Origin of the sequence: Serratia bockelmannii (assembly GCF_051803255.1) — a bacterium.
Classification (GTDB): Bacteria; Pseudomonadota; Gammaproteobacteria; order Enterobacterales; family Enterobacteriaceae; genus Serratia; species Serratia bockelmannii.
Genome location: NZ_CP196512.1, coordinates 1,933,257 through 1,988,994, shown reverse-complemented (window position 1 = coordinate 1,988,994; position 55,738 = coordinate 1,933,257). Strand labels below are relative to the sequence as shown.

At 58.5% G+C, this 55,738-nt stretch carries 58 protein-coding genes, 2 tRNA genes and 1 other RNA gene (1 of these 61 running past the window's edge); 27 read left to right on the top strand and 34 right to left on the bottom strand.

Annotated features, from left to right (window positions below):
* Positions 1–69: 69 nt before the first annotated feature.
* The gene (gene ghrA / locus ACSJLU_RS09555) at positions 70–1,011 is read right to left on the bottom strand and encodes a glyoxylate/hydroxypyruvate reductase GhrA (protein WP_342096586.1); all 942 of its coding nucleotides are present in this window, start codon (positions 1,009–1,011) and stop codon (positions 70–72) included.
* Positions 1,012–1,137: 126 nt separating this feature from the next.
* Entirely contained in the window at positions 1,138–2,604 is a 1,467-nt protein-coding gene (locus ACSJLU_RS09550; RefSeq protein WP_342096607.1) for a peptide MFS transporter, read from the bottom strand.
* Between the two features lie 447 nt (positions 2,605–3,051).
* Between ACSJLU_RS09550 and ACSJLU_RS09545 the strand changes: the two genes are divergently transcribed.
* The 4 genes from ACSJLU_RS09545 (at position 3,052) to ACSJLU_RS09530 (ending at position 4,519) form a co-directional block, all read left to right on the top strand.
* A tRNA-Ser gene (locus ACSJLU_RS09545) sits at positions 3,052–3,141 on the top strand.
* A 286-nt stretch (positions 3,142–3,427) separates the two neighbouring features.
* Positions 3,428–3,517: transfer RNA gene (locus ACSJLU_RS09540), tRNA-Ser, on the top strand.
* Between the two features lie 46 nt (positions 3,518–3,563).
* Positions 3,564–3,683: non-coding RNA, RtT sRNA (locus ACSJLU_RS09535), on the top strand.
* A gap of 194 nt (positions 3,684–3,877) precedes the next feature.
* Positions 3,878–4,519 (top strand): DUF2971 domain-containing protein, encoded by a 642-nt coding sequence (locus tag ACSJLU_RS09530; RefSeq protein WP_071826111.1) that lies wholly within the window; start codon positions 3,878–3,880, stop codon positions 4,517–4,519.
* A gap of 164 nt (positions 4,520–4,683) precedes the next feature.
* Here ACSJLU_RS09530 and ACSJLU_RS09525 read toward each other — a convergent pair whose 3' ends face one another.
* The gene (locus tag ACSJLU_RS09525; protein ID WP_025302436.1) at positions 4,684–5,040 is read right to left on the bottom strand and encodes a helix-turn-helix domain-containing protein; all 357 of its coding nucleotides are present in this window, start codon (positions 5,038–5,040) and stop codon (positions 4,684–4,686) included.
* Between the two features lie 299 nt (positions 5,041–5,339).
* On the opposite strand from ACSJLU_RS09525, the gene sdeA reads away from it, so the two are divergent.
* Together sdeA and sdeB are read left to right on the top strand one after the other, a co-directional pair.
* The gene (gene sdeA / locus ACSJLU_RS09520) at positions 5,340–6,527 is read left to right on the top strand and encodes a multidrug efflux RND transporter periplasmic adaptor subunit SdeA (protein WP_043141656.1); all 1,188 of its coding nucleotides are present in this window, start codon (positions 5,340–5,342) and stop codon (positions 6,525–6,527) included.
* A 24-nt stretch (positions 6,528–6,551) separates the two neighbouring features.
* Positions 6,552–9,695, top strand: coding sequence for a multidrug efflux RND transporter permease subunit SdeB (sdeB, locus tag ACSJLU_RS09515; RefSeq protein WP_380825413.1), 3,144 nt, complete (start codon positions 6,552–6,554; stop codon positions 9,693–9,695).
* Positions 9,696–9,760: 65 nt separating this feature from the next.
* Here the strand turns inward: sdeB and ACSJLU_RS09510 are convergent, their stop codons facing one another.
* From ACSJLU_RS09510 to hinT, 9 genes are all read right to left on the bottom strand, one after another.
* Positions 9,761–10,240 (bottom strand): RrF2 family transcriptional regulator, encoded by a 480-nt coding sequence (locus ACSJLU_RS09510; protein ID WP_025302433.1) that lies wholly within the window; start codon positions 10,238–10,240, stop codon positions 9,761–9,763.
* Between the two features lie 264 nt (positions 10,241–10,504).
* Positions 10,505–11,041, bottom strand: a complete 537-nt coding sequence (locus ACSJLU_RS09505) for a glycine zipper 2TM domain-containing protein (RefSeq protein ID WP_167325016.1) — start codon at positions 11,039–11,041, stop codon at positions 10,505–10,507.
* Positions 11,042–11,398: 357 nt separating this feature from the next.
* A complete protein-coding gene (locus ACSJLU_RS09500) occupies positions 11,399–12,703 on the bottom strand; it encodes an NAD(P)/FAD-dependent oxidoreductase (RefSeq protein ID WP_004928794.1) in 1,305 nt (434 codons plus the stop codon).
* A 332-nt stretch (positions 12,704–13,035) separates the two neighbouring features.
* Positions 13,036–13,578 (bottom strand): alpha/beta hydrolase YcfP, encoded by a 543-nt coding sequence (gene ycfP / locus ACSJLU_RS09495; protein WP_015377468.1) that lies wholly within the window; start codon positions 13,576–13,578, stop codon positions 13,036–13,038.
* 79 nt (positions 13,579–13,657) lie between these two features.
* On the bottom strand, positions 13,658–14,677 hold the full coding sequence (nagZ, locus tag ACSJLU_RS09490) for a beta-N-acetylhexosaminidase (RefSeq protein WP_043141667.1): 1,020 nt from the start codon (positions 14,675–14,677) through the stop codon (positions 13,658–13,660).
* A gap of 38 nt (positions 14,678–14,715) precedes the next feature.
* Entirely contained in the window at positions 14,716–15,582 is an 867-nt protein-coding gene (gene thiK / locus ACSJLU_RS09485) for a thiamine kinase (RefSeq protein ID WP_380825418.1), read from the bottom strand.
* Positions 15,563–16,153, bottom strand: a complete 591-nt coding sequence (gene lpoB, locus ACSJLU_RS09480; RefSeq protein ID WP_025302429.1) for a penicillin-binding protein activator LpoB — start codon at positions 16,151–16,153, stop codon at positions 15,563–15,565. The genes thiK and lpoB overlap by 20 nt, the downstream gene beginning before the upstream one ends.
* Positions 16,154–16,179: 26 nt before the next feature.
* Positions 16,180–16,569 (bottom strand): YcfL family protein, encoded by a 390-nt coding sequence (locus ACSJLU_RS09475; RefSeq protein WP_369435694.1) that lies wholly within the window; start codon positions 16,567–16,569, stop codon positions 16,180–16,182.
* A gap of 11 nt (positions 16,570–16,580) precedes the next feature.
* On the bottom strand, positions 16,581–16,931 hold the full coding sequence (gene hinT / locus ACSJLU_RS09470) for a purine nucleoside phosphoramidase (protein ID WP_004928776.1): 351 nt from the start codon (positions 16,929–16,931) through the stop codon (positions 16,581–16,583).
* A 221-nt stretch (positions 16,932–17,152) separates the two neighbouring features.
* On the opposite strand from hinT, the gene ACSJLU_RS09465 reads away from it, so the two are divergent.
* On the top strand, positions 17,153–18,058 hold the full coding sequence (locus ACSJLU_RS09465; RefSeq protein WP_025302427.1) for a transporter substrate-binding domain-containing protein: 906 nt from the start codon (positions 17,153–17,155) through the stop codon (positions 18,056–18,058).
* Here the strand turns inward: ACSJLU_RS09465 and ACSJLU_RS09460 are convergent.
* Positions 18,055–18,432, bottom strand: a complete 378-nt coding sequence (locus ACSJLU_RS09460; RefSeq protein ID WP_072271517.1) for a winged helix-turn-helix transcriptional regulator — start codon at positions 18,430–18,432, stop codon at positions 18,055–18,057. The two genes, ACSJLU_RS09465 and ACSJLU_RS09460, sit on opposite strands and share 4 nt — an antisense overlap.
* A 99-nt stretch (positions 18,433–18,531) precedes the next feature.
* Here ACSJLU_RS09460 and ACSJLU_RS09455 point away from each other — a divergent pair, with 99 nt between their 5' ends.
* The gene (locus tag ACSJLU_RS09455; protein WP_043141680.1) at positions 18,532–19,281 is read left to right on the top strand and encodes an SDR family oxidoreductase; all 750 of its coding nucleotides are present in this window, start codon (positions 18,532–18,534) and stop codon (positions 19,279–19,281) included.
* A gap of 49 nt (positions 19,282–19,330) precedes the next feature.
* Here ACSJLU_RS09455 and ACSJLU_RS09450 read toward each other — a convergent pair whose 3' ends face one another.
* Complete coding sequence (locus ACSJLU_RS09450) at positions 19,331–19,849, bottom strand: YybH family protein (protein ID WP_060447386.1); 519 nt, start codon at positions 19,847–19,849, stop codon at positions 19,331–19,333.
* Between the two features lie 158 nt (positions 19,850–20,007).
* On the opposite strand from ACSJLU_RS09450, the gene ACSJLU_RS09445 reads away from it, so the two are divergent.
* Positions 20,008–20,913: a LysR family transcriptional regulator gene (locus ACSJLU_RS09445; RefSeq protein ID WP_148123330.1), complete on the top strand. Its 906-nt coding sequence runs from the start codon at positions 20,008–20,010 to the stop codon at positions 20,911–20,913.
* A gap of 9 nt (positions 20,914–20,922) precedes the next feature.
* Here ACSJLU_RS09445 and ACSJLU_RS09440 read toward each other — a convergent pair whose 3' ends face one another.
* Positions 20,923–22,227 carry an Nramp family divalent metal transporter gene (locus tag ACSJLU_RS09440; RefSeq protein WP_060447390.1) on the bottom strand — a complete coding sequence of 435 codons (1,305 nt, stop codon included), beginning with the start codon at positions 22,225–22,227 and terminating at the stop codon, positions 20,923–20,925.
* A gap of 230 nt (positions 22,228–22,457) precedes the next feature.
* On the opposite strand from ACSJLU_RS09440, the gene mntR reads away from it, so the two are divergent.
* Complete coding sequence (mntR, locus tag ACSJLU_RS09435) at positions 22,458–22,928, top strand: manganese-binding transcriptional regulator MntR (RefSeq protein ID WP_060447392.1); 471 nt, start codon at positions 22,458–22,460, stop codon at positions 22,926–22,928.
* Between the two features lie 14 nt (positions 22,929–22,942).
* The gene (locus tag ACSJLU_RS09430) at positions 22,943–23,308 is read left to right on the top strand and encodes a DUF4180 domain-containing protein (RefSeq protein ID WP_089195760.1); all 366 of its coding nucleotides are present in this window, start codon (positions 22,943–22,945) and stop codon (positions 23,306–23,308) included.
* 56 nt (positions 23,309–23,364) lie between these two features.
* Here ACSJLU_RS09430 and ptsG read toward each other — a convergent pair whose 3' ends face one another.
* From ptsG to yceD, 14 genes are all read right to left on the bottom strand, one after another.
* A complete protein-coding gene (gene ptsG / locus ACSJLU_RS09425) occupies positions 23,365–24,798 on the bottom strand; it encodes a PTS glucose transporter subunit IIBC (protein ID WP_016928184.1) in 1,434 nt (477 codons plus the stop codon).
* Positions 24,799–25,139: 341 nt separating this feature from the next.
* Positions 25,140–25,916 (bottom strand): metal-dependent hydrolase, encoded by a 777-nt coding sequence (locus ACSJLU_RS09420; protein ID WP_025302417.1) that lies wholly within the window; start codon positions 25,914–25,916, stop codon positions 25,140–25,142.
* A 19-nt stretch (positions 25,917–25,935) separates the two neighbouring features.
* Positions 25,936–26,943: a DNA polymerase III subunit delta' gene (gene holB, locus ACSJLU_RS09415; protein ID WP_025302416.1), complete on the bottom strand. Its 1,008-nt coding sequence runs from the start codon at positions 26,941–26,943 to the stop codon at positions 25,936–25,938.
* A complete protein-coding gene (gene tmk, locus ACSJLU_RS09410) occupies positions 26,943–27,581 on the bottom strand; it encodes a dTMP kinase (RefSeq protein WP_025302415.1) in 639 nt (212 codons plus the stop codon). The genes holB and tmk overlap by 1 nt, the downstream gene beginning before the upstream one ends.
* The gene (gene mltG, locus ACSJLU_RS09405; protein ID WP_060447394.1) at positions 27,571–28,596 is read right to left on the bottom strand and encodes an endolytic transglycosylase MltG; all 1,026 of its coding nucleotides are present in this window, start codon (positions 28,594–28,596) and stop codon (positions 27,571–27,573) included. Before mltG ends, tmk begins: the two co-directional genes overlap by 11 nt.
* 13 nt (positions 28,597–28,609) lie before the next feature.
* Positions 28,610–29,407, bottom strand: a complete 798-nt coding sequence (pabC, locus tag ACSJLU_RS09400) for an aminodeoxychorismate lyase (RefSeq protein ID WP_049208453.1) — start codon at positions 29,405–29,407, stop codon at positions 28,610–28,612.
* A gap of 145 nt (positions 29,408–29,552) precedes the next feature.
* On the bottom strand, positions 29,553–30,794 hold the full coding sequence (gene fabF / locus ACSJLU_RS09395; RefSeq protein WP_025302412.1) for a beta-ketoacyl-ACP synthase II: 1,242 nt from the start codon (positions 30,792–30,794) through the stop codon (positions 29,553–29,555).
* A gap of 82 nt (positions 30,795–30,876) precedes the next feature.
* Positions 30,877–31,113: an acyl carrier protein gene (acpP, locus tag ACSJLU_RS09390; RefSeq protein ID WP_004719003.1), complete on the bottom strand. Its 237-nt coding sequence runs from the start codon at positions 31,111–31,113 to the stop codon at positions 30,877–30,879.
* 154 nt (positions 31,114–31,267) lie between these two features.
* Positions 31,268–32,002 carry a 3-oxoacyl-ACP reductase FabG gene (gene fabG, locus ACSJLU_RS09385; RefSeq protein ID WP_016928193.1) on the bottom strand — a complete coding sequence of 245 codons (735 nt, stop codon included), beginning with the start codon at positions 32,000–32,002 and terminating at the stop codon, positions 31,268–31,270.
* An 11-nt stretch (positions 32,003–32,013) separates the two neighbouring features.
* The gene (fabD, locus tag ACSJLU_RS09380) at positions 32,014–32,943 is read right to left on the bottom strand and encodes an ACP S-malonyltransferase (RefSeq protein ID WP_049208450.1); all 930 of its coding nucleotides are present in this window, start codon (positions 32,941–32,943) and stop codon (positions 32,014–32,016) included.
* 18 nt (positions 32,944–32,961) lie between these two features.
* Positions 32,962–33,915 (bottom strand): beta-ketoacyl-ACP synthase III, encoded by a 954-nt coding sequence (locus ACSJLU_RS09375; protein WP_025302411.1) that lies wholly within the window; start codon positions 33,913–33,915, stop codon positions 32,962–32,964.
* Positions 33,916–33,921: 6 nt separating this feature from the next.
* On the bottom strand, positions 33,922–34,956 hold the full coding sequence (gene plsX / locus ACSJLU_RS09370) for a phosphate acyltransferase PlsX (protein WP_025302410.1): 1,035 nt from the start codon (positions 34,954–34,956) through the stop codon (positions 33,922–33,924).
* A gap of 11 nt (positions 34,957–34,967) precedes the next feature.
* Complete coding sequence (rpmF, locus tag ACSJLU_RS09365; protein WP_004927778.1) at positions 34,968–35,135, bottom strand: 50S ribosomal protein L32; 168 nt, start codon at positions 35,133–35,135, stop codon at positions 34,968–34,970.
* 16 nt (positions 35,136–35,151) lie between these two features.
* Positions 35,152–35,673 carry a 23S rRNA accumulation protein YceD gene (gene yceD / locus ACSJLU_RS09360; RefSeq protein WP_004927780.1) on the bottom strand — a complete coding sequence of 174 codons (522 nt, stop codon included), beginning with the start codon at positions 35,671–35,673 and terminating at the stop codon, positions 35,152–35,154.
* Positions 35,674–35,814: 141 nt separating this feature from the next.
* On the opposite strand from yceD, the gene ACSJLU_RS09355 reads away from it, so the two are divergent.
* Positions 35,815–36,396 (top strand): Maf family protein, encoded by a 582-nt coding sequence (locus ACSJLU_RS09355; protein ID WP_062826731.1) that lies wholly within the window; start codon positions 35,815–35,817, stop codon positions 36,394–36,396.
* Positions 36,397–36,402: 6 nt separating this feature from the next.
* On the opposite strand, the gene rluC is transcribed toward ACSJLU_RS09355, so the two are convergent.
* Complete coding sequence (gene rluC, locus ACSJLU_RS09350; RefSeq protein WP_025302408.1) at positions 36,403–37,362, bottom strand: 23S rRNA pseudouridine(955/2504/2580) synthase RluC; 960 nt, start codon at positions 37,360–37,362, stop codon at positions 36,403–36,405.
* Positions 37,363–37,914: 552 nt separating this feature from the next.
* Here rluC and rne point away from each other — a divergent pair.
* The gene (gene rne / locus ACSJLU_RS09345; protein ID WP_380825436.1) at positions 37,915–41,328 is read left to right on the top strand and encodes a ribonuclease E; all 3,414 of its coding nucleotides are present in this window, start codon (positions 37,915–37,917) and stop codon (positions 41,326–41,328) included.
* 60 nt (positions 41,329–41,388) lie between these two features.
* On the opposite strand, the gene ACSJLU_RS09340 is transcribed toward rne, so the two are convergent.
* A complete protein-coding gene (locus ACSJLU_RS09340; RefSeq protein ID WP_025302406.1) occupies positions 41,389–41,676 on the bottom strand; it encodes a putative quinol monooxygenase in 288 nt (95 codons plus the stop codon).
* A 213-nt stretch (positions 41,677–41,889) separates the two neighbouring features.
* Here ACSJLU_RS09340 and pyrC point away from each other — a divergent pair, with 213 nt between their 5' ends.
* The 8 genes from pyrC to ACSJLU_RS09300 all read left to right on the top strand — a co-directional run bounded on the left by pyrC (position 41,890) and on the right by ACSJLU_RS09300 (position 47,462).
* Entirely contained in the window at positions 41,890–42,936 is a 1,047-nt protein-coding gene (gene pyrC, locus ACSJLU_RS09335; protein ID WP_380825438.1) for a dihydroorotase, read from the top strand.
* A 75-nt stretch (positions 42,937–43,011) separates the two neighbouring features.
* Positions 43,012–43,251: a DNA damage-inducible protein I gene (gene dinI, locus ACSJLU_RS09330; protein WP_043141722.1), complete on the top strand. Its 240-nt coding sequence runs from the start codon at positions 43,012–43,014 to the stop codon at positions 43,249–43,251.
* Positions 43,252–43,381: 130 nt separating this feature from the next.
* Complete coding sequence (locus tag ACSJLU_RS09325) at positions 43,382–43,660, top strand: hypothetical protein (RefSeq protein ID WP_004927809.1); 279 nt, start codon at positions 43,382–43,384, stop codon at positions 43,658–43,660.
* Between the two features lie 201 nt (positions 43,661–43,861).
* Entirely contained in the window at positions 43,862–44,116 is a 255-nt protein-coding gene (gene bssS, locus ACSJLU_RS09320; RefSeq protein WP_004927812.1) for a biofilm formation regulator BssS, read from the top strand.
* A 140-nt stretch (positions 44,117–44,256) separates the two neighbouring features.
* Positions 44,257–45,372, top strand: a complete 1,116-nt coding sequence (gene solA, locus ACSJLU_RS09315; protein ID WP_308369530.1) for an N-methyl-L-tryptophan oxidase — start codon at positions 44,257–44,259, stop codon at positions 45,370–45,372.
* 216 nt (positions 45,373–45,588) lie between these two features.
* Positions 45,589–46,215 (top strand): LuxR C-terminal-related transcriptional regulator, encoded by a 627-nt coding sequence (locus ACSJLU_RS09310; protein ID WP_025302402.1) that lies wholly within the window; start codon positions 45,589–45,591, stop codon positions 46,213–46,215.
* A 122-nt stretch (positions 46,216–46,337) separates the two neighbouring features.
* Positions 46,338–46,454, top strand: coding sequence for a DUF2770 family protein (locus ACSJLU_RS09305; protein ID WP_004927822.1), 117 nt, complete (start codon positions 46,338–46,340; stop codon positions 46,452–46,454).
* 75 nt (positions 46,455–46,529) lie between these two features.
* Complete coding sequence (locus ACSJLU_RS09300; RefSeq protein ID WP_380825443.1) at positions 46,530–47,462, top strand: zinc-dependent alcohol dehydrogenase family protein; 933 nt, start codon at positions 46,530–46,532, stop codon at positions 47,460–47,462.
* On the opposite strand, the gene ACSJLU_RS09295 is transcribed toward ACSJLU_RS09300, so the two are convergent.
* Positions 47,410–48,468, bottom strand: a complete 1,059-nt coding sequence (locus ACSJLU_RS09295; RefSeq protein ID WP_049205122.1) for an AI-2E family transporter — start codon at positions 48,466–48,468, stop codon at positions 47,410–47,412. The two genes, ACSJLU_RS09300 and ACSJLU_RS09295, sit on opposite strands and share 53 nt — an antisense overlap.
* A 442-nt stretch (positions 48,469–48,910) precedes the next feature.
* Here ACSJLU_RS09295 and ACSJLU_RS09290 point away from each other — a divergent pair, with 442 nt between their 5' ends.
* Positions 48,911–49,465 carry a cytochrome b gene (locus ACSJLU_RS09290; RefSeq protein ID WP_033646456.1) on the top strand — a complete coding sequence of 185 codons (555 nt, stop codon included), beginning with the start codon at positions 48,911–48,913 and terminating at the stop codon, positions 49,463–49,465.
* A gap of 23 nt (positions 49,466–49,488) precedes the next feature.
* A complete protein-coding gene (locus ACSJLU_RS09285) occupies positions 49,489–50,067 on the top strand; it encodes a YceI family protein (protein ID WP_016928208.1) in 579 nt (192 codons plus the stop codon).
* Positions 50,068–50,114: 47 nt separating this feature from the next.
* Here ACSJLU_RS09285 and trhO read toward each other — a convergent pair whose 3' ends face one another.
* Together trhO and ACSJLU_RS09275 are read right to left on the bottom strand one after the other, a co-directional pair.
* Positions 50,115–51,182: an oxygen-dependent tRNA uridine(34) hydroxylase TrhO gene (trhO, locus tag ACSJLU_RS09280; protein ID WP_025302399.1), complete on the bottom strand. Its 1,068-nt coding sequence runs from the start codon at positions 51,180–51,182 to the stop codon at positions 50,115–50,117.
* A 119-nt stretch (positions 51,183–51,301) separates the two neighbouring features.
* The gene (locus tag ACSJLU_RS09275) at positions 51,302–51,457 is read right to left on the bottom strand and encodes a histidine kinase (protein ID WP_225735595.1); all 156 of its coding nucleotides are present in this window, start codon (positions 51,455–51,457) and stop codon (positions 51,302–51,304) included.
* Between the two features lie 264 nt (positions 51,458–51,721).
* On the opposite strand from ACSJLU_RS09275, the gene ACSJLU_RS09270 reads away from it, so the two are divergent.
* From ACSJLU_RS09270 to ACSJLU_RS09255, 4 genes are all read left to right on the top strand, one after another.
* Positions 51,722–52,642: a Kdo(2)-lipid IV(A) acyltransferase gene (locus tag ACSJLU_RS09270; protein ID WP_025302397.1), complete on the top strand. Its 921-nt coding sequence runs from the start codon at positions 51,722–51,724 to the stop codon at positions 52,640–52,642.
* Positions 52,643–52,743: 101 nt separating this feature from the next.
* On the top strand, positions 52,744–53,028 hold the full coding sequence (locus ACSJLU_RS09265) for a YciI family protein (RefSeq protein ID WP_380825448.1): 285 nt from the start codon (positions 52,744–52,746) through the stop codon (positions 53,026–53,028).
* Between the two features lie 199 nt (positions 53,029–53,227).
* Positions 53,228–54,466, top strand: a complete 1,239-nt coding sequence (gene mdtG, locus ACSJLU_RS09260) for a multidrug efflux MFS transporter MdtG (RefSeq protein ID WP_197835939.1) — start codon at positions 53,228–53,230, stop codon at positions 54,464–54,466.
* Positions 54,467–54,941: 475 nt separating this feature from the next.
* On the top strand, positions 54,942–55,738 hold the 5' portion of the coding sequence (locus ACSJLU_RS09255; protein WP_043141745.1) for a peptide MFS transporter. The gene runs 757 nt beyond the window's last position; 797 of the gene's 1,554 nt are visible here — the first part of the coding sequence; it begins with the start codon at positions 54,942–54,944; its stop codon lies beyond the right edge, outside the window.

Sequence of the window (55,738 nt, the reverse complement as noted above, 5' to 3'; positions counted from 1 at the left end):
CGCCCGCAAAGGTACGGGCAGGCGCGATGACGATAACAGCTTATCAGTTACCGAACGGCGGCTGAAGGATCAGTAACCCCGCTGCCTGTCGACCACGCCGGCCGGGGTGTGCCCCGCCTCCAGCGCGCGGATGTTGGCGGCGATCTGATCCATCGCCTGCTGCGGCAACGTGATGGCAGCAATATGCGGGGTTATGGTGACACGCGGATGACGCCAGAACGGGTGATCCTGCGGCAGCGGCTCGCGGGTGAACACGTCCAGCGTGGCGGCGACCAGCTGCCCCTGCTCGAGCGCCGCCAGCAGATCGGCCTCCACCAGGTGTGCGCCGCGCGCGATGTTGATGAGATAGGCGCCCGTGCTCAACTGCGCGAACAGCTCGCGGTTGAGGATGCCGACGGTCTCCGGCGTATTGGGCAGCAGGTTGATCAGCAGTTTGACGCCGTCGAGGAAGGCCGCGCGCTGCGCCTCCCCGGCGAAACTTTGCACGCCGTCGATCTGTTTGGCGCTGCGGCTCCAGCAGCGCACGCGAAAGCCAAACTCGGTCAGCTTGCGCGCCACGCTCTGCCCCAGCACGCCGGCGCCGAGGATGCCGATGGTGAAATCATCCAGCGAGTGCGGATCGAGCGGTTGCCACTCCTGCCGCTGCTGCAAGGCCTGATATTCGTCGAAACGACGGAAATAGCGCAGCACATAGCTCAGCGCGTACTCCTGCATCTGCTGCGCCATGCCGGTATCCTCCAGCCGCAACAGCGGCACGCCGGCGGGTAGCGTGCCGGGGTGTTTGCGTTCCTGATCAAGAATGGCATCGACGCCGGCGCCGAGGGCAAACACCGCTTTCAGATCGCGTCGGTTGGCCAGCATTTCGTGCGGCGGGCGCCACACCAGCGCGTAATCAGCCGGCTGCTCGTCGCCGCGCTGCCACTCGCGGATCTCGGCCTGCGGCAGGCGTTGCTTGATGCCGGCCAACCATTCCTGGGCCTTAAACAAGGGGTGGTAATAAATGATGTTCATACTGCAGGCTCCCGTTTGTTTTTATTGGTTTTCCTCCAGCCTTCCGCGATTCGCCGCCGGATGCAAGCGTTAAAGCCCAAAATAAAAACAGCCCCGACCAGTGGGGCTGTTGCGCATACTCGCCAATCAGGCGACAGACGGGCCGTCGCGCCGGATAAGGCGCCGCAGCAGCGGAATGAGAATCAGCATCGCCACGCCGACGCCCGTCGCCCCCCAGCCCAGCGCGCTGAAGATTTCGCTGTAGCCGGGATTGGTTTGCAGCGGCGTGTTGCCGCTGTTTTCCGGCATCAGGCCGGAGACGTAGCCCGCCAACACCGAAGCGACGCCGGTCACCATCATCCAGCAGCCCATCATCACGCCCTGATAGCGCGGCGGCGCCAGCTTGCCGATCATCGCGTAACCGATCGGCGAGATCATCAATTCGCCAACGCTTTGCAGCACATAGCTGATGACGATCCATTTAAACGCCACCAGCCCGTCGCCGCCCGCCATGCTGATGCCCAGCGGCAGCACCAGCATGCCGAGCCCGATACAGAACAGCGATCCGGAGAACTGCAGCGGAATGTCGATGTTGCAACCGCGAGCGCGCAGGCGATTGAACCACCAGGCCAGCAGCGGGCCGCCCACCACGATCACCAGCGTGTTGATGTTCTGGATCCACTGCGGCGCCACCTGAATGCCGTAAACGTTCAGATTGATGTTGTGCTCGGAGAACAGCATCAGCCCCATCGGCGCCAGCTGGTACAGCGCCCAGAACACCAGCGAGCCCAGCGCCAGGATCAGATAAGCCGCCATTCTGCGGCGCTCATCGCGCGGATGGTGGCGCAGCGTCACGACGCACAGCATCAGGAAGATCAGCGCGCCGAGCACAATCACGAAATGGCCGCTGAACTCGGCGTGGGTCAGCATCACGCGGATGATCGGCACCAGCGCTACCAGCACCGCCAGCCCGACCAGCATGCGCCAACGGTATTGGCTGCGGCTGGCATCGTGCAGCGGCGTATTGAGATCGGCCAGAATGCGCCAACGGCAGACGGCGACGATAATCGCCGCCGCGTTGCCCAGCGTGGCAAACAGGAACAGCGCGCGGTAGTTTTCCGTCAGTTGGAAATAACCGGCGACGGTAAAGCCGACGAAGAACCCGAGGTTCATGCCGGCGTAGTTCCACAGGAAGGCCGATTCGCGCCGATCATCGTCCGGCTTGAAACGCTGAGTCAGCATCATATTAATGCAGGTCACGTTAAGGCCGCTGCCGGTCAGGAACATCGCCAGCCCCCAGTACAGCCCCCACACGCCCGCGACGGCAATCAGCGCGCAGCCGATCACCTGCAGCACCATGCCGAGCACGAACAGGTTGCGGTTGCTGAGGAAACGGCCGCCGAGATAGCCGCCGAACATGTGCAGGCCATAGTTGAAGGCGCCGAACACGCCCATCATGGCGTTGGCGCTGCTTTCGTTGAAGCCCAGCCGCTTGGTGGCGTACAGCACCAGCGTGGAATAGAGTACGGCGAAACCCAGCGTGGCGAAGATCTGGATGAAGAACAGCGCCCCCGCACCGGGGGGAATGGCATGGCGCGCTTGCGGCGCCGGCATGGCATCTGAAGGAGTCAAAACGAACCTCTACTGCATTATTATGTAATGAGTCTGTCCCTGTCTGCGATATCGCCGGCCTGTCACCCGGCAATCTGCGCGGCGTTGTGATGTTCCTTGCCAAAAACGCCGCGCCGACACAATTCCATTTAGCGACACATCTGACTAATAATCCAGTATTAATGCATATAACAGCAGACAACCTAACGTCAGTGGCGATATATTGAGCTACCTGTACAGAAAAAGGTCAAACAATCGTCTTTTATGGATTCCGACTGCGGTCTACCCTGCCCACGTGTGGCCACGAGTGGGAATATCGTTCGGTAAATCAGCAAATTGCTGCAAGTTTGGCTAAACAGTCATGAGAATGAAATAAGAGGGTTGACGCTGAGATCAGATTCTCCTACATTAGCGTCCGTCGACAGCGCAAAGCGTTATCGACAACAAAACGGTGAGGTGTCTGAGTGGCTGAAGGAGCACGCCTGGAAAGTGTGTATACGCGAAAGTGTATCGAGGGTTCGAACCCCTCTCTCACCGCCAAATTTAAAGAGAAAGCCTGGATTCGCGTCCAGGCTTTTTTTGCATGGCGCTCTGCGCATCTCCCCCCCTCAGCAACCGTGTTTCCCATTTCCGCCGGTTATCCACGAGCCTTACTTCTGATTTTCTCACCCTTTCATGGCTTCTGCCCTACCGTTCGCCGCAGTTTTCAGCAAAGTGCACACGGCTTGAGCGGACGAACAAAAACACAGAAATTATTCTTGACCGGATCGGCCCCACTCCCTATAGTAGCGCCCCGTTGCAGCGATGATTTCGCAACAAAAAATATGGTGAGGTGTCCGAGTGGCTGAAGGAGCACGCCTGGAAAGTGTGTATACGCGAAAGTGTATCGAGGGTTCGAATCCCTCCCTCACCGCCATATTCTACGAAGAAGCCTGAACTCACGTTTAGGCTTTTTTGTTTGCATAGCGCACCGACCGGGAGGGTGAGAATCCTCGACAGGGTTCGACAAAACGCCCGCGTTTTGGACCGCCAACGGCGGCCCGCAGGGTGAGCGCAGCGAATCTATCCCTCCCTCACCGCCATATTCTAACGAGAAAGCCTGAGCGAAAGCTCAGACTTTTTTGTTTATGATTGTATACTAATCGCCAGATAGAAAATTGGTGTTCAAACAGAGTCATGCGCAACTAGTATAAATTACCGCAATACGTAGCGACAAGAACAAGCTGCAACCATTCAAAATTTCCGCAAAACACGGTATAAGGTTATAAATAAAAATATGATTGTTTATTACTTCACATCAGCAAAGTATGGAATTGATAATCTCAAGCATAAACGATTAAAGATATCAAACTTTTTAAATGTCAATGATCCATTTGAGCTACTAGGTGTCGAATTAGGTGATAAAAAAGTACGGAATGCTGCAAATTTTGAGAAAAATAAAATATCCGAAGAATATGGGTTAATATGCTTTAGTGAAGATAAATATAACCCAGTTCAGTGGGCCCATTACGGCGATAATCACAAAGGTGTTTGTCTCGGGTTCGAGATCCAAGAAGAACTCCTCCAAAAAGTCAAATATGTTTCCGAACGCCTATTGAAAAAAACAATAGAAGAATCAGAATTTAACAAAAAGATACTCACTACTAAATTTAGCCACTGGAATTACGAGAAAGAAAGAAGATTAATAATTAAGAATTGTAATTTCCCTGAAGATAGTAACGGCATAAGATTTAAAGAGTTTGACACTGACATCGTACTTAAAGAGATTTATATCGGCTGTAAATCTAAGCTAACATATCAAGATATTACTTCTTCATATAGCAGTGCAAACAAGAGTGTTGTCGTAAAGATGACAAGGCCAGCATTTAAAACCTTCCGTATTGTCTGGGATAAAAGGAATAAAAGCACGCGTACTTAGCATTATATACAACCCCTACAATAGATAAATAGAAGCATTGTAAATAAAACACAGAATAGAAAAACTCAATAGAACTATTGAATAGCTTTAATAGATAGAATCCTGTCACTGACAAAAAAGCCCGAACGCAAATTCAGGCTTTTTTATCCCCACTGCCCAACCGATCAGTGGTGCGTGCATCTCACCGACGTTGGCTGCGCCAACGCACGGCGCCAGTCGCCCGGCGTTTGGCCAAACTGGCGTTTGAAGCTGCGGTTGAATGACTGCTGTGAGTCGAAGCCGAGTGAGATCGCCACGCTGACGATCGGTTCGCCGCTGTTGGCCAAACGCTCCGCCGACACCTTCAATTTTTGCATACGGATATACTCCCCCAACGCGTAGCCGGTCTGGCGCTTGAACATGCGCTGCAGATGCCATTTGGAGTAGCCCGCGCGGTCCGCTACGGTGTTGATATCCAGTTTTTCTTCCAGATTGTTGTCGATCCACGTCTTCAAATCGGTAATGAAACCCGTCGTGTTCATGCTGATGCTCCCATCATTCGGCAGGGTCCCCCTCTGCCCGATGCACATACGTTGCAACAGTTTCGCTTTAAATGCAATTTTTATTATTGCATTTACCAGAAAGCCGCCTCTATACTCCACCCAATTAATGTAACCGATATTGATACATTAATGTGACACCAATATGTTTCAAAACCTAACGTTGGGCCATAACAAGGCACAACGCCCCTTCCGCCGAACGCAGGCATACATGAAGGGAAAGCCCGGAAAACAGGGCTGGGTATGGGGCCAGACAGCGCTTACTTATCGGAATAAAAATAATGGCAAATCAACCAAACTCATCGTTCAACGCCGGCGGCCGCACGCGCGCCTTCGCTCTGGGCCAGCGGCTCTCCGGGGTGGCGCTGCTGGCCGCCCTGCTCGCCGGGTGTGACAACAGCGTCGCGCACAACGCCCCGCCACCGCCGCCGGTGGTCAGCGCCGCCAGCGTGGTGGTCAAACCGATCAGCCAGTGGGATGCGTTCAATGGCCGGGTCGAAGCAGTGCAAAGCGTACAGCTGCGCCCGCGAGTTTCCGGCTACATCGAGCGGGTCAACTACACCGAAGGCGACGAGGTGAAGAAAGGCCAGGTGCTGTTCACCATTGACGATCGCACCTACCGCGCCGCGCGCGAACAGGCGCAGGCCGAGCTGGTGCGAGCGCGCAATCAGGCAACCCTGGCGCGCAGCGAATCTTCGCGCACCGAGAAGCTGATCGGCACCCAGGCCATCTCGCAAGAGGTGTGGGAACAGCGTCGTTCGTCCGCCGCACAGGCGCAAAGCAACGTGCTGGCGGCGCAGGCTCAGCTCGATATGGCGCAGCTTAATCTCGACTTTACTCGCGTCACCGCGCCGATCGATGGACGCGCCAGCCGCGCGATGATCACCGCCGGCAACCTGGTCACCGCTGGCGACAGCGCCAGCGTGCTGACGACGCTGGTGTCGCTCGATAAGGTTTACGTCTATTTCGACGTGGATGAAGCCACCTTCCTGCGCTATCAGCAGCAGGGCCGGCACGATGCCCGCCTGCCGGTGAAAGTTGGCCTGGTGGGTGAAGACGGCACCCCGCATCAGGGGCTGGTGGATTTCACCGATAACCAACTGAACGCCGGTACCGGCACCATCCGCATGCGCGCCCTGCTCGACAACCGCGATCGTCGCTTCACGCCGGGGCTGTTCGCCCGCGTGCAGATGCCCGGCAGCGCCGAGTTCAACGCCATGCTGATCGACGATAAAGCGGTGATGACCGACCAAAACCGCAAGTTCGTTTACATCGTCGATAAAGACGGTAAGGCACAGCGCCGCGACATCGACGTGGGCCGCATGGCCGAAGGATTGCGCATCGTGCAGAAAGGGTTGGCAAACGGCGATCGGGTGATCGTCGACGGCATGCAGAAAGTGTTTATGCCGGGCATGCCGGTCGACGCGAAAAGCGTCGCGATGACCACTACCGCTTCCGCACTTAACTAAGCTCCCAGCCGAGACTTCTGACCCATGGACTTTTCCCGTTTTTTCATCGACCGGCCGATCTTTGCCGCGGTGCTGTCGATACTGATTTTTGTCGCCGGGGCGATCGCCATCCCGCTGTTGCCGATCAGCGAATACCCGGATGTGGTGCCGCCCAGCGTGCAGGTGCGCGCAGAATACCCGGGCGCCAACCCGAAAGAGATCGCTGAAACGGTGGCCACGCCGCTGGAAGAAGCGATCAACGGCGTCGAAAACATGATGTACATGAAATCGGTCGCCGGCTCCGACGGCGTGCTGGTGACCACCGTCACCTTCCGCCCCGGCACCGATCCCGATCAAGCGCAGGTGCAGGTGCAAAACCGCGTGGCGCAGGCCGAAGCGCGCCTGCCGGAAGACGTACGCCGCCAGGGCATCACCACTCAGAAACAGTCTCCGGCGCTGACGCTGGTGGTGCATCTGGTCTCGCCTTCCGGCAAGTACGATTCGCTCTACCTGCGCAACTACGCCACCCTGAAGGTCAAGGACGAGCTGGCCCGTCTGCCGGGCGTCGGCCAGGTGCAGATCTTCGGCGCCGGTGAATACGCGATGCGCATCTGGCTCGATCCGAACAAGGTTGCCGCGCGCGGGCTGACCGCCTCCGACGTGGTGAGCGCCATGCAGGAGCAGAACGTGCAGGTCTCCGCCGGCCAGCTGGGCGCGGAACCGATGCCGACGCGCAGCGACTATCTGCTGTCTATCAACGCCCAGGGCCGCCTGCAAACCGAAGAAGAGTTCGGCAACATCATCCTCAAAAGCGGCGACAACGGCGAGATTGTGCGGCTGCGCGACGTGGCGCGCATCGAAATGGGTTCCGGCAGCTACGCGCTGCGCGCCCAGCTCAATAACAAGGATGCGGTTGGTATCGGCATCTTCCAGTCGCCGGGCGCCAACGCCATCGAGCTGTCGGACGCGGTGCGCGGCAAGATGGCCGAGCTGGCAACCCGCTTCCCGGACGGCATGAGCTGGAAAGCGCCGTACGATCCGACGGTGTTCGTGCGCGATTCGATCCGCGCGGTGGTGGATACCCTGCTGGAAGCGGTGATCCTGGTGGTGCTGGTGGTCATTCTGTTCCTGCAGACCTGGCGCGCGTCGATCATTCCGCTGTTGGCGGTGCCGATCTCCGTGGTCGGCACCTTCGCCGCACTGTATCTGCTCGGCTTCTCGCTCAACACCCTCAGCCTGTTCGGGCTGGTGCTGGCGATCGGTATTGTGGTGGATGACGCCATCGTGGTGGTGGAGAACGTCGAGCGCAATATCGAAGAGGGGCTGTCGCCGCTGGCGGCGGCGCACCAAGCGATGCGCGAGGTCTCCGGCCCGATCATCGCCATCGCCGTGGTGCTGTGCGCGGTGTTCGTACCGATGGCGTTCCTTTCCGGCGTCACCGGCCAGTTCTACAAGCAGTTCGCCGTCACCATCGCCATCTCGACGGTGATCTCCGCCATCAACTCGCTGACCCTGTCGCCGGCGCTGGCGGCGCGCTTGCTGAAACCGCACGGCGCGCCGAAAGATATGCCGTCGCGCCTGATCGACCGGCTGTTCGGCTGGCTGTTCCGGCCGTTCAACCGCTTCTTCGCCAGCGGTTCGCAGCGTTACCAGCACGGGGTGTCCCGCGTGCTGGGCCGACGCGGCGCGGTGTTCGTCGTTTACCTGCTGCTGCTGGCCGCCGCCGGGGTGATGTTCAAGACCGTGCCCGGCGGCTTTATCCCGACGCAGGACAAGCTGTATCTGATTGGCGGCGTGAAGATGCCGGAAGGCGCCTCGCTGGAGCGCACCGATGCGGTGATCCGCAAGATGAGCGCCATCGGTATGAGCGTGGACGGCGTCACCGATGCGGTGGCCTTCCCCGGCCTGAACGCGCTGCAGTTCACCAATACGCCGAATACCGGCACGGTATTCTTCGCGCTGGAGTCATTGAGCACCCGTACTCGCACCGCGGCGCAGATCAACGCCGAGATCAACGCGCGCATTTCGCAGATCCAGGAAGGTTTCGCCTTCTCGATCATGCCGCCGCCGATCCTCGGCATCGGCCAGGGTTCCGGCTATTCGCTGTACGTGCAAGATCGCGGCGGACTGGGTTACGGCGCGCTGCAGACGGCGATCAACACGCTGTCCGGCGCCATTATGCAAACGCCGGGCATGGGGTTCCCGATCTCCTCCTATCAGGCTAACGTGCCGCAGCTGGACGCCAAAATCGATCGCGACAAGGCCAAGGCGCAGGGGGTGCCGCTCAATGCGCTGTTCAGCACGCTGCAAACCTACCTCGGTTCGTCTTACATCAATGACTTCAACCGCTATGGCCGCACCTGGAAGGTGATGGCGCAGGCCGACGGCCAGTTCCGCGACAGCGTGGAAGACATCGCCAACCTGCGTACCCGCAACGACAAGGGCGAAATGGTGCCGATCGGCAGCATGGTCAGCATCGGCACCACCTACGGCCCGGATCCGGTGATCCGTTATAACGGCTTCCCGGCGGCGGACCTGATCGGCGATGCCGACCCGCGCGTGCTCTCCTCTACCCAGGCGATGGGTGCGCTGACGCAGATGGCCGATAAGCTGTTGCCGAACGGCATGAACATTCAGTGGACCGATCTGAGCTATCAGCAATCGACCCAGGGCAACGCCGCGCTGGTGGTGTTCCCGGTAGCGGTGCTGCTGGCGTTCCTCGCGCTGGCGGCGCTGTATGAAAGCTGGACGCTGCCGCTGGCGGTGATCCTGATCGTGCCGATGACCATGCTGTCGGCGCTGTTCGGCGTATGGTTGACCGGCGGCGACAACAACGTGTTCGTGCAGGTCGGGTTGGTCGTTCTGATGGGGCTGGCCTGTAAGAACGCCATTCTTATCGTCGAGTTCGCCCGCGAGCTGGAAATGCAGGGCAAAGGCATCGTCGAAGCGGCGCTGGAAGCCTGTCGCCTGCGGTTGCGCCCGATCGTTATGACCTCCATCGCCTTCATCGCCGGCACCATCCCGCTGATCCTCGGCCACGGCGCCGGCGCCGAAGTGCGCGGCGTCACCGGCATCACGGTGTTCTCCGGCATGCTGGGGGTCACGCTGTTCGGGCTGTTCCTGACGCCGGTGTTCTACGTCACCCTGCGCCGCCTGGTGGCACGCAAGGCACAGCCGCAGACGGCGTAATCATCGTCTTAACATGCAAAAAGGTCGGGCATTGCCCGACCTTTTTTTATGCATGCGAACCGCGATTATTTATCGGCGGTTTCAGCCTCTTGCGCAGCGGCGTACTCCGCACAGGCGCGCTTGTCGCCCCGCTCCAGTTCGGCCAGCGAATCGGCCACGGTGTGGCGCGCCAGCACCGCAAGCGAAGCCTGTTCGGCCTCGTTTACCACCGACTTGAAATACCAGCAGGCGTTGGCGCTCACCAGGCAGCGAGCCGGCACTTCAGGACGGGAAGCCCAGATGCGCTTGTCGTCGATCACCGCCAGGTAGATGTCCCGCAGGGTGATCTCTTCCGCCGGGCGGCCGAGGTGGATAGAGCCGTTTCGGCCCAGGGTGGAAACGATGATGCCGTCTTTGGTCAGCGGGACCATCAGTTTGCGGATAAAGCTGGGGTTGGCTTCCAGAGCGGCGGCGAGGGTGGCGCTTGTCGAACGCATGCCCTGCTTTTCAGCTACGGCGACGCTAAGGACCATTTGCAACGCTGTCGGAAAGCGAAAATCTAACATGTCGTTATCTCTGCGAGACGAAATACTCGGGTTTGACCGGTGTGGCGATTGGCGCCGATAACACCGCTTAATTGCACAATAATATAACAAACGCGGGGGCTTTTTTGAAGTTTTGCCCAGTGATATCGCACGCAGACATTAGAACGATCGCAAATTCTTAGACAGGCAAAAAACAGAAACCCGCGTCAATGTTAACGCCACTCGCTTAACCGGGTTAAACGATCAGAACTAACACTGCCCGCGGGTTTAATTCGAATGTGGCGATCAGGCTCTGTTCAGCACCAGCTGGCCGTTTTTATCCAACGGGATTTGCGTGCCCGGATCGTGATCCATGCGGATCTTGCCCTGCTGATTGCCGATCTTGTAGGTCACGTCATAGCCCAGCATTTTCTGGGACTTGTCGTAGACCGTTTTGCAACGCTGCTGAACGCTGGTGCTGACGTCGTTGTTCTGCATCGCCCCTTGCACCTGGTTACCGGCATAGCCGCCACCCAGTGCGCCTACCACGGTCGCCACGTCGCGCCCGCGACCGCCGCCGAACTGGTGGCCGATCACGCCGCCCGCCACTGCGCCCAACACAGAACCGGCGATGCGGTTTTCATCCTGCACCGGTGCACGGTGCGTCACGGTGACGTTGCGGCATTCCTGACGCGGCGTTTTGATGGTTTCTTTTATCGGCGTTGCGGCGAGCACCTGCGCATATTGCGGACCGGCAGAAAAGACGTCGAGGCTGGCTACCGCGGCAATCCCCAGAGCGGCAGCGACACCAATTCCAACACCGGCTAACATTGACTTGTTCACAGGAAACCTCCTGAAAGTGTTACCACGCATTTTTTCCGGGGTCTGTTACCGGCATGGCACCGCGCTTATTATTTTGCGCATGGGCGGCTTGCGGTATCCCGGTTTACGGCGTGCGCGACGCGCCGTCTGTAAACGAGATAAAGTCTGCACAATGATCTGAGGACCCGCAATAAGACAAGGGGACCAAAAATGCGGGAAAACGGCTGTTTTCCCGTTGTTTAGGAGGAATCTTAAGAATTTTACCCATATCGGCGACAGCTTATGCTGAAGAATCAAGCAACCGCCGCCGCTCGCCTCGCGCTGCCATAAAAAAACCCGCGCGGGCGAACCGGCGCGGGTTGGTCGACAAAGGCGGGATCAGTGCATCTTCAGACGCGGACGGATCACCCGGTTAATGCCGCCCACCAGCATCATCAGGCCGGTTTTGATGTAGCCATGCAGCGCCACCTGGTGCATGCGGTACAGCGAGATGTAAACGAAGCGCGCGATGCGCCCTTCCACCATCATCGAGCCGCGCATCAGGTTGCCCATCAGGCTGCCGACGGTGCTGAAGCGCGACAGCGACACCAGCGAACCGTGGTCTTTGTACACGTAAGGCTTCAGCGTCTGGCCGTTCATCAGCGCCAGGATATTGGTGGCGCAGCGCGAGGCCATCTGGTGCGCCGACTGGGCGCGCGGCGGCACGAAACCGCCGCCCTCTTTCGGGCAGGAGGCGCAGTCGCCGATGGCGAAGATGTTCGGATCGCGCGTGGTCTGCAGCGTCGGCTCCACCACCAGTTGGTTGATGCGGTTGGTTTCCAGGCCGCCGATATCCTTCATGAAGTCCGGCGCCTTGATGCCGGCCGCCCACACCATCAGATCGGCGTCGATAAACTCGCCGCCCTTGGTGTTCAGGCCTTTGGCGTCCGCGCTGGTCACCATGGTGTTGGTCAGCACGCGCACGCCAAGTTTGATCAGTTCCTGGTGCGCAGCAGCGGAAATGCGCGGCGGCAGCGCCGGCAGAATGCGCTCGCCGGCTTCCACCAGCGTCACGTTGAGCGCGCTGTTGTCCAGGCCTTCGAAACCGTAGCTGTGCAGCTGCTTCACCGCGTTGTGCAGTTCGGCGGACAGCTCAACGCCGGTGGCGCCGCCGCCGACGATAGCGATGTTGACCCGCTCTTTTTGCCCCGGCTGCGCCGAGAACTTCAGGAACAGGTTGAGCATTTCGTTGTGGAAACGACGTGCCTGATGTGGGTTATCCAGGAAGATGCAGTGCTCTTTCACGCCCGGCGTACCGAAATCGTTCGAGGTGCTGCCCAGCGCCATCACCAGGATGTCGTACGGCAATTCGCGCGCCGGCACCAGCTCGCCGCCCTGCTCGTCGCAGATCTGCGCCAGCTGCAGCGTTTGCGTTTCGCGGTTGATGTTGGTCAACGACCCCAGCTGGAAGCTGAAATGGTGATTGCGCGCGTGCGCCAGGTAGCTGAGCGCATCCACGCCGTCATCGAGGGAACCGGTTGCCACTTCGTGCAACAGCGGTTTCCACAAATGGCTGTGGTTGCGATCCACCAGCGTGATCTCCGCTTTGTTCTTGCGGCCAAGTTTATGGCCCAGGCTGGTCGCCAGCTCCAGACCACCGGCGCCGCCGCCAACAATAACGATTTTCTTCTTTGGCGTTGTCAAAATAACCCCCTAAATGTGAACCATTTGTTATCCCAGGGTAAATAAATAATATCCTTAGAATACATAGGGTTCGCGTAAAATAAATCGGCTCTCTGAAGCCAGAATAGCATGTGAGGTTATTTGGTCATACCAAAATTGACGTACATCAATTTTTTTTGGTTAAAGGCTGGACGAGGGGATTTTTTGGGGATTGTGATTCAAATAGTTAGCGCTGAGTCACAGTTTTAAATTTTGCCGATTGCCACGCCAAATCTGGCTTTGTCGCACAAAAAAGCCGCACTTTCCGTCGGTGAAAAACGGGGAGAGCGGCTCGCGGCAGCGTTATGAAACTGTTAACCCAGCGCCTTGAACGCCTTGAGCCGCTGCAGATGCGGCGAGATGTTTTTGAACTTGTGCGTCTGCTGTTCATCCCAGACGATTTCGTAGTAGTGATGCAGCAATTCGGCACTGCGCCGGTTATCCAGCACCTCGTCGTGACGCGACAGCACCACCAGACAGCGATCGCGATTTTTCTCGCGGAAATCCTCCACGCACTTGGTGGCGATATCGCGATACTCTTCCGGCCGGTCTATCTTGCCGTGCATGTGTTCTTCCGGGTACAGATTGGGATTGAACATCGCCTGGCGAATGCCGCACAGGAAGCCGATGCGCTCTGCCCAGAAACCGCCGAGGCCGACCCCGCAGATCAACGGATGCGCGTCGCCGCCCTGCTGCACCGCCTTGTCCACCTCTTTCAACAGATGCTGCATGTCGTGACGCGGATGCAGCGTGCTGTAGCTGATAAAGCGCACGTCCGGATCGATAAACTGCAGCTGTAACACCTTTTCATGATTGCCGGGGCTGGTGGAATCGAAGCCGTGCAAATAGATAATCATGTGGATCCTCGCAACAAGCCAAGGGCCGCGGGCGCGGCCCTCATCATTTCCGCTCTGCGCCGCGGTGCGGCACCTGGATTCACCCTTGCGAACGCTGCTTGTGCTCCTCCCAGCGTTCGCTCAGCGCGCTGAGCGCCTTGTGCGCCTGCTGCCAGCGCTCGGAGTCGCGCAGTTCCTGACGGGTGAACTGACCGCGATGATATAACCGCTTCACCTTCTCTGCTTTGACCGGGGACAGGTTATCCAACACGCTGACCGCGCCTTCGCGGTGGTTGCACACCAGGATCATGTCGCAACCGGCATCCAGCGCCGCCTGGCCGCGTTCGGCATAGCTGCCCATGATGGCGGCACCTTCCATCGACAGATCGTCGGAGAAAATCACGCCGTCGAAGCCCAGCTCCTGACGCAGGATCTGCTGCAGCCAGTAAGGCGAGCCGCTGGCCGGACGCGGGTCCGCTTCAGTATAGATGACGTGAGCCGGCATGACGGCGTCCAACAGCTGACGGTTGATCAGCTCGCGGAAGATCGCCATGTCGTGCTCGCGGATCTGCGCCAGCGGCCGCGGATCGCGCGGCGTTTCCTTGTGCGAATCGGCGCTGACGGCGCCGTGCCCCGGGAAGTGTTTACCGGTGGTTTTCATGCCGGCGCTGTGCATGCCGAGGATGAAGCGTTCCGCCATCGCCAACGCCTGCTGCGGATCGCTGTGGAACGAACGTTCGCCGATCGCCGCGCTGCCGTGGCCGATGTCCAGCACCGGCGCAAAGCTGATGTCGATATCCTGCGCGATCATTTCCGCCGCCATCAGCCAGCCGGCCTCCTGCGCCAGACGGCCGCCTTCCTGCGCATTGTGCAACGCGGCAAACGACTGCGCCGCCGGCAGACGGGTGAAGCCCTCGCGGAAGCGCTGCACGCGCCCGCCTTCCTGATCTACCGCCACCACCAGCCGATCGTGCGATTCGGCGCGGATCTGGCGCACCAGCTCACGCAGCTGCTCCGCATCGTGGAAGTTGCGGGTAAACAAGATCAATCCACCAACCAGCGGATGTTTCAAAATCTCGCGTTCTTCTGCATCCAGCTCGTAGCCGGCGACATCTAGCATTACTGGGCCCACGGGCACCTCACTTCATTATTGTTCGTTCAGAATTCGGATGATGATAAACAGAATCGCCGGCGCAGCGCCGCGCCCCAGCGCAAAAATTCGGCGTCGCCGCTCTGCTGCCAGCGCACTTCAAACCACAGCAGCATCAGATAATCCACCCACGGCAGCCAGCGCTGCACCTGCGCCTGCAGCCGGGCGACGTCGTGATAGCCCTGACGCGCGTAGTGCTGCAAAAAGCGCTGCTGCGCCTCCGCCGCCCAGCCGTTGCCGCGAAACAGCGCGGCGATATCCAACGCCACATCGCCGTCGGCGGCATACTCCCAGTCGATCAGCCGCAGCCCCTCGCCGGTCGCGAGCAAATTGCCCGGATGGATGTCCATGTGTAGCGGCGCCAGGCGTAATGGCCGCGGCGGCGCGCAGCGTAAGAAATGACGCTGCCAACTCAGCCAGGCGGGGGTTAAACGCCGCGTATCCAGCTGCTGCCAGTAGCGGCGGAACTGCCGCCGCAGATCCAACCGGTAACCACTGAGCGGCCGCCGGTGCAGCGTCGCCGCCATCACCGCCAGCTCGCCGCGCTGATTCAGCCTGTCAAACTCAGCTTCTGTGACGACGTCACCTTCGAGCCATTCGAGGACAAGCCACTGATTATTCTGCGCGAAAACCCGTGGCCCCAGCCCCGGCGCGCAGCGACGCAAGACCTGCGCTTCCCGCCGCCTGCTCACGCCCAGCGTGCGTTTCTCCGCGCTGTTTTGCCGCGCCAGCAGCGTGATGCCCGAACCGTCGATACGCCAGCTCTCGCCGGTCAGCCCCTGCACCGGGCTGAAATGACAACCGGCGGTATTCACCGCCGGCAGTCTGGTTTCCATCAATCGTCGCAGCGCGGCCTCAGCGTTTAACGGCGCCATTGCCCGACCAGACGATCTCGCCGGTTTGCACCAGCATCAGCTGCATATCCAACGCCGGCGACTTCACGTCGCCGCTGACGTCGCTGTACAGCACGTACTGCGCACCGACGATGCGCGCCAGGCCAATCGCCTTGCTGCGCGAGCCGAAGCTGTCATCCGCCGACAGGCCCAGCGTTTGTCTGGCGCTGGTCAGCTTCGCTTCCGGCACCACGCTGAAGGTGGAGTTCGACGCCAGCGCCTTATACAGCGCCGCGGTGGCTTTGCCCATCTGCAGCGAGCCGTTGGTGTTGTTCTTGACGCTGTCCAGCAGCAGCACGCTGCCGGCCGTGACGCCATCGGCCTTCAACATCTGATTCACCAGCGGCTGAACGCTGCCCAGCCAGTCGAGCTGCTGGATTTTCGGCGGCTGCGGCACCGGCTCGGTAGTTGGCGGCTGCGGCTGCTCGACCGGCGGCGTCGGCTGTTCTGGTTCGACGGTGACCGGCGGCAACGGCTGATCCGGCTCAGGCGGACGCGACAGACAGCCGCTCAGGGTGAATGCGGCCAGCGCCACTAAGACGTACTTTTTCATGCTTTTTCTCCAAACCTGGCAAGCGCTTACAGGTACAGATACAGACGCGCGCTTTTAGCTTCCAGATTACCGTTAATCGAGTAGATTTTGGCGTCCGAGTTAGGCGCCACGACGAGCTCACGCGGTTTCTCGAAGGGGCGAATATCCAGCCCCTGCGCGTCGTACCAATAGAAACGATAATGCACGGTGACCGGCGTCGGTTGGCTGTTATTGAGCACCGAAGTCGCCATCACCCGGCCGGAAGCGTTCGAGACAGAGGGCGTATCGGCAAAAATGCCGGCGGTCAGCACCGAAGGATCCATCACCACCGTTTGCCCCCGGTTAACCGCGATGCCGGATGGCGAACTGCACCCCATCAGCAACGCGGCGGGCAGCGCCAACGCCATCAGACAACGCAGAGTTTTTTTACCGCGCATGATTTCCTCGCTTAACGTGACAGCAGCGGCCCCAGCGAGCGGCCACCGACCAGGTGCATATGAATATGATAGACCTCCTGACCGGCGTGGCGGTTACAGTTGACGATCAGGCGGTAGCCGTCCTCGGCGATGCCTTCCTGTTCGGCGATCTTCGCCGCGGCGGTGATCATGCGGCCCAGCGCAGCTTCGTGCTCGACGGTCACGTCGTTGACGGTTGGGATCAGCACGTTGGGAACGATCAGCACATGGGTAGGCGCCTGGGGGGAGATGTCACGGAAAGCGGTGACCAGTTCATCCTGGTAAACCACATCAGCAGGGATTTCGCGGCGGATAATTTTACTGAAAATCGTTTCTTCGGCCATCTGGCGTTCCTTGTTTTACACAATTAGCTGTACGCAGTATGAGTGACAAATTCTACTGCTTTCAACCTGATTGCGCACTTTCCACGTCGAGTGCTGCAGATTCGCGCAGGCCGTCGCCCCGCTTGTGCATCTTTTCACTTTGGTTATTCACTATTGTTGCTTTACTTGCCCCGCGCCGCCGCCAATAGTAACCCCATGATTAACAAAGGATAGAGGGCACTATGCCACTGAAGATTGCGGCGCTGTGCGCGCTGTTGCTGAGCGCTGCCGTGCAGGCGGCCACGACGGGCGGTATCGACCTGCAGGCTAACCGAGAGCCGATACGCACGGAGAAAAACCCGGCGGCTATCGCGCTGATCCCGGCGAACTTTCACTTCGCGGTGCCCGGCAAGCTGACGGTGGCGGTAGCATTCGAGAACTCCCCGCCGCTGGCGCTGTTCGCCGAAGACAATAAAACGCTGATCGGCAGCGATCCGGACATCGCCCGCCTGGTGGCCGACAGCCTCGGGCTGGAGCTGAATCTGGTGCCCACCTCCTGGGAAGATTGGCCCTTGGGCATCAGCGCGGGCAAATACGATGCGGCGATCTTCAACATCGCCGTCACCAAACAGCGTAAAACCAAATTCGACTTCGCCACTTACCGGGTGGACACGCTGGGCTTTTACGTCAAATCCACCAGCCACATCACCTCGATCAACCGCCCGCAGGACGTGGCCGGGCTGCGGATCATCGTCGGATCCGGCACCAATCAGGAAAACATTCTGCTGGGATGGGATAAGCAGAATCGCGCCGCCGGGCTGCCGCCGGTACAGCCGATCTACGTGACCGACGACGCCGCCACCAACCTCAGCATTCAGTCCGGGCGCGCCGATGCGTTCTTCGGCCCCCACTCCACCGGCGCCTACAAGGCGGCGCTGACCGGCAAAACCAAAATGGTCGGCATCGGCCCCAACGTGGCCTACGTCGCGGTCACCACCAAAAAAGGCAACGGGTTGGTGAACGCCGTCAACGCCGCGATCAATGGCGCGATCGTCAGCGGCGAATATGCGCAGGTGCTGGAACGCTGGGGCGAAGGCGACGAAAAGGTCGAGCGCTCAACCATCAACCCGCCGGGCATCGGCGACTAGCTACCGATCAGCTGCGGGGCATGTCGGCGCATCCACTCGGCCAGCGAGTCCAGCGTCGGCCGCAGCGATTTGCCGAGCGTGGTGACCTGGTACTCCACCCGCGGCGGCACTTCGGGATACACCTGCCGCGTCACAAGACCGCGCTGCTCGAACAGCCGCAGCTGGCGCGTCAGCTCTTTTTGCGCAATGGGCGCCACCGCCCGCTGCAGCTCGCTGAATCGCACCGGGCCATCGATCATAATCAGCCGATACAGGATGGGTATCGCCCATTTGCCCGACACCAGATTGACAAAGTCCACCATCGGGCAGGATTCGCCCGCCGTCGGCAACGCCGACAAATTATTTTTCGCCGCTAAGGGCGCGCGCGCCGTCATTTCATCCCACCTCGTCCTTTAGTATCCAAAAGGTGCCTACTATGCAAAAGGAACTATAGCGCAAATAATGCCGTAACAGACGTTAAAGAGGAATCGGTTATGTCACGACTGCAAGGCAAATACGCATTGATCACCGGCGGCACCAGCGGCATCGGGCTGGAAACCGCCCGCCAATTCATCGCCGAGGGCGCAACGGTGGCGATCACCGGCCGCAGCCAACGTGCCCTGGACGCGGCGGGCCAGGCATTGGCGGGCAACGCGCTGTTGCTGCTGAGCGACGCCGGCGACATCCCACAGCAACGTGCGCTGGCGCAGCAGTTGGAGCAACGGTGGCCGCGGCTGGACGTGCTGTACGTTAACGCCGGCGACGTCACGCACCGCCCGCTGCAGGAGTGGGATGAGCAGAGCTACCAGCGGCTGATGGACATCAACCTGAAGGGGCCGTTCTTTCTGATCCAGGCGCTGCTACCGCTGCTGGCCACCCCTTCCTCGGTGATCCTGTGCGGTTCGGTCAGCGCCCATATCGGTCTACCGCAAAGCAGCGCCTACGCCGCCAGCAAAGCCGGTTTGTTATCTCTGGCCAGAACGCTCTCCGGCGAGCTGCACGCGCGCGGCATTCGCGTCAACGGCCTCAGCCCCGGCCCGACCGAAACCCCGGCGCTGGGAAAATTGGGGCTGGCGGAAGCGGATGAACGGGCATTGCGCGACGATATCCGCGCGCTAGTGCCGATCGGCCGCATGGGCAGCGCACTGGAGCTGGCCAAAGCGGCGGTGTTTCTGGCGGCGGATGAGTCGGCGTTTATGGTCGGCGCGGAGCTGCAGATGGACGGCGGCGTGGGGAATCTTTAGCCGTCGCGCGACACAATAAGGCCGCTTGCGCGGCCTTTGTCAGTGTCACTCAACTCACCCCTTGAATCGGGTTGGTATTAAAGGTGTAGACCACGATCTTCCATTGGCCCTGCTGTTTCTCCAATACAAATACTTCACGGTTTAAATCGATCAGGGTAGCACCGTCGCTTATTCGGGTAACCGTTGCGCCGCGATGATGGTGCGTGCGCACATAGGCCATATTCCCGTTCACGTTGACGCTGTCATAAGCAAACTCTGTTTCAAATTTCTCGTTTTTAAATAAGTCATCATATTGTTGGCGGCGCTTTTCATTGCTGTCCGCCGTCGGTTTTTCGTTCCATTGTGAGTAACTTTCTGGCGCAAAAAGTGACAAAATCGTTTGCGTATCGCCGGCGTTAAGCGCTGTCTGGTAGCGGTTTATCAGCTCATACACCGCCTTCTGTTCGGCCGCGACGCCCGCCTCTGCGGAAACCCTGTAACTTTGCGATGCGGCCTCGCTGCTTGCGGCATAAGTTTGGCCGCACAAGCCCGCGCCCGCCAATAACAATACGGCAGTTAATTTTTTCATATAAATATCCTCTTCGGCATTATTTCATTATGGCAATACAGGATGCGATTTCAGATAAATAAAAACGCTGAAAATAAATTATCCAATGCTGCGTCAAATTGACAGCCGGCATATTTAAAAATACTCTTTTAATAATTTAAATAATGGAAGCCGTTAACATGAATGAACTGCACGCGCTGCGCGTATTCTGCCAGGTGGTGGAAATGGAGGGGTTCAGCCAGGCGGCAACCAAAATGGGGCTCTCCCCGGCCAGCGTCACATACAGCATCAATCAGCTTGAAAAACAGTTCGGGCAACCCCTGTTCAAGCGTTCAACCCGGCGCTTCTCGCTGACCAGCGCCGGGGAGCGTTGCTATCGCACCGCACAAGACATCCTGCAGCAGTTTGACCGGCTGAAAAACGACATGTCGGGTGATTTTGAACAACCGCGAGGACCGCTGCGGGTCGAGATAGCCACGATGCTCAGCAGCATGCATATCGCTCCGGCGCTCCCGGCTTTTTTGGCGCAATATCCGGAATTGCAGCTCAGCGTGTCGGTTAGCGATCGCCTGGTCAATCCGGCGGAAGATCGCGCCGACGTATTTATTCGCATCGGCGCCGGCCACATACCCGAGATGGTCAGCCGTCAATTGCTGCAACCACGCTATTTGTGCTGTGCGTCTCCCGATTATTTTGCGCGCCATGGCCGGCCGGAACACCCGGAACAGCTGCAACAGCATCAGCGGCTGGGATTTATCCGTTCAGGCGCGGCGGCGGCGGACGACTGGCAGTTCATTCGTGGTGACGAGCACTACCGTCTGGCGCCCAGCCCGCTGCTGAGTTTCAACCATTCACAATCGCTGTGCGAGGTGGCCAGGAACCACCTCGGCCTGGTTTACTTGCTGGACTGCACTCTGGAAAACTATCTGAAGGCAGGCGAACTGGAACCGATACTGCAGGAGTGGGCGCCCACAGGGGCACCGATCAATATTCTCTATCCGCGCCTGCGGGATCGCAGCCATAAAATTCGGGTTTTCGTCGACTTCATCAGCGAACTGTTCGCCAACAAATTCGCCAGGCCCTGATTGCGCGGCTCACCCCAGCCCAGGGATCTCGACGCCGAAGGTCTGCAACAGCAGCACCACGTTGAGCAACACGATCACTACCGTGCCGACGACCGCCGCCAGGCTGGTCCAGCGGCCGTTGGCGAACTCGCCCATGATGTCGCGGCGACGGGTGAACATCACCAGCGCGATCATCGGCGCCGGCAGCGCCAGGCTCAGCACCACCTGGCTGTAGACCAGCGCGTCGGTGGCGTTGACGCCCATCGCCACCACGATAAACGCCGGCACCATGGTGACCAGGCGGCGCACCCACACCGGAATGCGGAAGCCAACGAAGCCCTGCATGATCATTTGCCCGGCCATGGTGCCCACCACCGAGCTGGAAATGCCGGAGGCGATCAGCGAAGCGAGGAAGATACCGGCGGCCGCCGCACCGAACAGTGGCGTCAGCGTATGGTAGGCAGTGCCAATTTCGGCCACGTCGCTGTTACCGGCGTGGAAGGCGCTCGAGGCCATGATGACCATCGCGATATTCACCAGCCCGGCCAGCGCCAGCGCGATCACCACCTCAATATTGGAGAAACGCAGCAGCTTGCGCCGCTCGCCGTTATCACTGGCCGGGCTGCGGTGCTGGGTCAGCCCCGAGTGCAGGAAAATGGCGTGCGGCATCACGGTGGCGCCGATAATGCCGACGGCGATGGTCAGCGCCTGGGCATCCGGCAGTTGCGGCGTCACCATGCCGATCCCGGCCGCCTGCCAGTCCACCGGCACAATGAACATCTCCACCAGGTAGCACAGCGCGATGATGCCTACCAGGCCGCCGATCATCAGCTCAACCGGGCGAAAACCTTTCTTTTCCACCATCAACAGCGCATAGGTGATCACCGCCGTCACCCCCATCCCCGCCAGCAGCGGCATGTGGAACAACAGCGCCAGCGCAATCGCGCCGCCGAGAAACTCCGCCAGATCGGTGGCCATCGCCGCCACTTCGCTAAGCAGCCACATGCCGATCACTACCGGCCGTGAAAACTGATCGCGGCACATCTCCGCCAGATTGCGGTTGGTGACGATACCCAGCTTGGCCGACAGCGCCTGGAACAGCATGGCGATCAGGTTGGCCATCACCACCACCCACAGCAGGCTGTAGCCGTATTTCGCCCCGGCCTGGATGTTGGTGGCGAAGTTACCGGGGTCCATATAGGCAATAGAGGCAATCACCGCCGGGCCGGCGAACAGCAGCGGCGTAAAAGCGCCGCGCTTGCGCCCGGCAAGGGCGGCACCAATCGCAATGTTGGTCCGTTCGGTTAACGATGAGGGAGTTGCCGCGTCTCGCATGAAGTACCCTTAATCTTTTGCTGGTTATTTTTCCACCGATCATGCTGACAATGTAGCATCGGCTACACTTTATGCAACAGGCGAAATTAATGGGCTTTGTGTAGAGATATTTCTAACTACCACAATGCGTGGCATCGAATTGATAATGTGTGCTATTTGGACTAACTTAGGGCAACCCTCCCCACATTGCCGGGAGATGCCATTTTTATGCTTACAGGACGCCCCACGCTATGGTTACCCGCGCGCCAGATAACGCCGACCGCCCCGCCCAGACCGACATGCCGGACGAGGCCGAGCACGCCCTGCGTTTTAGCCGCGCCCGCGAAGCGCAGTCCAATGCGCTGATCGAAGATTACGTTGAGCTGATCGCCGATTTGCTGCAAAGCACCCGTGAAGCCAGAACCACCGATATCGCGCGCCGCTTCGGCGTCTCTCACCCGACGGCGATCAAAAATATCGCGCGGTTGAAAAGCGCCGGGCTGGTGGAATCGCGCCCTTATCGCGGGGTGTTTTTAACCGAGGAAGGCGAGCTGCTGGCGCAGAAGGTGCGCCGCCGTCACCGCATCGTGGTCGATCTGCTGATGTGCCTCGGGGTGCCGAGCGAAACTGCCGAGCTGGACAGCGAAGGGATTGAACACCATATCTCGGACGAAACGCTGGCGGTGTTCGAGCATTATTTGCAGCAACACGTCAAACCCTGACTCCCGGGGCGCCGATGAGCTACGCCGTGCAGCACGTTCATGGCCTGCGCCTGGTGGTTTTCGCCGAAGCCGGGCCGCCGTTGAAAGACGAAAACGACGTCAGCCTGTTTATCGCGCCCGCTTTTGAACACGAGGCCGGGATGATTGCCCTCCCCGTCAACCGCCTCGACGCCACCTTCTTCCAGCTCAGAAGCGGCATTGCCGGCGCCGTATTGCAGAAATTCATCAACTACCGCCTGCGCGTTGCGCTGCTGGGCGATATCACCCCTTGGTTAGCGCAAAGCAACGCGCTGCAAGACTTTGTGCGCGAAGCCAACCGCGGCGAACAGGTCTGGTTCCTTCCTTCTCTCGCCGAACTCGAACAGCGCCTTAGCGCCTGACGACAGGCAATAAAAAAGGGAGGCTTTCGCCTCCCTTGATAACTCCCCTGCCTGAATCAGTGATTACGGATGTATTCGTCCATATCGGTTTTCAGGTTGTCGGACTTGGTGCCGAAGATGGCCTGCACGCCGGAGCCAGCGACGACTACGCCGGCTGCGCCCAGTTTCTTCAGGCCCGCCTGGTCAACTTTGGACACGTCGGCCACGCTGACGCGCAGACGAGTGATGCAAGCATCCAAGTTAGTGATGTTTTCTTTACCGCCGAAGGCCTGAACCAGCGCCGCGGACATTTCGGAACCGCCCTGCGCAGTCTGCTCGGCAGCGGTGTCTTCACGGCCCGGGGTTTTCAGATCCAGCTTGGCAATCAGCACGCGGAAGATGGTGTAGTACACCAGACCGTAGACGATGCCGACGATTGGGAACAGCCAGATTTTGCTGCTGTTGCCGCTCAGTACGATAAAGTCGATCAGGCCGTGCGAGAAGCTGGTGCCGTCACGCATGCCCAACAGGATGCAGATTGGGAACGCCAGGCCGGCCAGGATAGCGTGGATCACATACAGGATCGGCGCGACGAACATGAAGGAGAACTCGATCGGCTCGGTGATACCGGTCAGGAACGAGGTCAGCGCGGCGGAGATCATGATGCCGCCGACTTTCGCGCGGTTTTCCGGCTTGGCCGAGTGCCAGATGGCAATCGCCGCAGCAGGCAGACCGTACATTTTGAACAGGAAGCCGCCGGACAGTTTGCCCGCGGTTGGGTCGCCCGCCATGTAGCGAGGGATGTCGCCGTGGAATACCTGGCCCGCCGCGTTGGTGAATTCACCAATTTGCATTTGGAACGGTACGTTCCAGATGTGGTGCAGACCGAACGGCACCAGAGCACGCTCAACCACGCCGTAAATGCCGAAGGCCACGACCGGGTTCTGATAAGCCGCCCACTGCGAGAAGGTCTGGATAGCCGTACCGATCGGCGGCCAGATGAAGGACAGCACTACGCCCAGAACGATCGCCGCCAGACCGGAAATGATCGGCACGAAACGCTTACCGGCAAAGAAGCCCAGGTATTCCGGCAGTTGAATGCGGAAGAAGCGGTTGAACATATAGGCCGCGATGGCGCCGGAGATAATCCCCCCGAGCACACCGGTATCCGCCAGGTGTTTGGCCGCAATCTCTTCAGCCGGCAGGTGCAGCACCAGCGGCGCAACCACCGCCATGGTTTTCACCATGATGCCGTAGGCCACCACCGCCGCCAGCGCGGAAACGCCGTCGTTGTTGGTGAAGCCCAGAGCGACGCCGATGGCGAAAATCAGCGGCATGTTGGCGAAGACCGAACCGCCCGCCTCCGCCATCACGTGGGAGACTACCGCAGGTAGCCAGCTAAAGTTGGCGGAGCCGACGCCCAGCAGGATACCTGCGATAGGCAACACGGACACCGGCAGCATGAGCGATTTACCTACTTTTTGCAGGTTTGCAAATGCGTTCTTGAACATAGTTGAGTGTGCTCCTGAGTAATAATGCTTTGCTACTTCTTGTCGCGATGATTCGCGCTGCAAGGGGGAGAAAAACCCCTGCAATTCAGGGTGTCTGAGCACCCCTTGAATTTATTACGCAGAGTAAAATAAATAGCCTGCGCAATGTTTGATGACAATCACGTTTCGATGATCGAGCCGCGGTAACTTTGCATAAATCGGCTATTTTTTGGCAAAACAGGCCAAAAAACACGCATCAATCACCCTGAAACGGGAGGGAACCTTACCCGTTTCAGTGATTAATTACGAGCTTAAAAAAAATTACGCAGACAATGACCTACAGCTATAGCCTAGGTCAAAGATCACAGATCGAGGTGAAATAAGCGTGAAAAGTTGGCGGTGGTGGCTTCGGCCAGCTGTTCCAGGTTGACGCCCTTCAATACCGCCATGTATTCAGCCACATCGCGCACATAGGCGGGTTGGTTTTCTTTACCGCGATGCGGCACCGGCGCCAGATAAGGCGAGTCGGTTTCCACCAGAATGCGATCCAGCGGCACGTAGCGCGCCACTTCACGCAGCTGTTCGGCGTTGCGGAAGGTGACGATGCCGGAGAAGGAGATGTAGAAGCCCAGATCCAGCAAGGCTTCGGCCGTGGTCAAATCTTCAGTGAAGCAGTGCAGCACGCCGCCGCAGTCTTGTGCGTTCTCTTCACGCAGGATCGCCAGCGTGTCCGCGCGCGCATCGCGGGTATGGACGATCACCGGCTTGTTCAGATCCCGGCCAATGCGGATATGTTCGCGGAAAGAGTCCTGCTGCAGCTCAAGATTGTCTTTCTGGTAGAAGTAATCGAGCCCGGTCTCTCCCAGCGCTACCACCTGCTCCGCCGCCGCCAGGCGACGCAGCTCGGCGTAATCATACCCCTCTTCCAGATTGAGCGGATGCACCCCGCAGGAGAAAGCCACATCGTTGCGCTCGCCGATCAGCTCGGTCATGGAACGGTAGCCCGGCAGCGTGGTGGCGACCGCCAGCACATAGCCGACGTCGCGCGCTTTGGCTTTGGCCAGCGCATCGTCCACATTCTGATGCAGCGTTTGATAATCCAGACTGTCAAGGTGGCAATGAGAATCGACTAACAACATAATTTTTAACTCTTTTACTTTACAGCGAATGAGGGTGGGAATAGCCGGCGGCGCCAAGCATCTGTTCCCAGCGAAGTAACTGTTCGGTCAGCAGCAGCTCGCGATTGACACCCACCACGCTGAGCAGCTGATGGCGGCAGGTCAGCCACTGCTGCACGATCTGCTGCAGCGAGGCGCTGCTCAGCACGCTGGCCAGCTGATGCACCAGTGGTTGCTGATCCTGATTCAATACATAGTGATGCGCGCCCTGCTGCCACTTCATCGCGTCCACCAACAGCGCGCACAACCAGTGCAGGCGCTCGGCGACATCTTCATGGTTCAGCACCGGCAACAGCGACAGCATATCGCGCTGCGGCAGCGCGGCGCTCAACGCGGTGCACAGGGCGCTGCGCTGTTGCCACTGCTGCGGCTGTAACAGCTGTTCGGCGGCCAGCGGCGCGCCGTCGTGCAGGCGCAGCGCCGTGAGGCGGTCTGTCTGAGAACCGGCCGCCTGCCGGCCCAGCCACTGCAGGCTGAGCTGCTCATCCGGGCTGGCCAAATGCCAATAAAGACAGCGGCTGCGCAGCGTCGCCATCAGCCGCGACGGCTCACGGCAACCCAGCAGAAAATAGGTTTTCTCCGGCGGCTCTTCCAGCGTTTTAAGCAGTGCGTTGGCCGCCGCCTCGGTCAACTGTTCCGCCTGCGGCAGCCAAATCACCTTGGCGCCGCCCTGCTGCGCGTGGGCGTACAGCGTTTCAATCACCTGGCGGATCGGTTCGATACCCAGGTTGCTCTTGCCCTTTTCCGGCGCCAGCACGTGATAATCCGGGTGATTCCCCGCCAGCATCAGCCGGCAGCTGTGGCACTCGCCGCAGCTTTTTTCGCCGTTGCGCTGTTGGCAGATCAACCAACGGCTCAGGCCGTAGGCCAGCGCATCGTCACCATTGCCCGCCGCCGCATGCAGCAGCAGCGCATGGTGGCCGCGACCGTCGGCGTACTGCCCAATCAGCTGGCGATAAGGGCCATTCAGCCACGGGTACCAGTTCATTATGCGCCTTCCTGCTGCCGCAGCCAGTGGCCGACGCAGTCGCGGATCGCCGCGGTCACCTGTTCCAGCGGCTGGGCGGCGTCAACGGTAACGATCGTTTCATCCTGCGCCGCCAGCTCAAGATAGCGAGCGCGGGTGCGTTCGAAGAACGGCAGCGCCTCCTGTTCGATGCGATCCAGCTGGCCGCGCGCCTGTGCGCGTTGCAAGCCGACCAGCGGAGGCAGATCGAGATAAACCGTCAAATCCGGGCGGAAATCCCCCAGTACGGTGTCGCGCAGCGAGCTCATCAGCTGTGGGTCCACACCGCGGCCGCCGCCCTGGTAAGCCTGTGAAGAGAGATCGTGGCGGTCGCCCACCACCCAGGCACCACGCGCGAGGGCGGGTTTGATCACGGTTTCCACCAGCTGCACGCGCGCAGCGTACAGCATCAAGACTTCGGCCTTGATGGTCGGCAATTCGCCGTCGATGCCGCGTTTGAACAGTTCGCGCAGCTTCTCCGCCAGCGGTGTGCCGCCCGGTTCGCGGGTGAAAACGATGTCGTTGATGCCATGTTCGCGCAGCACATTGACTACCGTGTCACGCGCTGTGGTTTTGCCCGCGCCTTCCAGCCCTTCGATTACAACGAATTTACTTTTCATTCTTTTCCTTTAACGCCTGACGGTACACGCGCACCGCCTGGTTATGGCTCTCCAGATTGGTGGTGAAGGTATGCCCACCCTTGCCGTCGGCAACAAAATAAAGATATGGCGTTTTGGCCGGATTGGCGGCCGCTTGGAGCGAGGCCTCGCCCGGCATGGCGATCGGCGTTGGCGGCAGGCCGGCGATCACATAGGTGTTGTAAGGCGTCGGCGTCTCCAGATCCTTGCGCGTGATGTTGCCATTATAGCTTTCGCCCATGCCGTAGATCACCGTCGGATCGGTCTGCAGGCGCATGCCGATGCGCAAACGGTTGACGAACACCGACGCCACCTTGCTACGCTCTTCCGGCACCGCGGTCTCTTTCTCGACGATCGAGGCCATAGTCAGCAGCTCTTCCGGCGTTTTATACGGCAGGCTGGTGTCGCGGCCGTCCCAGGCGGCCTGCAGCGCTTTGTTCATACGAACATGTGCGCGTTTGAGCAGCGCGATATCGCTCATGCCGGCGGTATACTGATAGGTATCCGGGTACAAATGCCCTTCCGGTGTTTCTCCCGCAGGAATACCGAGCGCTGCGGCGATCTCCGCTTCGCTCTTGCCCGCCAGAGTGTGTTTCAGGTATTTGGACTGCTGCAATACCTGCTGCCAGTCACGCAGGCGTGAGCCTTCGATAAAGCGTGCGGTGAACTGCGCCTCTTTGCCGCTGGCCAACAGTTTCAGCATCTGGCGCACCGTCATGCCCGGCGTGAACCGGTAGGTACCGGCTTTAAACTCCGCCAGCTCCGGCTCCAGTTTCAGCAGCCACTGGAACCAGCGGCCGCTGCGCACCAGTTTATCGCGCACCAGTAACCCTTCCAGCGCCACCCGGCCGGTGCCGGCAGGCAGTTTGAAGATGGTTTCTTGCTGGATAGCCAGCGGCGTATCGGCAAAGCGTTCGATCTTCTGGTAGCCCCAAAACAGCAGCGCCAATACCAGAACAACAATAACAGACAGGACCTTCAGCTTTCTTTTCTTCATCAATCAGCCATGGTTAACAGTGTGGACGCAAAAAATCATACAGCTGGCGCGAATGATAACGCCATGATTGAGCAACGTTTACCGGCAGCAGCGGCATCAGCGCGTTGCTCACCAGGACTTCGTCGGCATCGGCCAGCGTCTCCAGCGGTTCGCTGACGCAGTGCAGACGGTATTCCGAGCCCGCCAGCAGCGCGATCACCCGCCGCCGCATCAGGCCCGCGACGCCCGCCTGGCTCAGGTCCGGGGTAAACACCGCTTTTCCCTTACGCCAGAACAAATTAGCCGCACAGCATTCCACCAGCATACCGGCAGTGTCAAGCACCAGTGCCTCGTCGGCGGCCGTCTGGTCAAGATGCGCGCGGATCAGCACCTGCTCCAGGCGGTTCAAATGCTTCAACCCCGCCAGCAGCGGATTGCGCGCCAGCGCCACCGGGCTGAGCGCAAGCGTGATGCCCTGCTCGCGCCACTGCAAATAGTGCGCAGGGTAGCTGCTGCGGGCGACGATGCGCGTTGGATTTTCGCACCCCGTCGGGCTGTAGCCCCGCCCGCCGCTGCCGCGCGTCAGTATCGCTTTGACCACGCCGAGCGGAATTGATTCGGCCGCCTGAGCCATCTCGCGCTCGAAAGCGGCCCAATCGGTAGTGGGCAGCATCAGCCTCTGTGCCGTTTGCTGCAGCCGCTCCAGGTGCCAGGGCAGCAGCTCGATTTTGCCATCGACAACCCGGGCGGTAGTAAAGCAGCCATCGCCGAACTGCAGGCCACGATCGCTCGGCGCCAGCGCATCGTGGCGTTGTCCGTTAATCCAGTACATGCTTCCTCCTGTTGCCGGGTGATTTCATTACGCTCGCAGAATAGCAGGCGACGAGGCAATACGCAGCCCTGCTGACGGCCGGACGCCAGGCGTAAAAAAGCCCGGTTAAAAAACCGGGCTTTTCATCAGCGAACAACCGCGCGAGTTACACTCGGCGGAAGATCAGCGAGCCATTGGTGCCGCCGAAGCCGAAGGAGTTGCACAGGGTGAACTCCATATCGCTGACCTGGCGCGCTTCGTGAGGCACGAAGTCCAGATCGCAACCTTCATCCGGGTTATCCAGGTTGATGGTTGGCGGTACCGCCTGATCGCGCAGCGCCAGCACGGTGAAGATAGACTCGATCGCGCCCGCCGCACCCAACAGGTGGCCGGTCATCGATTTGGTCGAGCTCACCAGCACGCGCTGGGCATCAGCGCCGAAGACGGATTTCACCGCCTGCGCTTCCGCCTGGTCGCCCGCCGGCGTAGACGTGCCGTGTGCGTTGATGTAACCGATTTGTGACGGGGTCACACCGGCATCAAGCAAGGCATTTTCCATCGCCAGCGCAGCGCCTGCGCCGTTTTCCGGTGGTGACGTCATGTGATAAGCGTCGCTGCTCATCCCAAAGCCAACCACTTCGGCATAGATTTTCGCGCCGCGTTTTTTCGCGTGTTCGTACTCTTCCAGCACCATCATGCCGGCGCCATCGCCCAGCACGAAGCCGTCGCGGTCTTTATCCCACGGACGGCTCGCCGCCTGCGGGTTGTCATTACGGGTGGACAGGGCGCGCGCTGCGCCAAAGCCGCCGACGCCCAATGGGGTGCTGGCTTTCTCTGCCCCACCGGCCAGCATCACGTCAGCATCATTGTAAGCAATGATACGCGCTGCATGGCCGATGTTGTGCACACCTGAAGTACAGGCGGTGGCGATGGAAATGCTTGGGCCACGCATGCCGTACATGATTGTCAGGTGGCCTGCAATCATATTCACGATGGTGGAGGGCACGAAGAACGGACTGATTTTCCGTGGGCCACCGTTAACCAGTGAACTGTGGTTTTCTTCGATCAAACCCAGGCCGCCGATGCCGGAACCGATCGCGGCTCCAATACGGCTGGCGTTAGCCTCGGTGATGTCCAGACCTGCATCCTGCATGGCTTGCATGCCGGCAGCGATACCGTACTGGATAAAGGCATCCATCTTGCGCGCATCTTTGCGGGAGATGAAATCCTCAGAATTAAAATTCTTTACCAGGCCAGCAAACTTGGTCGCATAGGCAGTGGTATCGAAATGGTCGATCAGGCTGATGCCACTCTGACCGGCAAGAAGAGCGTTCCACGTGGACTCTACCGTATTGCCGACAGGAGACAACATGCCCAGTCCGGTCACAACTACTCGACGCTTAGACACGTTTGTCCTCCAGGGAGGGAAAAATATGACACTAGGGATAGAAAAAACTTAGGCGGTCGAACGACCGCCTAGATATGTTCTCTTACTGCTGGCTGGCGTTGATGAAATCAATAGCTGCCTGAACAGTAGTGATCTTCTCAGCTTCTTCGTCTGGAATCTCGGTGTCGAATTCTTCTTCCAGTGCCATTACCAGCTCAACGGTGTCAAGAGAATCAGCGCCCAGATCTTCAACGAAAGAAGCGTTGTTCAAAACTTCTTCCTGTTTAACACCCAGTTGCTCAACAATGATTTTCTTAACGCGTTCTTCGATAGTGCTCATACTCTTAAATTTCCTATCAAAACTCGCTTTCGCGATGGTTTTCGTAGTGTATAAAATGCTGAAAAAGATGCAACTAAATCCCGGCTGGTCAAACCACGATTTTACGCTATTTTGCGGTTTTTGCCTCAAATAACGCAAATGGTTTTCACATTTTTTAAATCATGTACATGCCGCCATTGACATGTAACGTTTCACCGGTGATGTAGCCGGCCTCATCAGAGGCCAAAAATGCAACAGCGCTGGCGATTTCTTTAGCATCGCCCAGCCGGTTGGCTGGAACTGATGACAAAATGCCTGCGCGTTGATCATCTGTCAACGCCCGTGTCATGTCCGTCTCAATAAAGCCAGGTGCCACGACGTTGACCGTAATGCCACGTGAAGCAACTTCACGTGCCAAAGATTTGCTAAAACCAATCAGGCCGGCTTTAGCCGCCGCGTAGTTCGCCTGCCCTGCGTTCCCCATGGTGCCGACGACGGAACCGATGGTGATGATACGGCCAAACCGCTTTTTCATCATAGCGCGCATTACCGCTTTTGACAGGCGGAATACGGAAGTCAGGTTGGTGTCGAGGATATCCTCCCACTCGTCATCCTTCATACGCATCAGCAGGTTATCACGCGTAATGCCGGCATTATTCACTAAAATGTCGATTTCGCCAAATTCGGCGCGAATCGATGCCAGCACGCTGTCGATAGATTGCGCATCAACAACGTTCAACATAAACCCTTTGCCGTTTGCGCCCAGGTAGCTGCTGATCGCTTCAGCGCCGCTCTCGCTGGTCGCGGTACCGATCACTTTGGCGCCGCGTGCCACAAACGTTTCTGCAATAGCTCGGCCAATACCGCGGCTTGCGCCGGTGACCAGAACGATTTTACCTTCGAAGCTCATCATTTTCCTCTTTATTGTTCAAGCGCCGCCGACAGGCTGGCGGTGTCGTTCACCGCCGCAGCCGTCAGGGTGTCAACAATACGTTTAGTCAGACCGGTCAGCACTTTGCCCGGCCCCACTTCCAGCAGCGACGTCACTCCCTGTGCTGCGATAAACTCTACGCTTTCGGTCCAACGCACCGGGCTGTACAGCTGACGCACCAGCGCGCTGCGGATCGCTTCCGGATCGTTTTCGGTGCGCACGTCGACGTTGTTCACCACCGGCACCTGCGGCGCGTTGAAGGTGATGTCCTGCAGCGCCACGGCCAGCTTGTCGGCGGCCGGCTTCATCAGCGCACAGTGCGAAGGCACGCTCACCGGCAGCGGCAGCGCACGTTTGGCGCCGGCAGCTTTACAGGCGGCGCCTGCGCGTTCAACCGCTTCTTTGTTGCCGGCGATGACCACCTGGCCCGGCGAGTTGAAGTTGACCGGAGAAACCACCTGCCCCTGCGCAGACTCTTCGCACGCCTTGGCAATCGCGTCGTTATCCAGACCGATGATGGCGTACATCGCGCCGGTACCTTCCGGCACTGCTTCCTGCATCAGCTTGCCGCGCAGCTCGACCAGACGGATCGCCGCCTTGAAGTCCAGCACGCCGGCGCAGACCAGCGCCGAGTATTCGCCCAGGCTGTGACCCGCCATCAGCGCAGGCGCTTTACCGCCCTGCTGCTGCCAAACGCGGAAAATCGCCACCGAGGCAGCCAGCAGAGCCGGTTGGGTCTGCCAGGTTTTGTTCAGTTCTTCCACCGGGCCTTGCTGCACCAGCTGCCATAGGTCGTAACCCAGGGCGGAAGAAGCCTCGCCAAAGGTTTCTTCGACGATCGGGAACTGTGCGGCCAACTCGGCCAGCATGCCAACGGTCTGCGACCCCTGGCCCGGGAAAACAAAAGCAAATTGCGTCATTTTTTCTTCCTGTCCAAATCAGAAACGAACCAGCGCCGAGCCCCAGGTAAAGCCGCCGCCAAAGGCTTCCAGCAGCACCAGTTGGCCACGCTGAATTCGCCCGTCACGCACCGCTTCGTCCAGTGCGGAAGGCACCGAGGCGGCAGACGTGTTGCCGTGACGATCGAGCGTCACCACCACTTTGTCCATCCCCATGCCCAGCTTTTTCGCCGTTGCGCTGATGATGCGCAGGTTGGCCTGGTGCGGCACCAGCCAATCCAGCTCGCTGCGGTCCATGTTGTTGGCCTGCAGCGTCTCGTCGACGATGCGCGCCAGTTCGGTAACCGCAACCTTGAAGACTTCGTTGCCCGCCATGGTGACATAGGCCGGCTTGTCTTGATTCTGACGATCCTTGTACGGCAGCGTCAGCAGGTTGCCGTAGCTGCCGTCGGCATGCAGATGGGTAGACAGAATGCCCGGCGCTTCAGACGCCCCCAGCACCACCGCACCCGCACCATCGCCAAACAGAATGATGGTGCCGCGATCTTCAGGATCCAGCGTGCGCGACAAGACGTCCGCGCCGATAACCAGCGCATGTTTGACCGCGCCGTTTTTCACGTACTGATCGGCCACGCTGAGCGCATAAGTAAAGCCGGCGCAGGCCGCAGCCAGATCGAACGCCGCGCAGTCTTTGATGCCCAGCATTTGCTGCACCAGGCACGCCGCGCTCGGGAATGCGTGAGTCGTGGTGGTGGTCGCCACGACGATAAGCCCAATGTCTTCTTTAGCCACACCTGCCATTTCCAGCGCTTTCTCAGCGGCCTGGAAGCTCATCGTCGCGACGGTTTCATCCGCAGCGGCGATGCGACGTTCGCGGATACCGGTACGCGTGACGATCCATTCGTCAGAGGTATCCACCATTTTTTCCAAATCAGCATTGGTGCGCACTTGTACGGGCAAATAACTCCCCGTACCGAGAATCTTTGTATACATGTACGATCAGTCACTCTTAGGTAATACAGCCTCAAGGCGCGCAGCAATCCTTTCCGGGACTTGCCGCTGCACCGCCTGCACAGCCTGTTCGATTGCGACTGCAAACGCGTGAGGGTTCGCAGCGCCGTGGCTCTTGACTACGGTGCTGCGCAATCCTAACAGACATGCGCCATTATACTGGTCGGGGTTCAGGTGGCCGAACCGCTTAACCACCCGTTTTTGCAACCAACGGCCCAACAATTTCAGCCACCACGCTTGCTTGTTTCCGTCGCCGGACGATTTCAGCAGCGATAAGAATACCCTAACCACCCCTTCCATGGTTTTCAGGGTGACGTTGCCCACGAAGCCATCGCAGACCAACACGTCGGTCTTGCCGGTGAGCAGTTCGTTTCCTTCCAGGTAACCAATATAGTTGATTGCCGGAGTATTTTTTAGCACAGCGGCCGCTTCGCGGATATTATCCAGGCCTTTGGTCTCTTCTTCGCCAATATTCAGCAGCGCCACCCGCGGTTGCGCAATGCCGATCACCTCTTCCGCCATCACCGCGCCCATCACGGCAAACTGCACCAGCATGGTGCTGTCGCACTCGACGTTGGCGCCCAGATCCAGCACCACGGTTTTACTGCGTTGCTGATTCGGGATCGCCGTCATCAGCGCCGGGCGCTCAATGCCGTCCAGCGGCTTGACCAACAGCTTCGCCAACCCCATCAGCGCACCGGTATTGCCGGCGCTGACGCAGCCCTGCGCATTGCCGCTGCTGAGCTGTTCGAGCGCAATGCGCATCGACGTGCCGCGGCTGGCGCGTATCGCTTGTGAAGGTTTGGCGTCGCCGGCGATCACAGACTCGGCGGGCACGACTTGCAGACGCTCCAGAAGAACCGGATCGGCGTGGGCAAGCAAAGGGGAGATGACGTCGGGATTGCCGACCAGCAGGAGATGAAGCTGTAAATTAGAGGCCAGTGCCTGCAACGAAGCAGGCACTGTGACGCAGGGACCGAAGTCCCCGCCCATTGCATCTAACGCCAGGGTTAGACGAGTCAAGGTATCGCTACTTAGCCGATAACCTTGCGACCGCGGTAGAAACCGTCGGCAGTGATGTGGTGACGACGGTGAGTTTCACCGGATACTTTGTCTACAGACAGAGTAGTCGTGGTCAGAGCATCGTGCGAACGACGCATGCCACGCTTGGAACGGGTTGGTTTATTCTGTTGTACGGCCATGGACCTTACTCCTCAATTACTTACGCTTTAAACTGGCTAATACGGCAAACGGATTCGGTTTCTCCGCCTCGGGAGGCAGTTGGCCAAATACCATGTCCGCTTCGGACACTTCACAGTGTTCAGATTCATGTACCGGAACGACAGGCAGTGAAAGAATAATTTCGTCTTCAATCATTGCCAACAGATCGACTTCGCCAAACTCGTCAACTTCGATCGGTTCGTACGCTTCCGGTAATGCCTCAGCCTGCTCATCATTGACGACCGGGCTAAAACAATATGTTGTGTGAACCTGATGTTCGAACGGGACTCCACAGCGTTGGCACATCAACGTTACCGTGACGTCCGCATGCCCTGTTATCACCGCGAGGCGCTGATTGTCGATATTAAACGACAACGACACCTCAACATCACTGTCCACACTGACCACGGAGTCGGCAACACGAGTAACCTGCTCAGGCGCATAGACACCAGCATAGTCCAGGCGTTTCTGAGCGGTACGTACCGCATCAATGGTCAAGGGTAATTTTACCTTTTGCATAGGGCGCGCATATTAACTTTGTAACGACATAGAGTCAAAGAAAAAGGCCGTAAAACGGCTCCTTTCACCAATATTCGCTTCCACAGCGGCCGACAGTTTAAAATGCCGTACCCATTTACGCTACGGTTTGCGAAAAAAATTATGCAGAGATTGCTTTTAGCCTCCACCTCCCCCTATCGAAAAATGCTGCTGGAGAAGCTGCAACTGCCGTTCGACTGCGCCGCGCCGCAGGTGGATGAAACCCCACTGCCGGGTGAAAGCGCCGAAGCGTTGGTGCTGCGCCTGGCGACAGCGAAGGCTCAGGCGCTGGCCCTCGCCTACCCCGAGCATCTGATCATCGGTTCCGATCAGGTCTGCGTGATCGATGGCAGCATCACCGGCAAGCCCCATACCGAGGTGAACGCCCGGGCGCAGCTGCGCCAGGCCAGCGGCCAGGCCGTGACCTTCTATACCGGCCTGGCGCTGTACAACAGCCGCAGCAAGCAGCTGCAGGCCCTGTGCGAGCCTTTCCACGTGCATTTTCGCGCGCTGAGCGAGGCGGAGATCGCCGCCTATGTGCGTCTAGAGCAACCGCTGAACTGCGCGGGCAGTTTCAAGAGCGAGGGATTGGGGATCGCGTTGTTCGACAGGCTGGAAGGCCGGGATCCGAACGCCCTGATCGGCCTGCCGTTGATCGCGCTGTTGGAGATGTTGCGGGCTGAAGGCATCAACCCGCTGGTCTGACGCGGATTATTTGGCGGCCTGCCGGCGCAGCACTTGCAGGCAGTGACGCAGTTCTTCATCCATCGGCGCTTCGATGCGCATCGTTTCGCCGGTGGACGGATGCTCGAAGCGCAGCGCCGCGGCGTGCAGGAACAGTCGCTTCAGGCCGGTACCCGCCAGTTGGCGATCGAACTCGCGGTCGCCATAGCGATCGTCAAAGGCGATCGGGTGCCCGGCATGCAGCGTGTGCACGCGGATCTGGTGAGTTCGCCCGGTGATCGGGCTGGCCTTCACCAAGGTGGCAAATTCGTAACGCTCTTCCACCTTGAAGCGGGTTTCCGAGGGCTTGCCTTCGCTGTTGACACGCACGATACGTTCGCCGCTTTGCAGAATATTTTTCAACAGCGGCGCCTGTACGGCCTTGCAGTGGGACTGCCATTGGCCGCGCACCAGCGCCAGATAATCTTTCTGCATGCCTTTCAGGCGCAGTTGCTCATGCAGCGAACGCAGCGCGGAACGTTTTTTGGCGACCAACAACACGCCGGAGGTGTCGCGATCCAGACGATGCACCAGCTCCAGGAAGCGGGCTTCCGGGCGCAGCGCGCGCAGCCCTTCAATCACGCCGAAGCTCAGGCCGCTGCCACCGTGCACCGCGGTGCCGGAAGGTTTGTTAAGGATCAACAGATGATCGTCTTCATACAGGATGCAGTCTGCCAATGCGGCCACTTTATCCAGCTTCGCCGACACCGGCGCCTCTTCGCGCTCGGCTACGCGCACCGGTGGTACGCGCACCACGTCGCCGGCCGCCAATTTGTATTCGACCTTGATGCGCCCTTTATTAACCCGCACCTCGCCTTTACGCACGATGCGATAAATCATGCTCTTCGGCACGCCTTTCAGGCGAGCGAGCAGAAAGTTGTCGATTCTCTGACCGGCTTCGTCGTCGGAAATCGTGATGAATTGTACTGCTGGATTGTTCGTTTTCATGGTGCGGGATTCTAAATAGAGCGCGTGAATAGCGCCACATCTTTTTCTGTGCTTAACTGTCTCTCTGACGGCGGGCGAAACCCCAGCGGACAATAAGGCAGCAAGCCGATTTGAACGTTTGCGATTTCTTCCGCAGTTAAGGAAAAGTCACCTTGCTATAACGGCATCAGCAGTGGAATAATGCAGTCACTTTCCGCGTTGATTCTCGTTAAACAGGGAAAACGGTGGAATTATAAAATTTGTCTGATTGCGCAAAAACGCAGCAATGGCGTAAGACGTAATGCGAAATCAAACAATTAGCGGGCTGCGGGTTGCAGCTTGGCCGGCAAATGGAATCAGATCTGTCGACGTAAATCAGAGGCTATTCCCCTAGTAAAAGTGCTGTCTTTCACAAAGAAAAGCAGGCTTACCGAGATAATGCGCCCCTATGCAGGCGACAACCGTGAGGTTGACGGCTTTGCGAGAAGACACGGGGCTTTCGGTTTAACTCCGGCCATGAGGTTATTTTGCCCGCAGCTTTGTCGATAATGTAAAAATAACGAGTAAGTTAAGATGAAAAGAATGTTGATTAACGCAACTCAGCAGGAAGAGTTGCGTGTTGCCCTCGTAGATGGACAGCGGCTGTATGATTTGGATATCGAAAGTCCGGGTCATGAGCAGAAAAAAGCGAATATTTACAAAGGCAAAATCACCCGCATTGAACCAAGTCTTGAAGCAGCGTTCGTGGACTACGGCGCAGAACGACATGGTTTCCTCCCTCTTAAAGAAATCGCCCGCGAATACTTCCCTAGCAATTACTCTTCCCATGGCCGCCCGAACATCAAAGATGTGCTGCGCGAAGGCCAGGAAGTCATCGTTCAGGTAGACAAAGAAGAACGTGGCAACAAAGGCGCCGCCTTGACCACCTTCATCAGCCTGGCGGGCAGCTATCTGGTGCTGATGCCGAACAACCCGCGCGCCGGCGGTATTTCTCGCCGCATCGAGGGTGACGATCGTACCGAGCTGAAAGAAGCACTCTCTTCGCTGCAACTGCCAGACGGCATGGGCCTGATCGTTCGCACCGCGGGCGTAGGCAAATCCGCCGACGCGCTGCAGTGGGATCTCTCCTTCCGTCTGAAGCACTGGGAAGCGATTAAAAAAGCCGCCGAAGGCCGCCCTGCACCGTTCCTGATCCACCAGGAAAGCAACGTTATCGTGCGTGCCTTCCGCGATTATCTGCGCCCGGACATCGGCGAAATCCTGATCGACAACCCGAAAATTCTCGATCTGGCCAAAGAGCACATCGCTGCGCTGGGCCGCCCGGATTTCAGCAGCAAAATCAAACTGTACAGCGGTGAAATTCCTCTGTTCAGCCACTATCAGATCGAATCGCAGATCGAATCCGCCTTCCAGCGCGAAGTGCGCCTGCCGTCCGGCGGCTCGATCGTCATCGACAGCACCGAAGCGCTGACCGCCATCGACATCAACTCCGCACGCGCAACCCGCGGCGGCGACATCGAAGAGACGGCGTTCAACACCAACCTGGAAGCGGCGGACGAGATCGCTCGCCAGCTGCGCCTGCGCGACCTCGGCGGCCTGATCGTCATCGACTTCATCGACATGACGCCGGTACGCCACCAGCGCGAAGTGGAAAACCGCTTGCGCGACGCCGTGCGTCAAGACCGCGCGCGCATCCAAATCGGCCGCATCTCCCGCTTCGGCCTGCTGGAAATGTCACGCCAGCGCCTCAGCCCGTCGCTGGGTGAGTCCAGCCACCACGTGTGCCCACGCTGTAACGGCACCGGTACCATCCGAGACAACGAATCGCTGGCGCTGTCCATCCTGCGCCTGATCGAAGAAGAAGCGCTGAAGGAAAACACCAAAGAAGTTCACGCTATCGTGCCGGTTCAGGTCGCTTCGTACCTGCTGAACGAAAAGCGCGAATCCGTCAGCGCGATCGAAAAACGTCAGGGTGGCGTGAAAGCCGTCATCGTGCCGAACGATGAAATGCAAACCCCGCACTACTCGGTGCTGCGCGTGCGCAAGGGCGAGGAAACCTCTACCCTCAGCTACCTGCTGCCGAAACTGCACGAAGAAGACATGGAGCGTCCGCTGGAAGATGCGCCGATGGAACGCAAGCGTCCGGAGCAACCGGCCCTGGCTTCCTTCTCCCTGTCCGCCGATGTGCCGCCGCCGGCTGAAGAACCCGTCGCCGTTGCCAAACCTGTCGCTGCAGCCGCCAAGACTAAAGCCGCAGCGCCGGCCGCCGCTAAACCGGGCTTCCTGGGCCGCCTGTTCGGTGGTCTGAAGAACTTGTTCGCCGGTGAAGAACAACCTGCCGTCGAAGAAGCCAAACCGGCCGAAACGCCGAAGGCGGAAGGCAACGGTGAGAACCGTCGTCAGGATCGTCGCGGTCAGCGCCGTCAAGGCACCGGCCGTAAAGAGCGCGGTGAGCGTAGCGACCGTGGCGATCGCCCGGAACGCGGCGAGCGTAAAGAGCGCGGTGAAGGCCGTGACAATCGCGAGCGCGATAACCGTGAACCGCGTGAGAACCGTGAAGGCCGTGAATCGCGTGAATCCCGCGATGAACAGCGCCGTAACCGCCGCAACCAGCAGCAGAACACGCCGGTAGCGGAGGAAACCGCTTCGGAAGAAGGTGCTAAAGCGCCGCGCGAAGATCAGCAGCAACGCCGTGAGCAGCGTGCTGAACGCCAGCGTCGTCGTCAGGAAGAGAAACGTCAGGCTCAGCAGGAAGTGAAAGCGCTGGAAAGCGTTGACGCAGTCGAGAGTACCGACGAAGAGCAGGAAGAGCGCCAGCAGCAGAACATGCAGCGCCGTCAGCGCCGCCCTCTGTCGCAGAAAGTGCGTATCCTGTCTGCGGAAGAAGAGCTGCAGCGTGCAGCGGAAGAGCTGTTGGCGCCGAAAGCGCCGGTAGCGAAAGCCGAAGACGCGCAGCCGACCGCCGACGATAGCGTCAAGCTGTTGCCGGAAACCGTTGCCGCACAGCAGGAAGACGATGCCCAGGGCGAAAGCCGCGGCAACGGCGAAGGCATGCCGCGTCGTTCCCGTCGTTCACCGCGTCACCTGCGCGTCAGCGGCCAGCGTCGCCGTCGTTACCGCGATGAGCGTTACCCGCTGCAATCCCCAATGCCGTTGGCGGGCGCGTTCGCTTCGCCGGAAATGGCATCAGGCAAAGTATGGGTAAGCTACCCGGTCGCTCAGGTTGAAGAAGCCGAAGTGCAAACCGAAGCCGTAGAGCAGGCGCCGGTTGTCACCGCAGCGGTTGAACAGCACAGCGTTACCGTGGAAGACACTCAGACCGCGGCCAGCGTCAACGGACCGGCACCCGAAGCCGCCGTTGAAACTGCTAGCGTTACCGTAACGGAAGAAGCTGCAGTCGTAGCACCGGTTGTAGCCACTCCGGCCGAGGAAATCCCGGCGCCGGTGGAAACCGCCCCAGCAGCTGTTGCAGTTGAACAGCCGAAAGTGGAAGAGACTGCCCCTGCAGTGGAAGCCGAGCCGGTAGCTGAAACCGTAGCTGTAGAGCCAGTGGTTGAACCTGCGCCAACGGAAGACGAGCCTGTGGTCGAAGTTGTACCGGTGGTAGAAGCCACGCCAGCGGAAGAAACGCCAGTGGTAGAAGCCACGCCAGCGGAAGAAACGCCAGTGGTAGAAGCCGCACCTGCGGCAACCTCCGTGGAAGCTGCTCCGGTCGAAAAAGCCCCAGCGCCAATCGCCGCAGAACCTGCACCTGCAGTTGCGCAGCAGCCGGCGCCGGTGAAAGCCGTGCAGGACGCGCTGTACAAACACATCGCCACTGCGCCGATGACTAAAGCGCCTGCGCCAGCCTACGTGCCGGAAGAACGCAAGCACAGCAACTGGCAGCGCCCTTCCTTCAACTTTGAAGGCAAAGGTTCAGCCGGTGGTCACTCGGCAGTGAGCCAGGCCACCGCGCCTGCCACAAAGCCGCAGCCGGTTAACGAATAAGTTAATCTGCAACCCTAAAAAAACCCGCCATCGGCGGGTTTTTTCTTGCCTGTAAAAAGCTCAGGCGATCTTTTTCAGTTTCTTGATGTCCAGAACATCCAACTTGCCGTCAAGTCGACTGACGAACTGCTGAAAATGCGCCGTCTCATTATGCTTATCCAGCGCTTCGCTGCTGGCCCAACGCTCAAAGAACACGAAGGTGCCCGGCTTTTCCAGATCGCGATGCAAATCATATTGCAGGTTGCCCAGCTCCTGGCGGCTCGGCTCGAGAATGTCGTGCACCGCTTCACTGACTGCGGCCTCAAATCCCGCTTTCGCTTGCAGGGTGGCGATAACGCGTACTTCCATTGTTTTCTCCCTTTCCACTTGATGAAAGTCGACGGTATTGGCGTCGGCATCGTTGAAATCCTTGTCACTATGCGCCTGCTGCGCCGTTGATTTCAACTTGTCGCCAACAAACAGATGCATCTGCGGCACTTTCCGCTTATCCTTACACCCCGGCGTGAATAAACCCATTATTCGCTTTTCATTAGACGTATTTGACCGCCGGAGCCTAGCTAGATGACCGCACAACCTCAAGTTCTGAAAATCCGCCGCCCAGACGACTGGCATATCCACCTGCGTGACGATGAGATGCTGAAAACGGTGGTGCCCTATACCAGCCAGGTATTTGGCCGGGCGATCGTGATGCCGAACCTGGTTCCGCCCGTGACGACCGTGGCCGCCGCACGCGCCTACCACGATCGGATTCTGGCGGCGGTGCCGCAGGGTCACAACTTCACTCCGCTGATGACCTGTTACCTGACCAACTCTCTGGCGGCCAGTGAACTGGTCAGCGGTTTCGAGCAAGGGGTGTTTACCGCCGCCAAGCTGTATCCGGCCAACGCCACCACCAACTCCAGCCACGGCGTCAGCGACGTGACCGGCATTTACCCACTGTTCGAGCAAATGCAAAAAATCGGCATGCCGCTGCTGATCCACGGTGAAGTGACCGATCCTGCCGTCGATATTTTCGACCGCGAGGCGCGCTTTATCGAACAGGTGATGGAGCCTATCCGCCGTCACTTCCCGGAGCTGAAAATCGTCTTCGAGCACATCACCACCAAAGAAGCGGCACAGTACGTGCAGGCAGGCAACCGTTTCCTCGGCGCCACCATCACGCCGCAACACCTGATGTTCAACCGCAACCACATGCTGGTCGGCGGCATTCGCCCACACCTGTTCTGCCTACCGATCCTCAAGCGCAACGTCCATCAGGAAGCGCTGCGTCAGGCGGTTGCCAGCGGCTCGGACCGTTTCTTCCTCGGCACCGACTCCGCGCCGCACCTCAAGCATCGCAAAGAGTCCAGCTGCGGCTGTGCCGGCTGCTTCAATGCGCCGAATGCCATCCCGGCTTACGCAGCGGTCTTCGAACAGCTCGGCGCACTGGAGCACTTCGAGGCTTTCTGCTCGCTCAACGGCCCACGCTTCTATGGCCTGCCGCTCAACGAAGACTTCATCGAACTGCAGCGCGTGCCAACCACCCAACCGGAAGAGATTACCCTCGGCAATGAATCCGTGATCCCCTTCCTGGCGGGTGAAACCCTGAACTGGTCGCTGAAAGACTGATATTTTTGCATCGCCCTCTTGCCCTCGCACTCGGTTAACTGTATAAATAAACAGTAAATCGCTTCGGGGGCAATTATGCGTGTTGAAGTCACTCTAGATAAAACCCGGCCGCTACCGTCGGGCGCCATTGAGGCGCTGACCGGTGAACTGGGCAAACGGGTCAATCGCCAGTTTCCAGACGCCGTCGTTCATGTACGTTATGCCGGCGCCAACGGGCTCTCCGTGCTGGGGGGCGCCAAAACCGATCGGGATCTGATCGAGGAAATCCTTCAGGAAACCTGGGAAAGCGCGGACGAATGGTTTAGCGCAGAATAACACTGCAATGCTGTTTTTGCCGGGGGTCGCTCTCCGGCTTTTTTGTTTCTGGCGCCCTGCCCATTCATCGCTTACCCTTACTCTGAAACAAAATCTGCCTCAGCGCTGTATTTAACGCAAAGGAGTAAGCATGGCCCCGGACAAGGTGAAATCCGAAGACGCAATGACGTTTGGCGAACTGCTGGCGCTGATTGCCGATCAGAAAAGGCGCTTGAACGTACTGGAAGTAGCTTTCTCTTATCTGGCCTTCAGCCTGGATGACAAAGCCAACCAACGGCTGATCCACAGCCTGAAGCTGGAATCGCACAGCCAGAATCGTGATGCCGAAACGCAAAAGCATTTCGCCCATTTGGCCGAAGAGCTGGAAAAATGTCTGCATGGTGCATCGCCACCTGCCGACGCGGAATAACGCGCTGCGCTTGACTCGTCCACTGCTGCACCTGCAAATTTGTAGAATAATTGTTCAAATAAATATTTATTTTGCAAATTTCGGTGACAACCCCCTCCACCGATGAAAGCGGATGCGTATACTGTAATTGCTCTCATGATGATGAGCCGCATTGATCCTCGTTAGTCACTCACGGTAGTTACTACTCAATAAGGGGTCTTTATGGACAGAAATGATGAAGTAATTCAGACGCACCCGCTTGTCGGTTGGGATATCAGTACTGTCGACGTTTACGACGCCATGATGATACGCCTTCATTACCTGTCTTCACTAGACCAAACGCCCGAAGAAGCCCAAGTAGACCGAACGCTTTGGCTGACTACAGATGTCGCCCGTCAATTAATCAATATCTTAGAAGCCGGCATCGCCAAGATTGAAGCTACGGATTACCAGGATCTTGATCGCAGAAAACATTGATTTATCGTCTCCTAACCTCTAAGGCGCCGCGACCATTCCCGGCGCCTTTTTCTTTGCCTTTCATCGTTCAATCAGTGCATTGCGCTCGCCAACCTTTTATCATGGGGCGATAAGAAATCGCTATCAGAGAGGGTGGGTACGTGGAATATGATTTGATTGTGGTGGGCAGCGGTTCCGTCGGCGCAGCGGCAGGCTATTACGCCACGCGGGCCGGCTTGAAAGTGCTGATGATCGACAGCGCCATTCCTCCGCACCGCAACGGCAGCCATCACGGCGATACCCGCATCATCCGTCACGCTTACGGCGAAGGCGAAAAGTACGTGCCGCTGGTGCTACGCGCCCAGGCGCTGTGGAATGCGCTGATTCAACAATCCGGCGAGGAACTGTTTCAGTCGTGCGGCGTCCTCAATTTGGGGCCGCAGCACTCCGACTTCATTCGCAATGCTCAGCAGAGCGCGCAAACATTCCGTCTGAATGCGCAAACCCTCAGCGCCGAACAGATCGCTCAACGCTGGCCGGAATTCCGGGCCCCGGAAGGTTATGTCGGCGTGTTCGAGCCCGACGCCGGCTTCCTGCATGCTGAGCTGGCGATAGCCACTCTGATCAAGCTAGCAAAAGAAGCCGGCTGCAGCCAGTTGTTCAACTGCCCGGTCAGCGCGGTGGAGCCTATCGAGGGCGGCGTTGAGGTCATCACCGGCGAAGGGCGTTTCACGGCGCGAAAAGCGGTGATCACCGCCGGTACCTGGGTCAACGCGCTGTTGCCGCAGTTACCCGTCGCGCCACTGCGCAAAGTCTTCTCCTGGCATCAGGCAGATGGCCGCTACAGCGTGAACAATCGTTTCCCGGCCTTTACCGTCGAAGCGCAAGACGGCACGCACTATTACGGTTTCCCGGCGGATAACGACGGCCTGAAAGTAGGCAAGCACGACGGCGGCCAGCCGATGGATGCCCCCGAGCAGCGCAAACCCTTCGGCAGCTACGCCAGCGACGGCACGGAAGTTTTCTCCTTCCTGCGGCAATTTTTACCGGGTGTAGGCGTATGTTTACACGGCGAAGCCTGCAGTTATGATATGAGCCCCGACGAAGACTTTATTATCGATACGCTGCCGGATTGCGATCGCCTGATGGTTATCAGCGGATTGAGCGGCCACGGCTTCAAGTTCGCCAGCGCGTTGGGTGAGATTGCCGCGCTGTTCGCGCAGGACAAAGCGCCGCCGGTCGACGTCTCCAGCTTTGGTTTGAAACGATTTAGCTAAGCGAAGGATTTCTCTGTCCAGGTTGCCGTCGTGCCCTGGACAGCAAAATTTAGCGGTTACAATTTATTAACCTGCTAACTCTTTTAAATACCAAGTAAAAATCCTGATAACGGAAATTTCTTATATTCAGCATTTGAATTTCCGAATTGAACACTTGCAGTGTAAGTCCTATTTTACAGAAGATATGCTCCATCGGCTTTCAACAAGGACGTCACCATGAAACTACTTGTCGTGGACGAATGCTGCTTCACCCGGGTCGGTATAGCCAGCTACTTTGCTGATAGTGGGATTACGACGATCAAGTGCTGCCACAGCATTGAATACGCTACGCCGCTGTTGGCCAGCTTTCAGCCGAGCCACATTCTGGTGAACCTCAGCAACCAGTGCCGTTATAACGAAGCAGACGCGCAGCTGCTGGCGTTTATGGAAGCCAGCCAGTCTGCCTTGCTGTTTATCTATCTCGATACGCCTTACCCTTACAGCGAAACGCCAATGCGCATCGCCGATAACGCCTTTCTGTTCAATAAAAGCATTCTGCCACTCACTTTACGCACGCTGCGCGAAAATCCGCTGGCGCTGGCCGATGACGGCGAAGAGCGTTCCTTGTTCAGTCCGCAGGAACTGACGGTGATGAAATATTGGATGGCGGAGATGCCCAACTACCGCATCGCGAAAAAGCTGCAAATCAGCTCGCATACGGTGTACGTGCACAAGCGTCACATCACGGAGAAGATCAACGCGCGCAACCGGCTGGAGTTCTACTCGCTGTATAACGTGCTGCGCTATTTCTACCCGCCGAGCACGCCAACAAATTCGACGCCGCTGGCGCTGCTGGCCGTGTAACCTCAAGCCTGCGATAACGCAGGCTTTTTTATCGCCTCTCTTCCCGCACTCACGCGCGGCGCGCTGTAAAAGACGCCGAGAAAAGGACTATAATCAAAGGTCCCTTTCTTCAGGCAGCTGAAATGTTAAACCGAATACTGGCGGCTATCGTCAACAACGTGCGTGAGCACCTGGTGCTGTACCTGTGTCTGTGGCTAGTGCTGCTGGCGTTGGATGTCTATTTCTTCTTCGTCATGTAATCCATGCCGCCGTTATTTCCCCGATTGAGCTTCAACCGCTTCGGTGATCCTGCCCAGGTGCTGGAATTGCAGCAGATGAGCAGACCGCTGCTGCGCCCCGGACAGCGGTTATTGCAGATGCGCTATGCCCCGATCAACCCTTCCGATCTGATCCCGATCCACGGCCAATACGCGCACCGCATCGCCCTTCCTCAGGTGCCGGGATATGAAGGCGTGGGCGTCGTCGTCAACCCGCAGAATGGGCATTCAACGGGCCGCCGCGCGCTGGCGGTAGCGGGTAACGGCAGTTGGCAAACGTTCGTCACGCTGCCTGAAGATCGGGTGATCTGGGTGCCGGACGACATCGACGACGCCTGCGCAGCGCAAATCTATATCAACCCGCTCACCTGCTGGGTGCTGTTGACGCAATGGCTGCCGCTCAACGCCGGCGACTTACTGCTGCTCAACGGCGGCGGTTCCGCCGTTAGCCTGCTGTTGGCGCAGATGACGGCGCTGCGCGGCATTCGTCTGGCGGTCGTGGTGCGCAACACCGCTCATCGCCAGGCGTTACTGGCCGCCGGCGCCTGGCGCGTTATCGAAGCGTCGCAGCTGGTGGAAATGACGAATTTTGGCGCCCGTGCGGCCATCGACTGCATCGGCGGCGAAGACGGATTGCAGTTGGCGCGGGCGGTCCGCACCGGCGGCGATTTTGTGGCGCTGGGCCTGCTTAGCGGCCGCCAGGTAGACTGGCGGCACGTGGTGGACGAGTTAAAGCTGCGGGCTTCGCTGTTCCACTTGCGCAAATGGAACGCACAGGCGGCACCGGCGCAATGGCAGACGGCGTTTTATCAGTTATTCCAGCTGTTGCGACGCGGCCAGCTGGCGCTGCGCCCACCCGCCGCGATTTATCCTTTGCCTCACTACGCAGCGGCGCTGCACCACGCCGCCCAGCCCGGCGTGAATGGCAAAATATTCCTCACTCCGGCGCCGCTGGAGGCTGGCGCGGCGGGCGACCGTCCCCCAGGATAACCGCCAGCCGATAGCCGTCTTCGGTGGTCTCCAGCGCGATGCGCGCCACGATCGTCAGCGGCACCGACAGCAGCATGCCCACCGGGCCGAGCAGCCAGCCCCAGAAGATCAGCGACAGGAACACCACCAGCGTCGACAGCCCCAGCCCGCGCCCCATCACGCGCGGCTCGAGGATATTGCCGATCACCATGTTGACAGCGATAAAGCCACCCGCCACCACCAGCGCATCACCCAATCCGTTGAACAACAGCGCCTGAATCAGCGGCGGAATGGCGGCCAATACCGAGCCAATGTTGGGAATGTAGTTAAGCAGAAACGCCAGCAGCCCCCAGATAAAGGCAAAACGCACGCCGACCGCCGCCAGGAAGATCCAGACGATCACCCCAGTGGCCAGGCTGATGATGGTTTTAATCACCAGATAACGTGTCACGCCGTCCAGCGCCCGCCGCACCGCGGCGAGCCCCTCGTTCGGCTTATCCAGCGCCTGCTGCAGCTTATACGGCAGCAGCTGCACTTCGAACAGCATAAACACCACGGTCATCAGCAGCAGGAAGACGTTGGTCATGGCGCCAGACAGGTGCCCCAGCATGCGGGTGACCAGATTCATCGCCGCGCTGGGATCGACATACTGCAGCATCGCTTCGCTGGAGAGACTGATATTGAAGCGATCGGCGTAATGCTGCAGCTCGCGCAGCTTCTCGATCATCATGCCGCGGTACTGGGGCAGCGAGCGGGCGAACTCGTTCAGCGAAGCACCCAGCATGCCGATAAACAGCATCACGACCACGATCACCGCCGTCACCAGCAGCGTCACCCCGACGATACGCGGCACTCGTCGGCGTTCCAGCATCGCCACCAGCGGGTTCAGCACCATGGCGAGGAACACCGCCAGCAAAAACGGCACCACGATGTCGGCGGCGGCTTTCACCCCGGCCAAAATGATCACCAACATCGCCAGCAGGACGGCCAGACGCAGGCTACTGTCGGTCACACGGGTTCGGCCCATGACGTTTCCTTGTTATTTCACTGGGTTAACCGGCCACCAAGAGCCGACTCTTGGCGCTAATGGTAGCAAAGTCCACCGTCACGCCGCAGAGGATTTCGCCTAACCGTTCGAAAAAATTAATCTTTCCGCCCTGCTCTTTGCCGCAAGAAATAGGCATAACGTTTGCCAACAAATAATTCCACCGAGCAACTCATGGACGATTTACGTAAAATGACAAAAGCTGACATTAATAGATAATAAGCCTAATTTTCAACAACTAGCACAACCGCCCCATGAGGGAAATAATATCATCTTCAACGATTTATCTGATGAAGCCCGAACATCTCAAACAAATTCACTGACTAATATTTCTAAGAAGTAACATAGTTAAATTTATTATTGATTTTATGTTTCCTAAAGTTTAATTATTGCAGCCAGCCAATCGGTAATCGAAGGAAACAGGATGCTCTGGAAAAATACCGCCGATCGTTTCGGCCATGTGTCAGTGTTAATCCACTGGCTGGTGGCGCTGACGGTGTACGGCATGTTCGCACTCGGTCTGTGGATGGTTACGCTGGGCTATTACGACGTCTGGTACCATCAGGCGCCGGAGATCCACAAAAGCATTGGCGCGCTGCTGTTCATCGTGATGGTGATCCGCGTGATCTGGCGCTTTGTCTCGCCGCCACCCAAGCCGCTGGCCAGCTATGGTCGCCTCACTCGCGTCAGCGCTATTCTCGCGCATCTGGCGCTGTATGCCGTGCTGTTCGGCATTCTGATCAGCGGCTATCTGATCTCGACCGCCGACGGCCAACCGATCAGCGTATTCGGCTGGTTCGACGTGCCCGCCACCGTCACCGGCATGGCGGAACAGGCCGACACCGCCGGCGCCATACACCTTTACCTGGCCTGGGCCGTGGTAGTGCTTTCGGTACTGCACGGGCTGGCCGCGCTTAAACATCACTTTATCGATCGTGATGTCACTTTGAAACGGATGCTGGGTAGCAGCGCCGATTAACCTTTGGATTTATGGAGATTGCTATGTTGAAAAAGACCGTATTGGGCCTGACCGCAGGCGCCCTGCTGCTGAGCGCCGGTTCCGCACTGGCGGCGGACTACAAGATCGACAAACAGGGCCAGCACGCCTTTATCGAGTTCCGCATCCAGCACCTGGGCTACAGCTGGCTGTATGGCAGCTTTAAAGACTTCGACGGCGGCTTCACCTTCGACGAAAAAGATCCGTCCAAGGACAAGGTCAACGTGACCATCAATACCGCCAGCGTCGACACCAACCACGCCGAGCGCGACAAGCACCTGCGCAGCGCCGAGTTCCTCAACGTGGAGAAGAACAAGCAAGCCAAGTTTGAATCCACCGAAGTGAAAAAAAGCGGCGACGGTTATGCGGTGGTCGGCAACCTGACGCTGAACGGCGTGACCAAGCCCGTTACGCTGGACGCCAAACTGATTGGCCAGGGCAACGATCCGTGGGGCGGCTACCGCGCCGGCTTTGAGGCCAACGGTAAGATCAAGCTGAAAGATTTCGGCATCACCACCGATCTGGGCCCGGCGTCGCAAGACGTTGAGCTGATCATCTCCGTAGAAGGCGTACGCGAGAAATAAATAAAAAAAAGCCCGGTTTGGCGGCCGGGCTTCTCATTTCCTCAGGCTCAGCGGGCTGGGCCTTCTTCTTCCGGTGCCGGAATGTGCATCGTAGTCTGCAACAAGCCTTTTGACTTATTGAAGATCTTGACGCCGTTTTCACGGCCGGCACGGCGCGCGCGTTGCTCTTCGCGCGGCAGCTTCAGCTCTTCGCGGCAAATCTCGCTACAGCACCCTTCAAATTTGGCGGCGCAGCTCGGGCACTGAATGAACAGCAGATGGCAACCGTCGTTCTTGCAGTTGGTATGGGTGTCGCACGGCGCTCCACACTGGTGGCAGTTGGCGATCACATCGTCGGAGATGCGCTCACCCATACGCTCATCGAACACGAAGTTTTTGCCGATAAACTTCAGCGGCAACCCCTGTTCTTTCGCTTTGCGGGTGTACTCGATAATCCCGCCTTCCACGTGGTAGATGTTTTTAAAGCCTTTGTGCAGCATATAGGCGCTGGCTTTTTCACAGCGAATGCCGCCGGTGCAATACATGACAATATTCTTGTCTTTACTGTCCTGCAGCATCTCCACCGCCATCGGCAGCTGATCGCGGAAAGTATCCGACGGCACCTCAATGGCGTTTTCGAAATGGCCGACTTCGTACTCATAGTGGTTGCGCATATCGACGAATACCGTATTCGGATCGTCTATCATCTGATTGACGCGATCGGCCTGCAGATACTCGCCGACGTTGCTTGGGTCGAAGCTCTCGTCATCGATGCCGTCGGCCACGATGCGCTCACGCACCTTGAGGCGTAGTACCCAGAAGGATTTGCCATCGTCTTCGAGCGCAATATTCAGGCGTACCTGATCCAGCGCCGGGTGCGAGGCGAACAGCGCGGCTTTGAACGCGTCGAAGTGATGCTGCGGCACGCTGATCTGCGCGTTGATGCCCTCTTTCGCCACGTAGATGCGGCCGAACACCTTCAGTTTTTCGAACTGAACGTACAGGCTGTCGCGAAACGCTTTGGGATCGTCGATGGAGAAGTATTTGTAAAAAGAAACTGTGGTGCGCGGCTCGGTTTCCGCCAGCATGCGCGCCTTCAGTTCCTCATTAGAAATTCGGTTATGTAACACTGGCATGGTGTACTTTCCTGTCTTTCGGGAGGTGACTGATTATCGCGCGCCGCCTGCCGGCCCGCGCGCGGCGCATATCATACCCGAAAAACCGCCGCCGCGCAGCCCTGGCGCCAGCGCCCCGTTCAGTGTCCGTCGCCTTCGGTAAACGCAGAAGCCACTATGCCGAGCGCCATCATCACGCCGGCGAGCGCCAATATCGCGTTCACCTGCAGATGCGCGCCAACGCTGCCGACCGTCGCGCCCAAAACCAGCAGCCCCGCACTGATCCATGGTGCCAAAATATTTACCCTCTGAATAATTACCAGTAATAATATCGCCATTATCTTTGGCAGGAAAGATTGTGGAAAAATTCGGCATTCGATGCATATTTAACGCCCAAAGAGGGATTTTAATGCGTTGTGTTTTCCCGGATCGCCAGAAAAATGCCACAATAGTCGCAAACAAACGGCAGAAACGAACCTTGCCGCCGAGCTCACCCGGCTGCCAGACCATGCGATGACTCTGTCATTACACTTAAACAACCGTATTCAAACAGAGAACCCATGACTCAAGTTCCTACTTTCAATCGTTCCTTATTGCATCCGCGCTATTGGCTGACCTGGGTCGGCATCGGCTTGCTGTACCTGCTGGTGTTGCTGCCTTACCCCGTCATCTACTGGCTCGGCACCTCGATTGGGCGATTTTCCATGCGCTTTCTCAAGCGACGCGTCGCTATCGCCCAACGCAACCTCGAGCTCTGTTTTCCCGACATGCCGCAGGCCGAACGCGATGCGCTGGTGGTAAAGAATTTCGAATCGGTCGGCATGGGGCTGTTTGAAACCGGCATGGCGTGGTTCTGGCCCAACTGGCGCATCGAGCGCTGGTTCAAGGTCAGTGGCCTGGAGCACATCCAACAAGCGCGCGACAACCAGCAGGGCGTGTTGCTGATTGGCCTGCACTTTTTGACGCTGGAGCTGGGCGCGCGCATCTTCGGCATTCACAACCCGGGCATCGGCGTTTACCGCCCGCACGACAACAAGCTGATGGACTGGCTGCAAACCTGGGGCCGCATGCGTTCCAACAAATCGATGCTGGACCGCAAAGACATCAAAGGCATGATCCGCGCCCTGAAACAGGGTGATATCATCTGGTATGCGCCGGATCACGACTACGGCCCGCGCAGCAGCGTTTTCGTGCCGCTGTTCGCGGTGGACAAGGCTGCCACCACCACCGGCAGCTACGTGCTGGTGCGGATGGGTAAACCGGCGATCGTTCCGTTCACCCCGCGCCGCCTGCCGGACGGCAAAGGGTATGAGCTGATTATGCAACCGGCGGTGGAAAACTTCCCGCTGGATAACGAACTCGAGGCCGCCGCCTTCATGAATAAGGTGGTGGAGAAAGAGATCCTGATGGCGCCGGACCAATACATGTGGCTGCATCGCCGCTTCAAGACCCGCCCGGAAGGCGAGCCTTCGCTCTACTGATCAAGCCAACCCGCCACCGGCGGGTTTTTTATTGCGCGCCTCTTGAGAATCGACGGCGAGGGTGGGATGGTAAAGCCTTTGCCGCCCACCCTGGAGCCGTTATGTACATTGTCAGCCTGACCTACCATCGCCCAATCGCCGACGTAGACAGCCACCTTGAAGGCCACATCGACTGGCTTAAAAAATATTTTCAGGACGGTACCTTCATCGCCTCCGGCCGTAAGAATCCCCGCACCGGCGGCGTGATCCTGGCCAAGGGCATTGACCGTGCGCAGTTAGACGCCATCCTGGCCGAAGATCCCTTCAACGCCGTAGCCCACTACGAGGTCACCGACTTTAGCGCCACCACCACCGCCGCCGGTTTCGAGGCGCTGACCGGACTATAAAACGCTGTAAATTCCGCGCGCTAAGCGCGGAATAAGGTTTAAACGTCATTTTTAAAACTTTATTTCATTTTTCGCCCAATCTTTGTCCCCTCGTTTGCCGTCGCTGCGCTTGCGGCGCATACTTACCAGGCTAACTTTCACGTTTTGCCCCTTCATCTTGCCGCTGGCAAAACGCGTCACCTTTCGGCAGTGGACATTTATGGCTTCGGCAGCAGAACCCGTTAACTGGAAACGCAACCTTTTCGTCGCCTGGCTGGGATGTTTTCTCACCGGCGCCGCCTTCAGCCTGGTGATGCCGTTTCTGCCGCTGTACGTAGAGACGCTGGGCGTTACCGGCCATCAGGCGCTCAACATGTGGTCCGGTCTGCTGTTCAGCATCACCTTCCTGTTTTCCGCTATCGCCGCGCCGTTCTGGGGCGCCCTGGCAGACCGACGCGGCCGCAAACTGATGCTGCTGCGTTCAGCGCTCGGTATGGCGATCGTCATGGCGCTGATGGGCATGGCGCAAACGGTCTGGGAGTTTCTCGCGCTGCGTGCGGTGCTGGGGCTGCTCGGCGGGTTCATTCCCAACGCCAACGCGCTGATCGCCACCCAGGTGCCGCGCAACCGCAGCGGCTGGGCGCTCGGCACCCTGTCTACCGGCGGCGTCGGCGGTGCGCTGATAGGCCCATTGATCGGCGGTTTGTTAGCCGATCTGTACGGCCTGCGCCCGGTGTTTTATATCACCGCCGCAGTGTTATTCGTCTGCTTCGTACTGACGCTGCTGTATGTCAAAGAACAATTTACCCCGGTGCAAAAACGCGACATGTTGCACGCAAAACAGGTGTTCGCCTCGCTGAAGAACCCGAAACTGGTGCTCAGCCTGTTTGTCACCACCATGATCATCCAGATCGCCACCGGCTCGATTGCGCCGATCCTGACGCTGTATGTGCGCGATCTGGCCGGCGCCACCCACAATCTGGCGTTTATCAGCGGGCTTATCGCCTCAGTGCCCGGCGTCGCGGCATTGATGAGCGCCCCGCGGCTGGGCAAGCTGGGCGATCGCATTGGCCCGGAACGCATTCTGGTCTTTATGCTGATCGTCTCGGTGCTGTTACTGATCCCGATGGCGTTCGTGCAGACGCCGTGGCAGCTCGGGGTACTGCGTTTTCTGCTGGGGGCGGCCGACGGCGCGTTGCTGCCGGCGGTACAGACGTTGTTGATTTACAACTGCACCAATCAGGTGGCCGGCCGTATTTTCAGCTACAACCAGTCGTTCCGCGATGTTGGCAACGTCAGCGGCCCGCTGCTCGGCGCCGCAATCTCCGCCGGCTACGGTTTTCGCGCGGTCTTCGCGGTCACCGCGCTGGTGGTGCTGTTCAACGCCGGTTATTCCTGGTGGTGTCTGCGGCGACGGCCGAGCTATAGGCGGGAAGACACGCTGCAGGAAGAGTCATAGCTGCATTTATCGCCACTTTCCGCCGTTGGTCAGATCAACGGCGCGTTTCCCCTACTTTTAATAATGCTTCCTTCAGGCCTGTGAACTTTCGCCCCGCTCAGAACATTCTTATCTCAACATCTTGTTTATCAACAATTAATTAACTTTCAGCGCATAAAACCCGCTGTCAATCATATTCCTGTCATAACCAACAGAAAAACCAGAAAAGGAGATGCTTGTCGACTTTTCGTCTAAAAAATGGGATACAGGTACTAGACAAAACCAACGACCAGTTATCAAATGGTTAAATAATATCACGCCAGATGTGAAGCATCGGCCAAGTGAAGAAAAGGTCAGCACGCTTTCCACGGTTTATCAGCGTTGCAGCCGCGGTGTTTGTCGGGTAATCCGCATTGGGCGGATCGCCTTCATTAAATACACATACATACCACAGTACGGGCTGCAGCCTTGCAGCGCCTTTTATTGGGAAATCGTTATGCAATCCTCTGTCAATAAGTCAGAAAGCCGGACCTTCTTCGGCCATCCCTATCCACTGGGTTCTTTGTTCTTCACCGAAATGTGGGAGCGCTTCTCGTTCTACGGCATCCGTCCGCTGCTGATCCTGTTTATGGCTGCCACCGTGTACGACGGCGGCCTGGGCCTGGCGCGTGAGAACGCGTCGGCGATCGTCGGCATCTTCGCCGGCAGCATGTACCTGGCGGCGCTGCCGGGCGGCTGGCTGGCAGATAACTGGCTCGGCCAACGCAAGGCCGTCTGGTACGGTTCGATCCTGATCGCGCTCGGCCACCTGTCGATCGCCCTGTCCGCAGTGATGGGCACCAACCTGTTCTTCATCGGTCTGATGTTCATCGTGCTCGGTTCAGGCCTGTTCAAGACCTGTATCTCGGTGATGGTCGGCACGCTGTACAAGAAAGGCGATGCGCGTCGCGACGGCGGCTTCTCGCTGTTCTACATGGGCATCAACATCGGTTCGTTCATCGCCCCGCTGATCTCCGGCTGGCTGATTAAGTCACACGGCTGGCACTGGGGCTTCGGCATCGGCGGTATCGGGATGCTGGTAGCGCTGGTGATCTTCCGGGTGTTCGCCGTCCCGGCGATGAAACGCTATGATCGCGAAGTGGGCCTGGACTCCACCTGGAACAGCCCGGTCGCGAAGAAAAAAGGCGTCGGTGCCTGGTTGCTGGCGTTGGCGGCCATCCTGGTGGCGGCCATCGTGCTGATCGCTCAGGGCACGATCGTTATCAACCCGGTCGAGGTGGCCAGCGTGCTAGT

Bases quoted from the DNA above. Each gene is read 5' to 3' on its own strand.
- holB (WP_025302416.1), bottom strand. From the start codon at position 26,943: ATGAACTGGTACCCGTGGCTGAATGGCCCTTATCGCCAGCTGATTGGG.
- ACSJLU_RS09475 (WP_369435694.1), bottom strand. From the start codon at position 16,569: ATGCGCGGTAAAAAAACTCTGCGTTGTCTGATGGCGTTGGCGCTGCCC.
- ptsG (WP_016928184.1), bottom strand. From the start codon at position 24,798: ATGTTCAAGAACGCATTTGCAAACCTGCAAAAAGTAGGTAAATCGCTC.
- ACSJLU_RS09420 (WP_025302417.1), bottom strand. From the start codon at position 25,916: ATGTTGTTAGTCGATTCTCATTGCCACCTTGACAGTCTGGATTATCAA.
- sdeA (WP_043141656.1), top strand. From the start codon at position 5,340: ATGGCAAATCAACCAAACTCATCGTTCAACGCCGGCGGCCGCACGCGC.
- pabC (WP_049208453.1), bottom strand. From the start codon at position 29,407: ATGTACTGGATTAACGGACAACGCCACGATGCGCTGGCGCCGAGCGAT.
- ACSJLU_RS09300 (WP_380825443.1), top strand. From the start codon at position 46,530: ATGAGCAGACCGCTGCTGCGCCCCGGACAGCGGTTATTGCAGATGCGC.
- bssS (WP_004927812.1), top strand. From the start codon at position 43,862: ATGGACAGAAATGATGAAGTAATTCAGACGCACCCGCTTGTCGGTTGG.
- lpoB (WP_025302429.1), bottom strand. From the start codon at position 16,153: ATGAAAAAGTACGTCTTAGTGGCGCTGGCCGCATTCACCCTGAGCGGC.
- rluC (WP_025302408.1), bottom strand. From the start codon at position 37,362: ATGAAAACGAACAATCCAGCAGTACAATTCATCACGATTTCCGACGAC.
- ACSJLU_RS09445 (WP_148123330.1), top strand. From the start codon at position 20,008: ATGAATGAACTGCACGCGCTGCGCGTATTCTGCCAGGTGGTGGAAATG.
- rpmF (WP_004927778.1), bottom strand. From the start codon at position 35,135: ATGGCCGTACAACAGAATAAACCAACCCGTTCCAAGCGTGGCATGCGT.
- ACSJLU_RS09455 (WP_043141680.1), top strand. From the start codon at position 18,532: ATGTCACGACTGCAAGGCAAATACGCATTGATCACCGGCGGCACCAGC.
- fabD (WP_049208450.1), bottom strand. From the start codon at position 32,943: ATGACGCAATTTGCTTTTGTTTTCCCGGGCCAGGGGTCGCAGACCGTT.
- yceD (WP_004927780.1), bottom strand. From the start codon at position 35,673: ATGCAAAAGGTAAAATTACCCTTGACCATTGATGCGGTACGTACCGCT.
- ACSJLU_RS09375 (WP_025302411.1), bottom strand. From the start codon at position 33,915: ATGTATACAAAGATTCTCGGTACGGGGAGTTATTTGCCCGTACAAGTG.
- ACSJLU_RS09510 (WP_025302433.1), bottom strand. From the start codon at position 10,240: ATGTTAGATTTTCGCTTTCCGACAGCGTTGCAAATGGTCCTTAGCGTC.
- ACSJLU_RS09265 (WP_380825448.1), top strand. From the start codon at position 52,744: ATGTACATTGTCAGCCTGACCTACCATCGCCCAATCGCCGACGTAGAC.
- ACSJLU_RS09355 (WP_062826731.1), top strand. From the start codon at position 35,815: ATGCAGAGATTGCTTTTAGCCTCCACCTCCCCCTATCGAAAAATGCTG.
- sdeB (WP_380825413.1), top strand. From the start codon at position 6,552: ATGGACTTTTCCCGTTTTTTCATCGACCGGCCGATCTTTGCCGCGGTG.
- tmk (WP_025302415.1), bottom strand. From the start codon at position 27,581: ATGAAAAGTAAATTCGTTGTAATCGAAGGGCTGGAAGGCGCGGGCAAA.
- hinT (WP_004928776.1), bottom strand. From the start codon at position 16,931: ATGGCCGAAGAAACGATTTTCAGTAAAATTATCCGCCGCGAAATCCCT.
- ACSJLU_RS09460 (WP_072271517.1), bottom strand. From the start codon at position 18,432: ATGACGGCGCGCGCGCCCTTAGCGGCGAAAAATAATTTGTCGGCGTTG.
- rne (WP_380825436.1), top strand. From the start codon at position 37,915: ATGAAAAGAATGTTGATTAACGCAACTCAGCAGGAAGAGTTGCGTGTT.
- ACSJLU_RS09325 (WP_004927809.1), top strand. From the start codon at position 43,382: ATGGCCCCGGACAAGGTGAAATCCGAAGACGCAATGACGTTTGGCGAA.
- ACSJLU_RS09285 (WP_016928208.1), top strand. From the start codon at position 49,489: ATGTTGAAAAAGACCGTATTGGGCCTGACCGCAGGCGCCCTGCTGCTG.
- mdtG (WP_197835939.1), top strand. From the start codon at position 53,228: ATGGCTTCGGCAGCAGAACCCGTTAACTGGAAACGCAACCTTTTCGTC.
- ACSJLU_RS09530 (WP_071826111.1), top strand. From the start codon at position 3,878: ATGATTGTTTATTACTTCACATCAGCAAAGTATGGAATTGATAATCTC.
- ACSJLU_RS09525 (WP_025302436.1), bottom strand. From the start codon at position 5,040: ATGAACACGACGGGTTTCATTACCGATTTGAAGACGTGGATCGACAAC.
- ACSJLU_RS09305 (WP_004927822.1), top strand. From the start codon at position 46,338: ATGTTAAACCGAATACTGGCGGCTATCGTCAACAACGTGCGTGAGCAC.
- acpP (WP_004719003.1), bottom strand. From the start codon at position 31,113: ATGAGCACTATCGAAGAACGCGTTAAGAAAATCATTGTTGAGCAACTG.
- ACSJLU_RS09295 (WP_049205122.1), bottom strand. From the start codon at position 48,468: ATGGGCCGAACCCGTGTGACCGACAGTAGCCTGCGTCTGGCCGTCCTG.
- mltG (WP_060447394.1), bottom strand. From the start codon at position 28,596: ATGAAGAAAAGAAAGCTGAAGGTCCTGTCTGTTATTGTTGTTCTGGTA.
- ACSJLU_RS09440 (WP_060447390.1), bottom strand. From the start codon at position 22,227: ATGCGAGACGCGGCAACTCCCTCATCGTTAACCGAACGGACCAACATT.
- fabG (WP_016928193.1), bottom strand. From the start codon at position 32,002: ATGAGCTTCGAAGGTAAAATCGTTCTGGTCACCGGCGCAAGCCGCGGT.
- ACSJLU_RS09465 (WP_025302427.1), top strand. From the start codon at position 17,153: ATGCCACTGAAGATTGCGGCGCTGTGCGCGCTGTTGCTGAGCGCTGCC.
- mntR (WP_060447392.1), top strand. From the start codon at position 22,458: ATGGTTACCCGCGCGCCAGATAACGCCGACCGCCCCGCCCAGACCGAC.
- ACSJLU_RS09310 (WP_025302402.1), top strand. From the start codon at position 45,589: ATGAAACTACTTGTCGTGGACGAATGCTGCTTCACCCGGGTCGGTATA.
- nagZ (WP_043141667.1), bottom strand. From the start codon at position 14,677: ATGCTAGATGTCGCCGGCTACGAGCTGGATGCAGAAGAACGCGAGATT.
- ACSJLU_RS09550 (WP_342096607.1), bottom strand. From the start codon at position 2,604: ATGCCGGCGCCGCAAGCGCGCCATGCCATTCCCCCCGGTGCGGGGGCG.
- ycfP (WP_015377468.1), bottom strand. From the start codon at position 13,578: ATGATTATCTATTTGCACGGCTTCGATTCCACCAGCCCCGGCAATCAT.
- ACSJLU_RS09270 (WP_025302397.1), top strand. From the start codon at position 51,722: ATGACTCAAGTTCCTACTTTCAATCGTTCCTTATTGCATCCGCGCTAT.
- ACSJLU_RS09450 (WP_060447386.1), bottom strand. From the start codon at position 19,849: ATGAAAAAATTAACTGCCGTATTGTTATTGGCGGGCGCGGGCTTGTGC.
- ghrA (WP_342096586.1), bottom strand. From the start codon at position 1,011: ATGAACATCATTTATTACCACCCCTTGTTTAAGGCCCAGGAATGGTTG.
- ACSJLU_RS09430 (WP_089195760.1), top strand. From the start codon at position 22,943: ATGAGCTACGCCGTGCAGCACGTTCATGGCCTGCGCCTGGTGGTTTTC.
- thiK (WP_380825418.1), bottom strand. From the start codon at position 15,582: ATGGCGCCGTTAAACGCTGAGGCCGCGCTGCGACGATTGATGGAAACC.
- ACSJLU_RS09340 (WP_025302406.1), bottom strand. From the start codon at position 41,676: ATGGAAGTACGCGTTATCGCCACCCTGCAAGCGAAAGCGGGATTTGAG.
- pyrC (WP_380825438.1), top strand. From the start codon at position 41,890: ATGACCGCACAACCTCAAGTTCTGAAAATCCGCCGCCCAGACGACTGG.
- trhO (WP_025302399.1), bottom strand. From the start codon at position 51,182: ATGCCAGTGTTACATAACCGAATTTCTAATGAGGAACTGAAGGCGCGC.
- dinI (WP_043141722.1), top strand. From the start codon at position 43,012: ATGCGTGTTGAAGTCACTCTAGATAAAACCCGGCCGCTACCGTCGGGC.
- ACSJLU_RS09290 (WP_033646456.1), top strand. From the start codon at position 48,911: ATGCTCTGGAAAAATACCGCCGATCGTTTCGGCCATGTGTCAGTGTTA.